This is a genomic window from Caenimonas koreensis DSM 17982 (assembly GCF_009646335.1).
GTDB lineage: Bacteria > Pseudomonadota > Gammaproteobacteria > Burkholderiales > Burkholderiaceae_C > Ramlibacter > Ramlibacter koreensis.
Genome location: NZ_WJBU01000005.1, coordinates 1 through 56,625 on the forward strand (window position 1 = coordinate 1; position 56,625 = coordinate 56,625).

At 63.6% G+C, this 56,625-nt stretch carries 54 protein-coding genes (1 of these 54 only partly in view); 20 read left to right on the forward strand and 34 right to left on the reverse strand.

From position 1 onward, the window contains the following. The coding region (locus tag GHT07_RS05300; RefSeq protein ID WP_194792831.1) for an RHS repeat protein at positions 1-5,410 on the reverse strand (5,410 nt) is incomplete at its 3' end. A 151-nt stretch (positions 5,411-5,561) separates the two neighbouring features. Here GHT07_RS05300 and GHT07_RS05305 point away from each other — a divergent pair. The 3 genes from GHT07_RS05305 to GHT07_RS05315 all read left to right on the forward strand — a co-directional run bounded on the left by GHT07_RS05305 (position 5,562) and on the right by GHT07_RS05315 (position 8,233). Next, the gene (locus GHT07_RS05305; protein ID WP_153584034.1) at positions 5,562-6,218 is read left to right on the forward strand and encodes a tetratricopeptide repeat protein; all 657 of its coding nucleotides are present in this window, start codon (positions 5,562-5,564) and stop codon (positions 6,216-6,218) included. A gap of 78 nt (positions 6,219-6,296) precedes the next feature. Beyond that, positions 6,297-7,445 carry a metallophosphoesterase gene (locus tag GHT07_RS05310; RefSeq protein ID WP_153584035.1) on the forward strand — a complete coding sequence of 383 codons (1,149 nt, stop codon included), beginning with the start codon at positions 6,297-6,299 and terminating at the stop codon, positions 7,443-7,445. Between the two features lie 65 nt (positions 7,446-7,510). Continuing rightward, on the forward strand, positions 7,511-8,233 hold the full coding sequence (locus tag GHT07_RS05315; RefSeq protein ID WP_153584036.1) for a hypothetical protein: 723 nt from the start codon (positions 7,511-7,513) through the stop codon (positions 8,231-8,233). A gap of 21 nt (positions 8,234-8,254) precedes the next feature. Here GHT07_RS05315 and GHT07_RS05320 read toward each other — a convergent pair whose 3' ends face one another. From GHT07_RS05320 to GHT07_RS05330, 3 genes are read right to left on the reverse strand one after another with little or no spacing between them, the layout of a single operon-like run. Beyond that, complete coding sequence (locus tag GHT07_RS05320) at positions 8,255-8,674, reverse strand: ExbD/TolR family protein (protein WP_153584037.1); 420 nt, start codon at positions 8,672-8,674, stop codon at positions 8,255-8,257. Next, entirely contained in the window at positions 8,671-9,096 is a 426-nt protein-coding gene (locus GHT07_RS05325; RefSeq protein WP_153584038.1) for an ExbD/TolR family protein, read from the reverse strand. Before GHT07_RS05325 ends, GHT07_RS05320 begins: the two co-directional genes overlap by 4 nt. Before the next feature lie 18 nt (positions 9,097-9,114). After that, a complete protein-coding gene (locus GHT07_RS05330; RefSeq protein WP_323740809.1) occupies positions 9,115-9,999 on the reverse strand; it encodes a MotA/TolQ/ExbB proton channel family protein in 885 nt (294 codons plus the stop codon). 63 nt (positions 10,000-10,062) lie between these two features. Between GHT07_RS05330 and GHT07_RS05335 the strand changes: the two genes are divergently transcribed. Both GHT07_RS05335 and GHT07_RS05340 read left to right on the forward strand, forming a co-directional pair. Beyond that, the gene (locus GHT07_RS05335; protein WP_153584039.1) at positions 10,063-10,551 is read left to right on the forward strand and encodes an NUDIX hydrolase; all 489 of its coding nucleotides are present in this window, start codon (positions 10,063-10,065) and stop codon (positions 10,549-10,551) included. 15 nt (positions 10,552-10,566) lie between these two features. Continuing rightward, positions 10,567-12,420, forward strand: a complete 1,854-nt coding sequence (locus tag GHT07_RS05340; protein ID WP_194792832.1) for an ABC transporter ATP-binding protein — start codon at positions 10,567-10,569, stop codon at positions 12,418-12,420. Between the two features lie 236 nt (positions 12,421-12,656). Here the strand turns inward: GHT07_RS05340 and GHT07_RS05345 are convergent, their stop codons facing one another. Further along, on the reverse strand, positions 12,657-13,298 hold the full coding sequence (locus GHT07_RS05345; RefSeq protein WP_153584040.1) for a glycoside hydrolase family 19 protein: 642 nt from the start codon (positions 13,296-13,298) through the stop codon (positions 12,657-12,659). Further along, positions 13,295-14,476 (reverse strand): hypothetical protein, encoded by a 1,182-nt coding sequence (locus GHT07_RS05350; RefSeq protein WP_153584041.1) that lies wholly within the window; start codon positions 14,474-14,476, stop codon positions 13,295-13,297. Before GHT07_RS05350 ends, GHT07_RS05345 begins: the two co-directional genes overlap by 4 nt. A gap of 32 nt (positions 14,477-14,508) precedes the next feature. Here GHT07_RS05350 and mnmA point away from each other — a divergent pair, with 32 nt between their 5' ends. Continuing rightward, complete coding sequence (gene mnmA, locus GHT07_RS05355) at positions 14,509-15,615, forward strand: tRNA 2-thiouridine(34) synthase MnmA (RefSeq protein WP_153584042.1); 1,107 nt, start codon at positions 14,509-14,511, stop codon at positions 15,613-15,615. Positions 15,616-15,634: 19 nt separating this feature from the next. On the opposite strand, the gene GHT07_RS05360 is transcribed toward mnmA, so the two are convergent. From GHT07_RS05360 to GHT07_RS05385, 6 genes are all read right to left on the reverse strand, one after another. Further along, positions 15,635-16,150 (reverse strand): DUF1697 domain-containing protein, encoded by a 516-nt coding sequence (locus GHT07_RS05360; RefSeq protein WP_153584043.1) that lies wholly within the window; start codon positions 16,148-16,150, stop codon positions 15,635-15,637. Between the two features lie 9 nt (positions 16,151-16,159). Next, positions 16,160-16,606: an ORF6N domain-containing protein gene (locus tag GHT07_RS05365; protein ID WP_153584044.1), complete on the reverse strand. Its 447-nt coding sequence runs from the start codon at positions 16,604-16,606 to the stop codon at positions 16,160-16,162. A gap of 13 nt (positions 16,607-16,619) precedes the next feature. Beyond that, complete coding sequence (ssb, locus tag GHT07_RS05370; protein WP_153584045.1) at positions 16,620-17,126, reverse strand: single-stranded DNA-binding protein; 507 nt, start codon at positions 17,124-17,126, stop codon at positions 16,620-16,622. A 30-nt stretch (positions 17,127-17,156) separates the two neighbouring features. Continuing rightward, on the reverse strand, positions 17,157-18,368 hold the full coding sequence (locus GHT07_RS05375) for an MFS transporter (RefSeq protein ID WP_153584300.1): 1,212 nt from the start codon (positions 18,366-18,368) through the stop codon (positions 17,157-17,159). Positions 18,369-18,452: 84 nt separating this feature from the next. Continuing rightward, positions 18,453-19,535, reverse strand: a complete 1,083-nt coding sequence (locus tag GHT07_RS05380) for an S-adenosylmethionine:tRNA ribosyltransferase-isomerase (RefSeq protein WP_153584046.1) — start codon at positions 19,533-19,535, stop codon at positions 18,453-18,455. Continuing rightward, positions 19,532-20,248: an SDR family NAD(P)-dependent oxidoreductase gene (locus tag GHT07_RS05385; protein ID WP_153584047.1), complete on the reverse strand. Its 717-nt coding sequence runs from the start codon at positions 20,246-20,248 to the stop codon at positions 19,532-19,534. Before GHT07_RS05385 ends, GHT07_RS05380 begins: the two co-directional genes overlap by 4 nt. A 135-nt stretch (positions 20,249-20,383) precedes the next feature. On the opposite strand from GHT07_RS05385, the gene GHT07_RS05390 reads away from it, so the two are divergent. Continuing rightward, positions 20,384-20,977 (forward strand): XRE family transcriptional regulator, encoded by a 594-nt coding sequence (locus tag GHT07_RS05390; protein WP_153584048.1) that lies wholly within the window; start codon positions 20,384-20,386, stop codon positions 20,975-20,977. Here the strand turns inward: GHT07_RS05390 and GHT07_RS05395 are convergent. The 9 genes from GHT07_RS05395 to gspK form a co-directional block, all read right to left on the reverse strand. Next, positions 20,974-21,852: a hypothetical protein gene (locus GHT07_RS05395; protein WP_153584049.1), complete on the reverse strand. Its 879-nt coding sequence runs from the start codon at positions 21,850-21,852 to the stop codon at positions 20,974-20,976. The two genes, GHT07_RS05390 and GHT07_RS05395, sit on opposite strands and share 4 nt — an antisense overlap. Next, complete coding sequence (locus tag GHT07_RS05400; protein ID WP_153584050.1) at positions 21,849-22,418, reverse strand: hypothetical protein; 570 nt, start codon at positions 22,416-22,418, stop codon at positions 21,849-21,851. The genes GHT07_RS05395 and GHT07_RS05400 overlap by 4 nt, the downstream gene beginning before the upstream one ends. Before the next feature lie 36 nt (positions 22,419-22,454). Then, positions 22,455-22,805, reverse strand: coding sequence for a hypothetical protein (locus GHT07_RS05405; RefSeq protein ID WP_153584051.1), 351 nt, complete (start codon positions 22,803-22,805; stop codon positions 22,455-22,457). A gap of 9 nt (positions 22,806-22,814) precedes the next feature. Then, complete coding sequence (locus GHT07_RS21400; protein ID WP_228488200.1) at positions 22,815-23,624, reverse strand: polymorphic toxin type 37 domain-containing protein; 810 nt, start codon at positions 23,622-23,624, stop codon at positions 22,815-22,817. Positions 23,625-23,676: 52 nt separating this feature from the next. Further along, positions 23,677-23,949, reverse strand: a complete 273-nt coding sequence (locus tag GHT07_RS05420) for an Imm32 family immunity protein (protein ID WP_153584052.1) — start codon at positions 23,947-23,949, stop codon at positions 23,677-23,679. A gap of 102 nt (positions 23,950-24,051) precedes the next feature. Next, positions 24,052-24,468, reverse strand: a complete 417-nt coding sequence (locus GHT07_RS05425; RefSeq protein WP_153584053.1) for a hypothetical protein — start codon at positions 24,466-24,468, stop codon at positions 24,052-24,054. After that, positions 24,434-25,882 (reverse strand): RHS repeat-associated core domain-containing protein, encoded by a 1,449-nt coding sequence (locus GHT07_RS05430; protein ID WP_194792833.1) that lies wholly within the window; start codon positions 25,880-25,882, stop codon positions 24,434-24,436. Before GHT07_RS05430 ends, GHT07_RS05425 begins: the two co-directional genes overlap by 35 nt. 400 nt (positions 25,883-26,282) lie before the next feature. After that, positions 26,283-30,851, reverse strand: a complete 4,569-nt coding sequence (locus GHT07_RS05435; RefSeq protein ID WP_194792834.1) for an RHS repeat-associated core domain-containing protein — start codon at positions 30,849-30,851, stop codon at positions 26,283-26,285. 377 nt (positions 30,852-31,228) lie between these two features. Beyond that, positions 31,229-32,188: a type II secretion system minor pseudopilin GspK gene (gspK, locus tag GHT07_RS05440; protein ID WP_323740810.1), complete on the reverse strand. Its 960-nt coding sequence runs from the start codon at positions 32,186-32,188 to the stop codon at positions 31,229-31,231. A gap of 133 nt (positions 32,189-32,321) precedes the next feature. On the opposite strand from gspK, the gene uvrA reads away from it, so the two are divergent. The 4 genes from uvrA to GHT07_RS05460 all read left to right on the forward strand — a co-directional run bounded on the left by uvrA (position 32,322) and on the right by GHT07_RS05460 (position 37,602). After that, entirely contained in the window at positions 32,322-35,348 is a 3,027-nt protein-coding gene (uvrA, locus tag GHT07_RS05445; RefSeq protein ID WP_153584057.1) for an excinuclease ABC subunit UvrA, read from the forward strand. Positions 35,349-35,446: 98 nt separating this feature from the next. Then, positions 35,447-36,586 carry a patatin-like phospholipase family protein gene (locus GHT07_RS05450; protein WP_194792835.1) on the forward strand — a complete coding sequence of 380 codons (1,140 nt, stop codon included), beginning with the start codon at positions 35,447-35,449 and terminating at the stop codon, positions 36,584-36,586. A 113-nt stretch (positions 36,587-36,699) separates the two neighbouring features. Then, on the forward strand, positions 36,700-37,065 hold the full coding sequence (locus GHT07_RS05455) for a VOC family protein (RefSeq protein ID WP_153584059.1): 366 nt from the start codon (positions 36,700-36,702) through the stop codon (positions 37,063-37,065). A gap of 63 nt (positions 37,066-37,128) precedes the next feature. Then, the gene (locus GHT07_RS05460; RefSeq protein WP_153584060.1) at positions 37,129-37,602 is read left to right on the forward strand and encodes a thioredoxin family protein; all 474 of its coding nucleotides are present in this window, start codon (positions 37,129-37,131) and stop codon (positions 37,600-37,602) included. Between the two features lie 11 nt (positions 37,603-37,613). On the opposite strand, the gene pyrF is transcribed toward GHT07_RS05460, so the two are convergent. After that, positions 37,614-38,438, reverse strand: coding sequence for an orotidine-5'-phosphate decarboxylase (pyrF, locus tag GHT07_RS05465; RefSeq protein ID WP_153584061.1), 825 nt, complete (start codon positions 38,436-38,438; stop codon positions 37,614-37,616). Between the two features lie 52 nt (positions 38,439-38,490). Between pyrF and GHT07_RS05470 the strand changes: the two genes are divergently transcribed. From GHT07_RS05470 to GHT07_RS05480, 3 genes are all read left to right on the forward strand, one after another. Continuing rightward, positions 38,491-39,375 carry a DMT family transporter gene (locus GHT07_RS05470; RefSeq protein ID WP_153584062.1) on the forward strand — a complete coding sequence of 295 codons (885 nt, stop codon included), beginning with the start codon at positions 38,491-38,493 and terminating at the stop codon, positions 39,373-39,375. A 155-nt stretch (positions 39,376-39,530) separates the two neighbouring features. Further along, positions 39,531-41,078, forward strand: coding sequence for a M10 family metallopeptidase (locus GHT07_RS05475; RefSeq protein ID WP_194792836.1), 1,548 nt, complete (start codon positions 39,531-39,533; stop codon positions 41,076-41,078). Continuing rightward, entirely contained in the window at positions 41,045-41,233 is a 189-nt protein-coding gene (locus tag GHT07_RS05480) for a hypothetical protein (protein ID WP_153584064.1), read from the forward strand. The genes GHT07_RS05475 and GHT07_RS05480 overlap by 34 nt, the downstream gene beginning before the upstream one ends. 19 nt (positions 41,234-41,252) lie before the next feature. Here the strand turns inward: GHT07_RS05480 and GHT07_RS05485 are convergent, their stop codons facing one another. Then, the gene (locus tag GHT07_RS05485) at positions 41,253-42,113 is read right to left on the reverse strand and encodes a M48 family metallopeptidase (protein WP_153584065.1); all 861 of its coding nucleotides are present in this window, start codon (positions 42,111-42,113) and stop codon (positions 41,253-41,255) included. 23 nt (positions 42,114-42,136) lie between these two features. Between GHT07_RS05485 and GHT07_RS05490 the strand changes: the two genes are divergently transcribed. Continuing rightward, a complete protein-coding gene (locus GHT07_RS05490) occupies positions 42,137-43,519 on the forward strand; it encodes an AmpG family muropeptide MFS transporter (protein WP_153584066.1) in 1,383 nt (460 codons plus the stop codon). Here GHT07_RS05490 and GHT07_RS05495 read toward each other — a convergent pair. Next, positions 43,503-44,981 carry a class I adenylate-forming enzyme family protein gene (locus tag GHT07_RS05495; protein ID WP_153584067.1) on the reverse strand — a complete coding sequence of 493 codons (1,479 nt, stop codon included), beginning with the start codon at positions 44,979-44,981 and terminating at the stop codon, positions 43,503-43,505. The genes GHT07_RS05490 and GHT07_RS05495 overlap by 17 nt on opposite strands. A 142-nt stretch (positions 44,982-45,123) precedes the next feature. Between GHT07_RS05495 and GHT07_RS05500 the strand changes: the two genes are divergently transcribed. Together GHT07_RS05500 and GHT07_RS05505 are read left to right on the forward strand one after the other, a co-directional pair. Beyond that, positions 45,124-45,837, forward strand: coding sequence for a response regulator (locus GHT07_RS05500; RefSeq protein ID WP_153584068.1), 714 nt, complete (start codon positions 45,124-45,126; stop codon positions 45,835-45,837). A gap of 8 nt (positions 45,838-45,845) precedes the next feature. After that, positions 45,846-47,042, forward strand: coding sequence for an ATP-binding protein (locus GHT07_RS05505; protein ID WP_153584069.1), 1,197 nt, complete (start codon positions 45,846-45,848; stop codon positions 47,040-47,042). 213 nt (positions 47,043-47,255) lie between these two features. On the opposite strand, the gene GHT07_RS05510 is transcribed toward GHT07_RS05505, so the two are convergent. The 10 genes from GHT07_RS05510 to radA form a co-directional block, all read right to left on the reverse strand. Next, positions 47,256-47,582, reverse strand: coding sequence for a type II toxin-antitoxin system RelE/ParE family toxin (locus GHT07_RS05510; RefSeq protein WP_323740811.1), 327 nt, complete (start codon positions 47,580-47,582; stop codon positions 47,256-47,258). Next, positions 47,579-47,872, reverse strand: a complete 294-nt coding sequence (locus GHT07_RS05515) for a CopG family ribbon-helix-helix protein (protein WP_153584070.1) — start codon at positions 47,870-47,872, stop codon at positions 47,579-47,581. Before GHT07_RS05515 ends, GHT07_RS05510 begins: the two co-directional genes overlap by 4 nt. A gap of 50 nt (positions 47,873-47,922) precedes the next feature. After that, complete coding sequence (locus GHT07_RS05520; RefSeq protein ID WP_153584071.1) at positions 47,923-49,110, reverse strand: YbfB/YjiJ family MFS transporter; 1,188 nt, start codon at positions 49,108-49,110, stop codon at positions 47,923-47,925. Positions 49,111-49,113: 3 nt separating this feature from the next. Beyond that, complete coding sequence (waaF, locus tag GHT07_RS05525) at positions 49,114-50,103, reverse strand: lipopolysaccharide heptosyltransferase II (protein ID WP_228488201.1); 990 nt, start codon at positions 50,101-50,103, stop codon at positions 49,114-49,116. 3 nt (positions 50,104-50,106) lie between these two features. Next, positions 50,107-50,328, reverse strand: a complete 222-nt coding sequence (locus tag GHT07_RS05530; RefSeq protein WP_153584072.1) for a zinc-finger domain-containing protein — start codon at positions 50,326-50,328, stop codon at positions 50,107-50,109. Positions 50,329-50,330: 2 nt separating this feature from the next. Beyond that, positions 50,331-51,266: a branched-chain amino acid transaminase gene (locus GHT07_RS05535; RefSeq protein ID WP_153584073.1), complete on the reverse strand. Its 936-nt coding sequence runs from the start codon at positions 51,264-51,266 to the stop codon at positions 50,331-50,333. A 42-nt stretch (positions 51,267-51,308) separates the two neighbouring features. Then, positions 51,309-51,743: a glycerate kinase gene (locus GHT07_RS05540; RefSeq protein WP_153584074.1), complete on the reverse strand. Its 435-nt coding sequence runs from the start codon at positions 51,741-51,743 to the stop codon at positions 51,309-51,311. 73 nt (positions 51,744-51,816) lie between these two features. Then, positions 51,817-52,362, reverse strand: coding sequence for a M23 family metallopeptidase (locus GHT07_RS05545; RefSeq protein WP_153584075.1), 546 nt, complete (start codon positions 52,360-52,362; stop codon positions 51,817-51,819). Next, complete coding sequence (locus GHT07_RS05550; RefSeq protein ID WP_153584076.1) at positions 52,359-53,414, reverse strand: L,D-transpeptidase family protein; 1,056 nt, start codon at positions 53,412-53,414, stop codon at positions 52,359-52,361. The genes GHT07_RS05545 and GHT07_RS05550 overlap by 4 nt, the downstream gene beginning before the upstream one ends. A gap of 79 nt (positions 53,415-53,493) precedes the next feature. Further along, on the reverse strand, positions 53,494-54,873 hold the full coding sequence (gene radA, locus GHT07_RS05555) for a DNA repair protein RadA (protein WP_153584077.1): 1,380 nt from the start codon (positions 54,871-54,873) through the stop codon (positions 53,494-53,496). A gap of 90 nt (positions 54,874-54,963) precedes the next feature. On the opposite strand from radA, the gene hpaR reads away from it, so the two are divergent. The 3 genes in view from hpaR to GHT07_RS05570 are tightly spaced (each overlapping or abutting the next) and all read left to right on the forward strand, a layout consistent with a single transcriptional unit that may run on beyond the window. Next, on the forward strand, positions 54,964-55,395 hold the full coding sequence (gene hpaR, locus GHT07_RS05560; RefSeq protein ID WP_153584078.1) for a homoprotocatechuate degradation operon regulator HpaR: 432 nt from the start codon (positions 54,964-54,966) through the stop codon (positions 55,393-55,395). After that, on the forward strand, positions 55,392-56,015 hold the full coding sequence (locus GHT07_RS05565) for a fumarylacetoacetate hydrolase family protein (protein ID WP_153584079.1): 624 nt from the start codon (positions 55,392-55,394) through the stop codon (positions 56,013-56,015). Before hpaR ends, GHT07_RS05565 begins: the two co-directional genes overlap by 4 nt. Then, positions 56,012-56,625, forward strand: partial view of a fumarylacetoacetate hydrolase family protein gene (locus GHT07_RS05570; protein ID WP_323740812.1) — the 5' portion only. The gene runs 133 nt beyond the window's last position; 614 of the gene's 747 nt are visible here — the first part of the coding sequence; the start codon lies at positions 56,012-56,014; the stop codon falls past the right edge of the window. The genes GHT07_RS05565 and GHT07_RS05570 overlap by 4 nt, the downstream gene beginning before the upstream one ends.

Below are 56,625 nucleotides of genomic sequence, written 5' to 3' on the forward strand. Positions count from 1 at the left end.
GGTCCACGCGGCCCATGCGGTCGTAGGTTGTGAGCAGCACGCGATCTGCGGCGCTGTCTTTGACGAGCTTGGCGCTGGTCATGTCCGCAGTGTTAAGCGACGTCTCTGTGCCTGTGAGCGTCATCGCATTCGCATAGCGCGTGAGGGTCGTTGTGCCGCCGAACGTATCGAGCGTGTAACCGGTCACGTAGCGCATCGCGTCAACGTCGTACGTCACTCGCCCAAGCTGGTCATACACCTTGTAGCTGAGCGCACCACCCACATCGCGGTTGCGGATGGCGTTGCCCAATGCGTCGTAGGTGGTCTCGGTGTAGATGCCGCCTGCGACAGTGGTGTCGGTTCGCGTGGCTACGTTGCCCTGACCGTTCACCGCAATCGCTGCGTCAGTCTCGGCCACGTACACGGCCACGTTCGGGAAGCGCGTGCGGATCTGCCTGCCCAGTGCGTCGTACTCATAGCTCGTCGTGCGTTGCTCGGGCCGGCCCACGGCCTCTGTGCGCGAGAGCAGGTTGCCCGCAGCGTCATAAGTGTTGGCGGTGCGGATCACGCGTGCGGCAGTGGTCATCACGAGGCCACTGGTGACGCTGGTGACGTCCACGCTGGGCGTGTACTCGTCGGTCAGGCGGCCTGCGGCGTCGTACTCGTACGTCCAGATGGCGTTGCGTTTATTCTGGAACGTGAGTTTGTTGCCCACGCCGTCATAGGTGTAGCGCTCGGTTTGGCCGAGCGCGTCGGTCACGCTGCTTGTGCGGCCCGCGCCGTCGTAGGTGTACGTCGTTGTTCGCGCGGTGATGCCTGCGCCGCTGTCGGTTACGCTGGTCGAGCGGCTCAGGCCGTCGTAGCCGTACGTGGTGATGTGGCCCACACCATCCGTTGTCGTGGCGATCCGGTTCGCCGCATCAAAACTCTGCGCCTGCACGCGATTGGCAGTTGATGCCTTCACCAGCGCAGCGTTGATGTCATCGCACGTGGCCGTCTTGCTCAACGCATTGAACTTCGCAGTGTCGATCACGTTCGCGTACTGGGTGATGCTCTTCACATTGCCCGCGCCGTCATAGCTGCGCTCAGCCACTGCGCCGGTCGCATCCACCGTGAACACGAGCCGGTTCGCTGCGTCGTACGCCATGCGCGTGATGCGGTCGTTGGCCGCATCTGCGACAGGTGTGCCCTGCGCAAGCGGCACGCCCGCTACGGGTGCCGTCCCGAGCTTGGCGTACTGGATGCTCGCGGTGATGTTGCCCGCCTTGTCGTACACGGTGCCGGTGATGGTGCCGAGTGAATCGACGGCGTAGATCTGCCGGCCCGCTGCGTCATACGTGTAGTTCGTAGTGCGGTCTTTGCCGGTGCTCGCGTACGTGTTGATTGTTGCCGCCAGCGCGATGCTCGTGCCCGGTGTGACGGCCGCTGCGAACTGCACCAGCTGCGTGACGTTGCCGTCCTTGTCGTAGTAGCGGCGTGTCACGCCGCCTGCACCGTCAACGCTCCAGATCAGGCGGTTGTCTGAGTCGTAGGTGTAGGTGGTGATCGTGTCTGGCGTCGTCGCCGCTGCGCCGGGGATGACTTGCGTTGTTCCGTTGAAGGTCGCCGGGTCGATGGGCTTGGCGTACACGCGCTGCTGCGTGACGTTGCCGTCCAGGTCGTACTGGTACGTGGTGACTGAGCCGGCACCATCGACCGTGTACACAGCGCGGTTGAAGCTGTCGTACATCGTTCGCGTGCGGCGGTCGTCCACGTGGTCAGTCGTGACGAGGTTGGTGGGCGTCCAGCCCGCAGCCACACGGTTTACATAGGCTCGGTGCTCAATCACGTTGCCGTTGCCGTCGTACCAGAAGCGCTCTGCTTCATTCAGGCCGTTCACCGTAGCGGTGAGGCGGCCGTCCATGTCATACACGCGGTAGATCGTCTGGTCGCCTGCGTCGCCGATCACAGCGGCGATGCGCTGGCTCACTTCTGCGAGCGTCGTTGCTGCGGTGACGCCCGAGATGGTTTTGGCAAGGCGCGTAGTCTGCACAGCGCGCCCATTGGCGTCGTACACGCTGTACTGCACATTGCCTGCGCCATCGACGCAGCCCAGCGATGCACCGAACGCGTCGTAGTAGTAATACGTCGTGTTGCCGTTGGCGTCCTTGATCGAGGAGATCTGGCCGTCGCGCAAATACTTGTAGTCGATGCGGGCGTCTTGCCCTGCAGTCTGAACGCTGCTGACGAGGGTTGCCGCATTGGCTGCAGTGATCAGGCCGCCGGTGAGCGAGTTGAGTGTGGTGGCGGTGAGTTTCTTTTGGGTGTAGCGGATCTCGGCGAGCTTGTTGTCCAGGGTGTCGTAGTCGGTCTCGCTCACGCCGCCGGTGGCGTCCACGGTGTAGACCAGACGGCTCTCGGCGTCATAGAAGAACAGGGTCTTGTTGCCCGGGCCATCAGTGGTGCTGATGCGCCGGCCCGCGAGGTCGTAGGCGTGGGTGAGGGTGCGGTTGTCTGCTGTGGTTTCCGATATGAGGCGGCCCAGGTCGTCGTAGGCGAGCGTGACGGCGACGCGTTCATTCGTCAGGCCCACCGAGGTTTTTGTTTGCGTGAGCAGGCCCAGCGTGTTGTACGTGTGCGTGGTCTTGGTGCCGCTTGCATCGAGTTCCTGCGTACAGCGGCCCAGCGCGTCGTAGCTCAGGCTCGTCGTCTGGTCCTGGCCGGCGGTGGCGGCAGGCTTGAAGTCGCTCAGCTTCGATGACCAGGTGAACGCCGTGGTGACCTTCTTGGCGTAGCGCGTGGTCGAGGTTTGACGGCCTGCGACGTCGTAGCCGTATTCGGTGTAATTCTTGGCCGCATCGACTTGCGCGATGAGCTGGCCCTTGCCGTCGCGGAAGTACGTCGTGGTTTCGTCTTGGGTGCTGGCGCCCGCGCCTGTGACCAGCGCGGCGAGCGTGCCTGTGGCTCGCTGCGCATTGGGAGTCAGGTTGAACGAGCGCTTGGTCTGCACCAGCTGGCCCGCCGCGTCGTAGGTCATCTGCGTGACGTAGCCAGCTGCGTCGAGCGTGCCAATGAGTAAATTGTCTGCGTCGTAGAAGTTGCGCGTGACGCGGTCGCTCGCTGTGTCCGGCGTGGGCGCGATGGCCCCAGGTGCGGGCTTGTTGCCCAGAGCGGCCATTTGAGTGGCCGTCAGGCGCGTGGCGTATTCCTTGGTTGACAGGAGCAGCGACGCACCGTCGTAGAAGTACTCGACCACTGAGCCTTCGGCGCTGACGGTTTTACTGAGGCGACCGGCTGCGTCATACGCGCGCCACGTGCTTTGGTCAGTGAGCGTCAATGCGACCGGGCGGATCGTGTCGATGACGGGAGCGAGCGCAACGCCTGTCGCATCGACCAGCTTCGTGAGAGTCACTGCCGTCGTGTACTTGACGGTACGAGAGAGCCGGTCCGCCGCGTCGTACATGTATTCAACGAGCGTGCCGTCGGCATCTACATCACCAGCCAGTCGACCTTGTGTGTCATAGACCTTGAAGGTGCGAACGCCTGTCGCATCGGTGGTCATCACCAAGCGGTCGTCCTTGTCATACGCGTACTGCGTCGTACCAAGGTTCGCCAATGCTGCGTTCGTGTTGTAGACGCTCAGCACATTGCCTGCGCGATCTGTGGTGCTGATGCTCGTCTGGTTGTTCGCCAGCTTCACCTTGGTTTGCATCAGCGCGTCGTCGTAGCTGGTGAGCGTGACTTCGCCCAGCGCATTCGTCACCTGCAACAAGCGGCCCATGCCGTCGTACACGTTGGTCGTGACGCCTGCGGTCAATCCAGTGCCGCCCGGCTGTGTGGTCGTCCACACCAGCCCCTGTGTTGTGTACGTGTAGCTCGTGGTCGTCTTGCCCGCTGCCAGACCTGCTCGGAGTGCATCCACGCCAACATACGTCGTCTTCGACTCCAGCTGGCCACGCGCGTCATAGCTCAGGTCGGTGCGCATGATGCCTTCGGCGGGCTGGGTCAGCGCCCACGCGGCCAGTGCCGTCTCGGTGAGCGCGCCCGTATAGGTTGACTGGTCGTAAACCAAGATCGTCGTCGGCCCGACGCTGCCCAAAGCGCCCGCCATCTTCACCGTCTGGTATTCAGTCACGCGCCCCTGCGCAGAGACGACGAAGCGCAGTTCGGCGGGCTTGCTGGCGTTGTAGATGTAGTTGGTGGTCGCGGGCGCGGCTGCAGGTGCCACGACACCCTGCGTGACGGCCGCCACGTGATAGACAGTCTCTGTCTTGAGCGTGTTGTTCGCGTTGTACGTGCGCTCGATGGTGTTGCCGGCTGCATCGCGCTGCGACTGCTGGTTGCCTCGCGTGTCGTAGCTGAATGTGGTGGTCTGGCCTGCGCCGTCGGTCACGCTCGCTACGTCATCGACGTTGGCATTCACGTAAGAGAAGGCGTGCTCCAGTTGCCCACCGACGTCAATCTCGCTCAGGCGACCGGCAGCGTTGTAGAGGAAGTCGCTCGTCACATTGGCGGGCGTTGTGATGCGCGTCTTCAGGCCTGTCGCGTCGTAGTTCAACGTCGTCACGCGCGCCAGCCCATCGGTGATGCTCACCACCCGCTGCTGCGCGTCGTAGCCGAACTTGAGCGAAGAGTTGTCCTTCTGCGCAATCGTCTCAATGCGGTTGCTGGTTCCCACATAGCTGTAGGTGGTCCAGTACGACACGCCGTCGGCCGTGCTGCCATCAGCGGGCGTGAGGTCCACCGTCACGCGCGTCATGCGGTGGCTCGTGTCCCAGTCGTAATGCACGCGCTTGGTGACCGTGCCAGCCACTATTGATGTTGTGACGTCCGTGAGGTCGCCCGCAGCGGAATAGAGGTACGCCACAGTCTCACCGTTTGCCCCGACCGAGCTCGCCAGGCGTCCTTGCGCGTTGTACGTGTGAACAATGCGGTTGCCTTGGATGTCTTCCGTGCTCACCAGCCGCCCGCTCGCGTCGTACCGCTCTACGGTGCCCGTGGCGCCATCCGTCCAGATGTACTGACCCGTACCAGCATCGCGCGTGATCGTGTCGTTCGGGCCGCTCCCCGCCGTCGTGACGTAGGAAGAACTGGCCGCATCCCACGTATACGTCGCCTCCGCTCCATCAAAGTCCGTACGCGTGATCGTCCCTGCGCCCCAGGTCGTGGGCACAGTCACCTTCTGCCGCGCCACCCCCACCGCCCAACTATCCTGCACCCCGCCCACGATCTTGCCGGCGCTGTTGTATGTGCGCACCGCCGACACATCCAGCCCGTACGCGGCCACAAATTCGTCCTGGTCGCGCAGCACCAGATTACCGTTGCTGGCGTTCACGAAAACCTGCTCCCCGCTGCGCCCCGCGCCCGACGATCCGACGCTGCCTTGCTGGCCCAGGGTGACCAATGAAGTGAGTGACAAACCCAGGCTGTTGCCCGAAACAATCGCGACCATGCTGTGTGAATCCTGTTGGTTGTTCTTGGGGACAGTCATGTCCCTTCAAACCAATACATCCACATGCAGCACAAATCGTTTAGTCTTGAGGCCAAAATAATTACAAATCGAATTGCGACTGGTAACGATTGATGAGGAAAGGATCCATGCAATGACCGATAGCTCCGCGCCCAAGACCAAGCCGAAGGCGCATCTTCCTGATGAATCCCTGGCGTACCTGACCCGGGCCGTGCGAGCCAGCCGCGCTGGCAACGAGAGCGAGGCCATGAGCCTGTTTGAGCAGGCTTGCGCCACCGGGCCGGGCCACCCCCTGCCCAGCTTCCTGTATGGGTCCGAACTCGCCTCGCTCGGCCGCATCGAGCAGGCGGAAAGCGCCTTTGCCAATGCCGTGCTCTGCGATCCAGGCTTCAATACGGCGCGGTACCAGTTGGGCCTGCTGCAATTCAGCAGTGGCCGCGCTGCGGCGGCGCTGGTGAGCTGGCAGCCACTGTTGGTGCTGGCCGACACCAATCCGATGCTCCATTTCGTCTATGGATTTGCAGCACTGGCCCGGAATGAATATTCGGCAGCACGCACTCACTTTCACGAAGGGCTTGCGCTACCCAACAACAACGGGCCCATGGTTGACGACATCCGCCTGGTGCTGGCCCGCATGGACGAGGAAGCCGCCTCGACCGGCGAGCCCGCCACACACGCAGAACCCGCAGCACCGCAAACGCCTGCCGGTGTCGCGCTTGAAGAGCCTGCTGAGCCTGACGCCCGGCACGTGCTCATCTCCAACTACGGCAAGCCCGACACGCTGCATTGACCTGCCGCCGGTCGCCACAGTCACGCCCGGCTAACAATCTGCCCTTCCAATCGCGTCCAGTACCACCATCTGGATGCAATGCCCTTCGCCTTCATCGTTCTCATCGTCGCCGCGCTGCATTACTACATCGGCGCGCGAATCGTCCCCCAACTGAACGGCATCGGCTGGCAGATCGGCCTGGCAGCGCTACTCGCCACATCGGCTGTGGTCATGCCGCTGGGCTTCATGATGCGGCGGGCCGGCAGCGAACGCCTTCGCAACGCCCTGTCATGGGCGGGCATGCTGGCAATGGGACTTTTCTCGTCGCTCTTCATCTTCACGGCGCTGCGCGACCTGATGCTGCTGGGCGCTGCGATATTCCTGTCGGCCACGGGCAGCGGGCTCTTTTCCATCGACCGGCTCGAAAGCTTCACCGCACCGATGGTGCCGGCCATCGCGATCGCCCTCACGTTTTTCGGCTTTCTCAACGCGCGGCGCACAGCCGGTGTCGTCACGGTCGAGATTCCGGTTGCCGGCCTGCCGCTTGCGCTGCAAGGCTTCACCATCGTGCAGATCAGCGATGTGCACGTGGGCCCGACCATCCGCGCGCGCTATGTCGAGCGCATCGTCGCGGCCGTCAACCGCCTGCAGCCTGATCTGGTCGCCATCACCGGCGATCTCGTCGATGGCAGCGTGGCGCAGCTCAAGCAGCAAGTCGCGCCACTGGCCCGGCTGGCGTCGCGCAACGGCAGCTTCTTCGTCACGGGCAATCACGAGTACTACTCGGGTGTCGTGCCATGGATCAGCGAACTGCAACGCCTGGGCATCAACGTGCTTCACAACGAGCATGTGGTGATCGAGCGCGGCGACGCCAAGCTGGTGCTGGCGGGCGTGACCGACTTTACGGGCGGGCACTTCGACGAATCCCATCGCAGCGACCCGCAGGCGTCGCTGGCCCGCGCACCAGGCGACGCTGCCGTGAAGGTGCTGCTGGCTCACCAGCCACGCAGCGCTGCCGCCGCTTCACGCGCAGGTTTCGACTTGCAGCTGTCGGGCCACACGCATGGCGGCCAGTTCTGGCCCTGGAATCACTTCGTGCGGCTGCAGCAGCCGTTCACGGCCGGGCTAAACAGGCTGGATGAGCTGCTGGTCTATGTCAGCCGCGGAACCGGCTATTGGGGCCCGCCCAAGAGACTGTTCGCCCCCTCGGAGATCACGCAGGTCCGCCTGGTGGCCGCGTCCGCTTGAGGACTACGCGCCGGCGGCGTGTTGTCTGACACGGCGGCGTCACCCACAGGCAGAAAACTGGCCGCATGGTCAGCCCCGTCCTCCTCCCATCCCCGCAAACCGGCCCACGCGCGAACAACGTCAACTACCTGGGTGCAGCGCGCTGCCGGCGCAAATTCGAGCTTTACTACCCTGAAGGCTTCTGCGACGAGACGTACCAGATCACCGAGCGCTCGTACAAAGAGCGCGCCCATCTGGAGTGGAAGCATGAGCTCGGCCCGGTGACGTTCCGCCAGCTGCTTGCGCGCGGCGAATTCCGCGAGATTGCCGACACAGCCGTACGCATCCAGTCGCACACCAACCTGCTCTTCTCGTTTGAGAAGATGGCATTGCGAGATGCCGTCAAGACGCCAGCGGGCGCGCGGCTGTTTGCGACCGAGCTCTACGCATTCCTGTGGGGCACAGGCTCACCGCGCCGCCGCTTCGACAACTGGGTGCAGGCACTCGCCGAATTGCCGCGACGCGATGCGCGCGTGGTCACCTGGCCGCTCATCACGGTGTTCGGATTTGTGGCGCGACCCGACAAACACCTGTACCTCAAGCCGCGTGTCACTCGCAAGGCAGCGCGCGACTATGGTTTTGACTTTGACTACGTGCCGCAGCCGTCGTGGGAGGTTTACAGGTCGCTGCTGACATTCGCCGCCATCATCCGCCGCGACCTTGATCGCAAGCCGGGCTTCAAGGTGCGCGACATGATCGACGTGCAGTCGTTCATCTGGGTCCAGGGCTCGCCGCAATACGAAGCGTAGGCGCGCGAGCGCACGCGCCTTTCACTGTGGGGCGAACTGCTCCGAGCCCACCAGGCCGATTTTCAGCAAACCAAAGCGCTGTGCAGTCGCCAGCACGGCGGCCACCTGCTCGTACTTCGCGGTGCGATCGGGTCGCAAGTGAATCTCGGGCTGGTCCGGCTGCTGCGCTGCGGCCTGCAGGCGCGCTTCGAGGTCGGCTCGCGTGAGCGTGTCGCCATTCCACACGAATGCTCCTGCGGGCGTCACGTCGATCTGCACGATTTCGGGTTCATTGAGCGGTGGCGGCGCGTTGGTGCCCGGCATCTCCAGCGACACCGAATGCAGCTGGATGGGTATGGTGATGATCAGCATCACCAGCAGCACGAGCAGCACATCGACCAGCGGCGTGGTGTTGATGTCCACCATCATCTCTTCGTCACTCTCGCCACCAAGCGGGATCATCGCGGCGGCTCCGTCAAAAAGCCGATGCGTGCGATGCCCGCCTGCTGCGCGGCATACACCACACGGCCCACGGACTCATAGTCGGCGCGCGCATCAGCGCGGATATGCAACTCAGGCTGCGGTTGCTTCGCTGCGGCTTGCGCCATCTGGCGGGCGAGCAGTTGCGGCGCTGCCAGCGCTGTGTCGAACCAGTAGATCACGCCCTGTGCATCGACAGTGACGATGATGTCCTGCGCCTTCGCGTCGCGCTGCTGGTTCGGCTCGCGCGGCAGGTTCACGGCGATGGAGCTGTTCACCACCGGAATCGTGATCAGGAAAATGATCAGCAGCACCAGCATCACATCGACGAGCGGCGTGGTGTTGATGCTCGCGATCAAAGGCTCCTCGGCCTCGGGCATCTGGTGCGGAAAGCGGATCGCCATGTTGCGCAGGCCCGGTGTTCAGCCGCGCTTGGCGTTGGCCGCCATCAGCACCGTGTGCAAGTCGGAGCCAAAGGCGCGCACGGTATCCATGCCCACCTTGTTGCGCCGCACGAGCCAGTTGTAGCCCAGCACCGCAGGCACTGCGACTGCGAGGCCGAGCGCCGTCATGATCAGCGCCTCGCCCACCGGCCCGGCCACCTTGTCGATCGACGCCTGGCCCGACGCACCGATTTTCACGAGCGCGTTGTAGATGCCCCAGACGGTGCCGAACAAGCCCACGAACGGCGCCGTGGAACCGACTGTGGCCAGCACTGCCAGGCCTTCCTGTGTGCGGCTGTGCACCGTTGCGATCGCGCGCTCGATGCACTGCGCGACCCATGTGTTCAATTCAACCTGCCCGATCAGCCCGTCGTGCTTGCGCGCTCCCTCCATCGCCGACTCCGCGATGAAGCGATAGGGGCTGCCTGACTGCAAACGCTCGGCGCCTTCTTTCACCGTGTTGGCTTTCCAGAATGACGCATTGGCTTCGCGCCCTTGGCCACCCATCTTCGTCTGCGCGATGAGTTTGCTCACCAGCACGTACCAGCTGCCCAGCGACATGACCGCCAGGATCAGCAGCGTGATGCGCGCCACCCAGTCACCCTGCTGCCACAAGGCTTGCAGGCCATAGGGATTGCTCGCCTCCACCGGCTTGATGGCCGGCAGGCCGCTTGCCGGGACGGCACCGAGCGAGGGTGCCAACTTTGCCGCGGGGGCTGCGAGCTCGGGCGCTGCAGCGGGAGCCGCCACAGGCGCCGCAGCCGATGCGGCGGGTGCTTGTGCGTTGGCAGAGCCGGCGCCAAAAGCCGCGAAGGCCATCAGCAGGGCAATGAGACGGCAGGCGCGCGAAGTGAGGTGAGCCATGGCGTGAAGGTGAGCAAGGACCACTGCATTCTGGACCAGAACCGCCCCGCCGATAATGACTCGATGCAGTCACCCTGGAAACCTGGCGTCACCGTGGCCGCGGTCGTCGAGAAAGACGGCCGCTTCCTGATGGTGGAGGAAGAGACGAACGACGGCCTCAAGCTGAACCAGCCCGCCGGCCACCTCGACCCTGGCGAGACGCCCGCGCAAGGCTGCGCACGCGAGGCACTGGAAGAGTCGGCTTATGAGTTCGAGCCCACGGCGCTGCTCGGCATGTACCTCGCCCGCTCACGCAAAAGCTCGACGGGCGAAGACCAGACGTATTTGCGCCTCGCCTTTCGCGGCGAGCTCGGCGTGCATCACCCGCATCGCGCACTCGACAAGGGCATCGTCCGCGCGCTGTGGATGACGCCGGATGAAATTCGCGCAAGCGTTGACCGCCATCGCAGTCCGCTGGTGCTGCGCTGCGTGGAAGACTATTTGAGCGGCGTGAGCTACCCGCTGTCGGTGATCTACACGCACGAGAACGTGCTGTTGCTCAACGCACGTTAAACGGGGGTTCTCACGTTGTTCAAGATTTTCGAAACACTCGTTCATCCGTATCCTGAAGACGAACCCGCACCGCCGCCGGTGGGCTTCTTCTCGTTCATGTGGGCCTGCACCGAAGGCCTGCGCGGCTACATCCTGCTGCTCACCTTGCTCACGGCGCTGGTGTCGGGCTTCGAGGCATGGCTGTTTTCGATGCTGGGCCACCTGGTCGACTGGGTCTCGAAATCAACACCCGAAACATTCGTGCAAGACCATCGCGGCGGGCTGATTCTGTTTGCCTGCGTGCTCATCGCCAGCCTCGTGGGTATCGCGATGGAAGCCTTTGTGAAGCGGCAGACGCTGGCCATGAACTTCCCGTTTCGCCTGCGCTGGAACTTCCACCGGCTGATGCTCGGCCAGAGCATGGCCTTCTATGCCGACGAGTTTGCGGGCCGCATCACCACCAAGGTCATGCAAACGGGGCTTGCGGTGCGTGAAGTGATCTTCACCACGGTGGAGGTGCTGATCGGCATGGCGGTGTACTTCTTCACCTTCATCGCGCTGGCAGCGGCATTCGACTCGCGGCTGGCGTTGCCGTTTCTGGGGTGGCTGCTGCTGTACGGGTTGTCGTGCTCGTATTTCGTGCCGCGACTGGCACGCATCGGCAAGGTGTATGCCGACTCGAAGGCGCTGGTGACGGGCCGCATTTCGGATGCTTATTCGAACATCACGACCGTCAAGCTGTTTTCGCATACACAGCGTGAATCGGCTTTCCTGCAACAGGCGCTCGCCGAGTCGAGCGAGGTCGGGTACGAGCAGAACCGGCTGATCACCGCCTTCGAGATCGTGAACCATTCGCTCGTCGTGCTGCTGACGCTCGGCGCTGTTGGGCAGTCGGTATGGCTGTGGAGCCAAGGCGCCGTCGGCCCGGGTGCCGTGGCCGCCGTCACGGCAATGAGCCTGCGCATTGCGGGCCTGTCGCACTGGGTGATGTGGTCACTCGCCGGCTTGTTCGAGAACGTGGGCACGGTGCAGGACGGCATCGTCACACTGACGAAGCAGCGCGCGGTGATCGATGCCCGCGACGCGAAGCCGCTCGCCGTCACGCGTGGCGAAGTGAAGTTCGAGCATGTGAATTTTTCGTACGGCGGCAAGTCGGCCGTGCTGCGCGACTTCAACCTGCACGTGCGGCCCGGCGAGAAGATCGGTTTGATCGGGCGATCCGGCGCGGGCAAATCCACACTCGTGAACTTGCTGCTGCGGTTCTACGACGTGGAGAGTGGCCGCATTGTCGTGGACGGCCAAGACATCGCGCATGTCACGCAAGACAGCCTGCGCGCGAACATCGGCATGGTCACGCAAGACACGTCGCTGCTGCATCGCTCGGTGCGCGACAACATCATCTATGGCCGCCCTGGTGCGAGCGAAGAAGAGTTGCTGGCTGCCGCACACCGCGCGCAGGCCGATACCTTCATCGACACACTGACCGACCCCAAGGGCCGCAAGGGCTATGACGCGCAAGTGGGCGAGCGCGGCGTGAAGCTCTCAGGCGGCCAGCGCCAGCGCGTGGCCATTGCACGCGTGATGCTCAAGGACGCGCCCATCCTGCTGCTCGATGAAGCGACGAGCGCGCTCGACTCCGAAGTCGAAGCCGCGATCCAGGCGAGCCTGCAGGAGCTGATGAAAGGCAAGACGGTGATCGCGATTGCCCACCGCCTGTCCACCATCGCCGCACTCGACCGCCTCATCGTGCTCGACCAGGGGCAGATCGTCGAAGAAGGCGATCACCGCTCGCTGATTGAGCGCGGCGGCCTCTATGCAAGGCTGTGGGCGCACCAGAGCGGCGGGTATCTGGGGGAAGAGGAAGTGGTGGTGGAGACGGCGCAGACTTGAAGGTGGGTAGCGGGCAGGCTCAACTTGCGCGTTTCCGCGCCCTTTTGGCTGAGTCGCGGGATAGCTCACGAATCGGCTCTCGCGGTAACAGGGCCAGGTTCACGTCGCCAAGCGCCGCAAAACGGCTACGAATGCGTTTGAGCATGGCATCGCTATCCGGCAAATTCTGCTGACCTGCGTGGGTTGTGGAGATCTTTCGCTGCATTGATATCAACGATATCAGCCAATGATCGTCCTCAGCCCCACACCGCCTTCGTCCGCTTCAGCCACTCCATCCGCTCTGCCAGCCCGATCAATCCGCCGTTGATCGCACGAGTCACTTTCCGCACGCTGTCTTCATCGGCCAGCGCATTGCAGCCCTTGGCAGCCCACTCTGACGCCGCAATCGCAAGCGCCCAGTCGGCGCTGATCACAGCATCTGGGGCGGCTACGAAATCGGGCGCCTCGGGATTGTCTTTTCGCAGCTCGGCAGTGGCCGCCTGGTAGCTGGCCTTGCCCGTCAATTGCAGCAGCCCGCGGCCACGATATTTGTAGCCATCACCCGCCGCCGTGTTGCCCAGCTCAGCACGTGCATAGACCGTGTTGGCAAGCTTTTGCGGGTTGTGCGCATAGGCCGCCGGATCGAGCGGCCCCTTCGGCTGGAAGCGCGTGGGCCACACCACGGGCAGGCGCTGCGCGCTGTAGTTGAGGTTTTCGAACTGAATGGTGAGCCCGGCAGATTCATGCAGCATCTGCGCCATGAAATGCGCGGTGCGCAGCGCATTCGCCGAGATGCCGTAGTGGTCCAGCCACTGCTGGCCGTTCAGGAACGCGGCGCGATAGCTGGACCGTGCGCTTGGCGCGAGCAACGCGATGTTCGCGGGTGTGACCTTGATCATTTGGCGCACTTTCCGGCGAGTGCGCGTGCCGCGAGCCCTGGCAACGCGAGCAGCCCGCCCACCGTCTGCTCGCCTTTGGGCGCGTGCAGGCAATCGTCAACCGCTGCGTCTTCCACACCGCCTTCGAGCGGCGCTTTCTTGTCGCGACGCAACTGGTCATTGGCCATGTCGCTCAGGCTGCGCTGCGGCTTCACACGGAAGGGGCCGGGGTGCAGCGGCAGCGGCGCTGCGAGCGATGGCGCTGGCGGCAATGCGGGCGGGCGCGCTGCACCTGCAGGTGCGGGCGCAGGGCCACCCCAGCCGCCTGCCGATGGTGCGGGCACGACGATGGTGGTTGCACGCCCCGCACCCGGCGAATTCGCGGGAACAGGCACGTCGACCACGGGGCCTTGCAGGCGCTGCGTGGGCGCTGCTGCTGGCGCAGAAGGTGGCGAAGGTGCCGCCGCTGGTGCGGCCGGCGGTGCGGGTGCCGGCGCTACAGGTACTGGCGCAGGTGCTGGTGCGGCCACCGGTGCGGGAGCCGGTGCTTGCACGGGCGCGGGCGCAGGAACGGGCGCGGGTGCTGGGACTGGAGCGGGTGCTGGAACTGGAGCAGGCGCCGGTACTGGAGCAGGCGCCGGTACTGGAGCAGGCGCCGGTACTGGAGCAGGCGCCGGAACAGGAGCCGGAGCAGGTACAGGCGCTGGCGCCGGCGGTACAGGCGCCGGCGGAACCGGCACGGGCGCAGGCACCGGCGGCACCTCTTGCGGCGGCACAGGCGTGGGCGCAGCGGGAACAGGCACCGATGCCGGCGCAGTCTCCGGCTCGGGCTGGTCAATGGAGGGCGAGCTGTCAGTCGCACGCGGCCCCGCCACACGCGTTTTTCGCTGCAACGTATCGGGCAGCGTGGTCGTCGTCTTCAGCGGAACACTGGACTCCACATTCTTCGAAAAAATCGTCAGGCTTTCACTCGGGCTCACCACTGCGGGCGGGCGCAGCGTGATCGCGCGGCTGCTACTCGTGCTGGCCGGGTTGATCGGCTGGACGTATTGGTAAACGACGTAGCGAATGGTCTGCTGGACCGGCGAATACTGCAGCAGCAGCCACAGCAGCGCGACGTGGATCGCCCCCGCCGTCGCCATGCCGGTGGGTGACAGGCGTTGCCGCGGAAATGGCGGGGTCGTGGGCCGGTAGAGCATAGGGGCAAGCAGTCGTTGGGATAATCGCACAAATGAGTGCCAAGCCCCGTGTCGTTGTCGGTTTGAGCGGAGGCGTGGACTCCGCGGTCACAGCGCACCTGCTCAAGGCGCAGGGCTACGACGTCGTCGGCATCTTCATGAAGAACTGGGAAGACGATGACGACAGTGAATACTGCTCGTCGAATAAAGACTTCGTCGATGCCGCCGCCGTCGCGGACGTGATCGGCATCGAGATCGAGCACGTCAACTTCGCTGCCGACTACAAAGACCGCGTCTTCGCCGAATTCCTGCGCGAATACCAGGCGGGCCGCACGCCCAACCCCGACGTGCTGTGCAACGCAGAGATCAAGTTCAAGGCCTTCCTCGATCACGCGATGCGCCTGGGTGCCGAGAAGATCGCGACCGGTCACTACGCTCGCGTGCGTGAACGCGGCGGCGCTTTCGAATTGCTCAAGGGCCTGGACGAAACCAAGGACCAGAGCTACTTCCTGCACCGCCTGAACCAGGCGCAACTGTCGAAGACGCTGTTCCCCGTTGGCGAGCTTCGCAAGAGCGAGGTGCGCCGCATCGCCGAAGAAATCGGCCTGCCGAACGCGAAGAAGAAAGACTCGACGGGTATCTGCTTCATCGGCGAGCGGCCGTTTCGCGAATTTCTCAACCGCTACATCAGCAAGGAACCGGGGCCGATCAAGGATGAGCGAGGCCGCGTGATCGGCAAGCACGAGGGCCTGTCGTTCTACACGCTCGGGCAGCGGCAAGGCCTAGGCATCGGCGGCGTCAAAGCCAAGGGCGCGCAGCGCGGCGGCGGCGATCATGCGCCATGGTTTGTCGCGCGCAAAGACATCGAGCACAACACGCTATGGGTCGTGCAGGGGCATGAGCATCCGTGGCTGCAGTCGCACGCGCTCGATGCGGATGATGCGAGCTGGGTGTCAGGCCACGCGCCCGTGGAAGGCACGTATGGATCGAAGGCGCGCTACCGGCAAGTCGATTCGCCGTGTCACCTCGCCGGCGGCGCGAACGGCGCGTTTCACCTTGACTTTGAGCACCCGCAATGGGCCGTGACGCCCGGGCAATCAGCCGTGCTCTATGACGGCGAGGTGTGCCTGGGCGGCGGCGTGATTTCGTCGCGGGACTGAATCGCCCACCGCGCGCTGGTCACGCCACGCTGCACTTCTTCAGCGTGTCCCAGGTGCGGGTGGTGACGTCCTTGCCGAAGTTCTTCTCGATCAACGTCATGAACACGGGGCCTTTGTCGCTCGCGACATAGGCAGTCAGCAACTCCCGACCCTGTAGCGCGAGTAGCTGCGCGCCATCGAGCTCGACGGGCAGCTTCGGCTTCGCGGCAGGTGCGACGCGCATGAACGTCACCACGCGCTTGGCCGCATCCGGCAACTTGAACTTCGCAAATGGGTCGCTCTCCACCAGCGTGGCCAATTCAGCCTGCGCACGAACGATGGTGTGGAACGCCTTGCCGAATGACTTGTGCATGGCCGCTTCGCACTTCTTCTCGAGCGCGGCCTCGGTGGTCGCGCGCGCGTCAAACACGGCGTTGCCGCTTGAAAGCAGCGTCTTGACCTGCGTGAACCCAGCGTCCTCCAGGCACGCCTTCAGTTCAGGCATCTTGAGGTTCAACGGGCTCACGCCACGCAGGAACGCTACATAGCGGGGCATGGCGAAAGGCTACTGCTTCTCCAGGTTGGACGTAAACCCGATGGCACGCTTGACCGGACGAGGCTCTGACGTCAGGGCGCGGATCGCATCGATGACACTCGCCAGCGAATTGTCATGGTGAGTCACGCGTCGCTCCAGTTCGTCCAGCTTCTGTGCGAGGACTTTGTGACTGGATAGCACTTCACGAAGTTGCACCCGCATAGGAGACTTTCGCGAGCCGCCCCAACTTGAAGTCGCAAATGGCGACTTCAAGTTGCGAAATTCCTCATCAGACGCCCTGAACATGAAGTCGGACGGGAAGCGACCTGCGTTGCGCCGAACCTGCTCATTCAGGCGTTTCGTCTCAACTTCGTAGAGCGCTGCAAGGTCTGAATCCAGCATCACTCGATGTCCACGAATGACAAGGATGCGCCCAGCCAGCGATTGCGGCGTCAAGGCCGCTTTCGATGCACTCATCACCGCTCACAGGTCAGAACGGAATATCGTCATCCATATCGTCGAAGCCGCTCGACGGTTTGCCTGCTGGCTTGGATGCGGGCGTCGCACGTGATGCCGGCGCTGGTGCGCGGCGCTGCTGCTGGCCGCCATCGTCGTCGTAACCGCCACCGCCGCCGCCACCCGAATCGGGCGAGCCCATGCCCTGGCGGCTGCCGAGCATCTTCATTTCGTCAGCGCGGATTTCGGTGGTGAATTTTTCGATGCCGTCCTTGTCGGTCCACTTGCGGGTGCGCAAGCTGCCTTCCACATAAACCTGCGAGCCCTTCTTGAGGTATTCGCCCACGATCTCGGCCAGGCGGCCGTTGAACACGACGCGGTGCCACTCGGTGGCTTCCTTCTTCTCGCCGGTGTTCTTGTCCTTCCAGGTGTCAGTGGTGGCGATGGTGACGTTGGCCACGCGGTCGCCGCTGGGGAAGGTGCGCATTTCAGGGTCGCGGCCCAGGTTGCCGACGATGATGACTTTGTTGACGGATGCCATTTTTCGGGTTCCTCTTGGATTCTTCGATGATTATGTCGCCTGCGGCTCGTCGGCCAATGCGGCGTCTGGTGACACACGGCTGGGGGCCGGCGTGCGCATCGGCCAGGCCACGACCAGCCACAACAGCATCATGGCGCCGCACACGGCAAACAGGCCTTGCGGTCCAACGCTCTTGGACAGCCAGCCGCCGACGGCGCCGCCGGCAAATAGTCCCAAGGATTGGAGTGTGTTGTACACACCCAGCGCTGCGCCGCGCGTCTGCGGCGGTGCCATGCGCGAGGCCATGCTGGGCTGGCTTGCTTCGAGCACGTTGAAGCCGCAGAAAAACACGAAGAGCGCCAGCGTCAGGCCGACGAGCGACGGCGCCCCGGCCATGAACACCAGCGCGACCTGCACGAGTGCTACAAGCGCAACCGATGCGAGAAACAGCTCGCGCAGCCGCCCCTTGCGCTCCAGCGGAAACAGCGTCACGCCCATCACCACGAACGACGCGAGCACCGTGGGCAGATAGACGTGCCAGTGATCGGCCTTCGCAAGCCCCGCACTGACCAGCAACGCCGGAATGGCAACCCACGTCGCAAGCTGTACGGCGTACAGCACGAACACGCCCACGTTCAGCCGCAGCAGCCCGGCGTGCTTGAACACATCCGTGAATTTGCCGCGCGGCAGGTTCTTGTGCACGAGCGGCTCGGGCGGCGTCCACCACGCGACGATGGCGATGCACGTCAGCGCCAGCATGCCCGTGATCGCGAAGAGCCCGCCGAGCCCCACATGCGCGCCGAGCAACGGCCCCGCGACGATCGACAAGGCAAACGTCAGGCCGATGCTGGCACCAATGAGCGCCATGGCTTTGGTGCGCACGATGTCGCGCGTCTGGTCAGCCAGCAGCGCCGTGACGGCGGCAGAGACAGCGCCGCCGCCCTGGATCGCGCGGCCCACGGTCAGCCAGACCAGCGTGGGGGCGGCAGCTGCCACAAAGCTGCCCACGGCGAACAGGAACAGGCCAAAAATGATCACGCGCTTGCGGCCAAATTTGTCGGACGCGAGGCCGAACGGGATTTGCAGCAACGCCTGCGTGAGCCCATAGATGCCCATGGCCAGCCCGACCATGGCAGGGTCGCTGCCGCCGGGGTAATGCGCTGCCTCCAAGGCGAACACGGGCAGCACCAGGAACAGCCCCAGCATGCGCGCGGCATACACGGTCGCGAGCGAGCCGCCAGCGCGGCGCTCGAGCGGCGTCATGCTGATGCTGGTGGCGCCGGCGGCGGGGCGGGTGGCAGTGCTGGAGGCGGGGCTGGATATGGTCACGAGAGGGGAGATTGTCCGTCATGCCGGACGCAATTCCCCCACCCTGGACTTGACGCGGATCAACACGCTGTCGCCAAACTCGTGCGTCAGGTAACCCACGCGCTCGAGTTCCTGGGCAGCACTTTGCAACACCGCATCCGCCGCGAATGCACGCAGCAATTCATAGTGGCTCGTGCCTGGCTCGTGCGTGCCGCTGATGATGGCGTCGACCACACGCAGTTGCGTTGCCGGGCCGATGCGCTGGTCTGCGAGGCCTGGGCCTGCGCGCAGCCCGCCGTCTTGCGTAGCGTGTTGCCCGGCGTGTTGTGCAGCATGCTCCAGCGCGCGCACCACCGTTGTTCCGAGCGCAACGACACGCCCGCCGCACGCACGCGCCGCCTCGATGGCTTCGAGGGTCGCGCGCGGAATGAAATACGGCTCGTCAAGCGGCAGGCGCGCATCAAGCTGCTCGTCGCCCGTTGATGAGATGCCCGCCGCGTGCGTCAACGTTGCGAACGCAACGCCGCGCTCTTTCAACGACGCAAGCATCGCCCAGTCGAGCACGAAGCCCGCCGAGGGCGGCTCGAAAGCGACGGGTTGTGCCGCCACGCGCGTCCACACATCCCACAGCGCCAGCGGTTGCTGAACATGCGCGTACTGGATAGGCCGCCCGTGGCGGGCCAGCCCCGCCCAGATCGTGTCGGCATCGCCTTCGAAGCGCATCGCGATGAGCCGCGCGTGACCCTGCAGCGAGAGGACCGTCGCTCGCAAGGGGCCGAGCTGCAGTTGATCGCCGGGTAGCAACTCAGGTGGCGCGGCTCGATCTTCGGTGCGCGTGCGCCAGTCGCCTTCGCCAAAAACAACTGCGGTGAACTCGCGCACATCGCCAACGTCCAGCGAGCGCCTTCCAGCGAGGCGTACTTCGATGGTGGCGCCTGCGCGCAGGTGCGTGCCGGCGAGGCTTGCTGGCAGCGTTGCAGCATCGTTGGCGACGAGCACATCGCCGGCTTGCAGGAAGTCTGCGAGCCGTGCCCGCGGTGCGTGTTGCATGCGGCCGTGTTCGTCAATCACAAGCAGGCGCGCCTGCACAGGTCGTTGTGTCGGCTGCTGTGCGGCCTTCATGCGATGACCTCGCTGTTCGCTTCGGCCCATACAACGCGCGCAAGCAACTCTTCAGCCGCTGCTGCCGGCCGCTTGAGCGAGGCGCGGTCCGCGTCGGGCAGCGCCTGCGCGTGCATCGGCGTGTCCATGTCGCCAGGGTCCAGCGCGAGAAAGCGGACGCCGTGCTCGCGCATTTCCTCGTCCCAGATCCTGCTCATGTGCGCGAGCGCCGCCTTGCTCGCGCCATACACACCCCATGTTGCGTAAGCGTTGACGCCCGCGTCGCTGCTGATGTTCAACACCGTGGCGGCACGGCCTTGTCGCGCGGACGACGCGAGTGCGCCCAGCAGTGCCTTGGTCAGGCGGAATGGGCCGAGCACATTGGTCTGCAACGCAGCTTCGAAGTCTTCGCACTCCGTGTCGGCCAGCGGTACCAGTCGCTCTGGGCCAAGTGTGGATGCGTTGTTTACCAGCACGTCAAGCCCGCCGAGTGCAGCCGTCACTTGCAATGCGAGGCCGTGGATGCGCGCCTTGTCGGCTACGTCACCAACAATGCCGTGCGTGCCGGGCAGGCGAGCCGCGAGTGCGCGCACGCGGCTGGCGTCGCGGGCAATGAACACCACGCTCGCGCCGCCGCGATGCAGCCGCTCGACGAGCGCGAGGCCCAGGCCTGAAGTTCCGCCAGTCACCGCAACGCGCAGGCCGTTGAAAGAGAAGTCGTCTTGCTTGCTCATGATGCGTGTCCTTGTTGTTTGGATGTGCATTCACGATAGGCACGCACGCGCATCGCATCCAGCCGGATGTCCAGCGCATTGGCAGATGGACCTTGAAGCGGACAGCAAACGCTTTCTGGCGCGAGAATGCGCGGCATGACCGACCCAGCCGATCCGACAGCCGCAGCAGCCGCGACCACTGCTTCGCACCTGGCACGCAACCTCGTCAGCCTGCGACGCACGCGCTCGCTCACGCAAGACGGGCTGGCCAAATCCGCGGGCGTGCCGCGCTCGACCATCGCCAACCTGGAGTCGGGCGAGGGCAACCCGTCACTCTCGGTGCTCGTGAAAGTGGCGGCAGCGCTGGGTGCGCCGATCGACGAGCTGCTTGCGTCGCCGCGCGCGCTCGTGCGGCACTGGTCTGCGAATGAGGTCGCCCATCAGACCAAGGGACGCGGCGTGACGATCACGCAGCTCGTACCCGAGCCGGTGCCCGATTCGATGATGGAGTTGATGGACTTCGCGCCCGGCGCCGTGATGGGCGGCACGCCGCACTTGCCGGGCACGCGCGAATTCTTCACCTGCCTGCAGGGCCGCGTGCGGCTGCTGGTGGCCGGTGAGGTTTACGCACTGGAGACGGGCGACGTCTTCGCGTTCCCGGGGAACCTGCCGCATTCGTACCAGAACGCGGACGGCGTGGCACCGGCGCGCGGCGTGTCGGTCGTGGTCCTGGCGAAGGCGGGGACCTAGGCTCGCTTCAAGCAGTCGTTGAACCAGCCGTGCAGGCTTGCGTCGAAGGCTTGCGACATGCTCACGGCTTCAGCCCGCGCCGACTCGCGCGTGGATTCGTCGCCCAGCCCATGCGAGGCGCGCGCGACTTCCAGCAGAAAGGCGCGATCGACGTCTTCACTGCCGTTCGCCTCGATCGTGGCGATGCCGTTGCGTGCCGCCTGAAGCGCAATGCTCCACTCGCCGGTGCGGTTGCCGCACAGCGCGATGAGATAGTCGGCACGCTCGTGATTCATCCATGTTCCCGCCTCGCCCCACACCCCGCGTGAGATTTGCGCGCCTTCGACAAGGGCCGACTTGACGGCGGCATCGTCAACCGGGAGCACCTTGCGCTCGACCAGCGCAGAGACCGAGTTGTTGAGCGACGACGCAATCGCCATGCCGAGCTTGCGGCCGCCTGGGCCTGCCGGCAGTGAGCGTGCGCAGTCCAGCAGCGCCATGGCGAAGTCATGCGGATCGGCGCTTTCAGCGGTGTATTGCAAGACGCGCAGCGCAACGGCGGCGCGTGCGTCTTCAGCCGGAGCGCCCGACTCTTGCGCAATGCGCGCCTGCAACGCCCAGGCCTGCACAGCCTGCCCCGCGAGCAGCGCGGCGGCTGCATGCTGCAGACGCAGCACGACGGGGCCAGTGGGGGGCAGCAAGCGTTGCAGCTGGAGCGCTTCGCTCCACGCGCCCAGCTTCTCGCCGATGACATGATTCACGAGCCATGAGAACTGGGGCAGGTCCTTGTCGGCCATTGCGCTGGCGCACATGGCGCGCAGGGCGTGGGCGGCTGCGGCGGGGTCGTCGTCGTGGATGCGGACGATCTCTTCGATGGGCATGTCTGGAGCTGTCATGACGGCAATGCTAAGGCGTGGCGCATGGATTGTTCAACTGCAAACCGTGATTTGGGCCCAGACTTTTTCGCTCGTCTATCGTCTCGTATGTGAGCCGTAATGCTGGAAGAGCTGGCGTTGTAGCTCGTTTGTGAGACGCTATGCCGCCAAGGGTCGCGACGTCTGCCGACGCGCAGGGGTGTCTGTTTGGCGCTGTCAGGAAACGCGTACGGCAGCTGCCACACAGGCTTCTTCGTCTCATCGGTCGCCAGTCGGGTCGTGCCCAGGTGGTCCGTGTGCACCGCGAAGAACTTGCCGTTGCCATAGAACCCGATCGGCATCGACTGGCCTGAATCGGTCGGCAGCCAGATGTACTCCGTGCGCCCCTTGCCCAACGCGCTGCCGTTGTCGTATTCACCCAGCAGGTTGCCGCCTTCGTCGTAGATATAGGCAGTGCCCACGCTCGTCACGGTTGACGTGGTGTTGAACAGCCACTTGAAATTCTGCTTGAGCCAATCCAGAAAGCCTGGGCTAAGCGTCTGCGCATCAGGCAGAGTTTGCTCGGCTTCCGGAGTGCTCTTGGCCACGCGCTGGCGCCACCGACCCCGGAACCTCTGGCAGCGTCAGCGGCTAAGCAGAGTTGCAGACGGCATCTTCTTTGATGAAGAGAATGATGCTGGCTTGGCAGGTTTGAACATAGCGCTGTACCAGTAGCCTTGCGAGTCATTGAGCCAATCAAATTTCTTCTTCTCGGCGAACACGCGCAACGGTGTAAGCGGTATCTCATAGCGCCATAGGAGCGCAAGCAACTCGCGCATAGCCTCTTTGTTAAGAGCAGCAACCTCGATGTCAAGCAACAGGTCTTTGCCGACGCCTTGAACACTACGTATCGCGGCGATTTCCTTGAATCCCTGGAACAGGCGGCGCTCGTCACCTCGCGAGTAAAAGCTGCTCAACGCAATTTGCAAGATCATGTATCTCTCCTACCGACGTCGACCGCCAGGGTATACGTTGTCGTAACGACCACCTGGATACTGCACATCCCAATGGGGACCGCCATGAGCATCGCCCGTAGAGCCTGTGTCGGGGCCTGTGGGACACCACACTCCACCATCCGCCCCCTGCCAGCCATAGCCTCGCCCATTCGGATTTCTAACCCAGTTTTCGCCGCCCTTCGGATCTTTGAGGCCTTCAGCTTCACCTGGCTTACCAGGAGCTTTCGCTCCTTCTGGTTCTTTTGCGTCCTTAGGTGGCTTCGCGAACATCCATTGACTTAGGGCATTCGATATGTCTGCCGCCTTCTGGCCACCAGGGGTGGTCATCCACGCTGCCCATGCAGTTGCCCCTCCGGCAGCAACGCCCCAAAGCAGTGGAACAAAGATTACCTTCCCCGAGGGGTCGACATAGCTAAGCGGATTCCCGCCCACATACCCAAACCGATTCTCACCCCCATCCAACCCAATCGGATCCGGCTGCGTATACCGCCCATTCCCCGGCGCATACGTCCTGAAGTAGTTGTAATTCAGATTCGACTCGGCGTCGAAATACTGCCCCGGAAACCGCAGATTGAATTCCACCGCCGCCGTCGCCTTCAGCAGCACCGGCTGGTTCGTCAGCGCCTGCACGGGCTTGAGCGTCGCTTGCAAAACCCCCGTCGGCTTGTTGTTACCAAACGCTGAGTACGGCAGTTGCCACACCGGCTTCTTCGCCTCATCGGTCACCAACCGGGGCGTGCCCAGGTGGTCCGTGTGCACCGCGAAGAACTTCCCGTTGCGATAAAACCCGATGGGCATCGACTGGCCTGAATCGGTGGGCAGCCAGATGTACTCCGTGCGTCCGTTGCGTTTAGTTCGGTTGATAAGGCTTGGCGCCGCTGCTGTCCGGCCATCCAAACACTTTTACGTGTGGCAGGCAACGGTGCCCTTCCTCTTGCTCCTTGGACGACAACTCTTCTCCACCCCATTCCGCAGCGAAGAGGTGAGCGTGGGGAAACTCTCCCCGGTCAGCTGCCTCAGCAAGGCTATCTAGCAACTTCGACAATCGCCTGAGGCCGGACGGGTCTCCATGGATAAACAACTCATCGCTGTCTTTTCCGAGCTCGAACGTCAACAAGTCCATGATGGCAACTCCATTCGTTTGCTGGCATCGTTACCAAGTTACTTTGCCCGGGAAGTCGCCCCACTTAACGCTTGGGCATGACCGATAGGCAATTCGGTCGAATCACTTTGCCGCAATAAAACCAAACGCTGCGGGCTCCACGTGCTTAAAGCCGAGGACGCCAAGCTCCGCCGTTGTTGTCGAAGCGAACGAAGCGCCAAACACCAGCAGTGTTTTGTAGCCCTCCGCTTGAGCGTCCCCGTTGTAATGGTCGTCAAGAGAGAAACTAATTCGCACAGCGGCATCTCCCAGTTGCTCGCCCTGCTTCAGAGGAAACCACGTAATCGACAACAATTTTCGCTCGGCTGACAGCACGTGCTTGAGCGGTGCATTGACCGTCGTGTCTGCTACCCAAACCGGCATGCAACGGGCCAACCCCTCGAAAAGCGCAGTGCTGTCCATGCTCATAATCAGTGCGACGGTTGAAACCATTTTTTGATGCCTTTCACTTAGAGCACTGCGCCGGGTTTGTGCGGCCACGTGGCCATGGTGAGAACCCGTTTTCGGGAACTTCCCTGCCGCCCGGCCCCCAGTTATGAGGGTGAGGCTGACCTTGCCCGTGATCATGATCCCAATCGATATCAACCGCAGGTCTCCCATCAGGACCATATAGCCGCTCTTGCCCACTCCCCGGATTTGTATGCCAGTCCCCCGGTTTTCCGGTATTGGGTGTCTTATCTTGAAACATCGGTCCAGTGACATACCAACCGATCGCCGCGCCGACACCAGTACCAACAACAAGTCCTACACCGGTTCCGATCGGTCCGAACAAGCTGCCAGCTGCGGCACCAACTCTGGCTCCGTACGACGCCCCAGCCAACGGGCTCAGGCCAAGTGGGTCTGAGGAGACAAGAGGACTGCCTCCAGCATAGATGTATCGATTCCACCCCCCATCCAACCCAATCGGATCCGGCTGCGTATACCGCCCACTCCCCGGCGCATACGTCCTGAAGTAGTTGTAATTCAGATTCGACTCCGCGTCGAAATACTGCCCCGGAAACCGCAGATTGAATTCCACCGCCGCCGTCGCCTTCAGCAACACCGGCTGGTTCGTCAGCGCTTGCACGGGCTTGAGCGTCGCCTGCAACACCCCCGTCGGCTTGTTGTTGCCAAACGCTGAGTACGGCAGTTGCCACACCGGCTTCTTCGCCTCATCGGTCACCAACCGGGGCGTGCCCAGGTGGTCCGTGTGCACCGCGAAGAACTTCCCGTTGCGATAAAACCCGATGGGCATCGACTGGCCTGAATCGGTGGGCAGCCAGATGTACTCCGTGCGCCCCTTGCCCAACGCGCTGCCGTTGTCGTATTCACCCAGCAGGTTGCCGCCTTCGTCGTAGATGTAGGCAGTGCCCACACTCGTCACGGTTGACGTGGTGTTGAACAGCCACTTGAAATTCTGCTTGAGCCAATCCAGAAAGCCAGGGCTAAGCGTCTGCGCATCAGGCAGCGTTTGCTCGGCTTCCGGCACGCTCTTGAACACGCGCTGGCCCAACGCGTTGTGCAGATAGCGCACGTGGGCAGCCTCGCCGTTGTTCACTACATCCACCTTGGCCAAGCGACCCGTCGCGTCGTAGTCGAACGTGCGCAGGCCGTCCGTTGTCATCGCGCCGTTGGCGTCGAGCGCGTAGTTGACCGTGGTGGTCACGACGCTTCTTGTCCTGCCCCTGTTGGTCGTCGTCACAGTCTGCGTGAAACCGAGCAGCTTGTTGCTGTTCGCGTCGATGGCCAGGCTCTGCCCTGTCGCCTTGGCCAGGTCAACGTCGTCGAAGTCGCCGTTCAGGTCAGAACTGTGCAGTTGAACTCCGACTCTGACTTGCTTCTGGATACAGCACCTCAGTCGATCGCCTTTGGCAAGTGGACGAGTGTGATTCCCTATACCTTCCCCCACTGCCATTCGACTGTCGCGGCGATCGCTCCTAGTTGTGCCCCCCAGGACGGAATCAAGAATACACATCGCGACCTTCCGCTCAACACTTGGTCGATGGAGACTTGTATTTCGCGGGGCTGCGCAAGTTGCTCACCTTCAGCGGTTGCCGACATCCAGGTGACGTACGTGTGCACGTCTTGTGGATTGATCGTATGAGTTGAATCGGAGACGACTAACTGGAACACAACGTTCTGCATGCCAAAGTCAGTACATCGAAACTTCGTTACACCACCTAGGAGAAGCGTCACGCACCGGCCGTCAACAGTCCGAAACACGCATTGCAAATTCCCAGCTTCTGCATCTTGACTCAGCGCACATAGCTCAGCGTCATGCAAGCTACATATCGACTCTTCGCTCATGGTGCTGTTCATGGTCTTGGACACCCGTTAATAACTCTGTCGCGCGGCCATGGCGAAAGCGGTACGCCAGGCCCTCGCCGCCCATTGTCCCAATTGTGGCCGTGGGGCTTCCCCGCGCCGTGGTCCGGATGCCAGTCGATATCGACTTCCGGGTTACCGTTTGGCCCATAAAGGCGCTCCTGACCATTCCCCGGTTTCCCATCTGCCGGATTCGTGTGCCACTCCCCTGGATTCCCAGTGCTAGGCGTCTTCTCTTGAAGCATTGGCCCAGTGACATACCAACCAATAGCGGCGCCAACTCCAGCCCCGACAACAAGACCTACGCCAGTTCCGATCGGTCCGAACAAGCTGCCCGCTGCGGCCCCGACTCTCCCTCCGTACGACGCCCCGGCCAACGGGCTTTCCCCTCGAGGGTCCGTTGACACAAGCGGACTGCCCCCACCATACAAATATCGATTCCACCCCCCGTCCAACCCAATCGGATCCGGCTGGGTATACCGCCCACTCCCCGGCGCATACGTCCTGAAGTAGTTGTAATTCAAATTCGACTCCGCGTCGAAGTACTGCCCCGGAAACCGCAAATTGAATTCCACCGCCGCTGTCGACTTCAGCAACACGGGCTGGTTCGTCAGCGCCTGCGTCGGCTTCAGCGTCGCTTGCAAAACTCCCGTGGGCTTGTTGTTGCCGAACGCTGAATACGGCAGCTGCCACACCGGCTTTTTCGCCTCATCGGTCACCAGCCGGGGCGTGCCCAAGTGGTCCGTGTGCACCGCGAAGAACTTCCCGTTGCGATAGAACCCGATGGGCATCGACTGGCCTGAATCGGTCGGCAGCCAGATGTACTCCGTGCGCCCCTTGCCCAACGCGCTGCCGTTGTCGTATTCACCCAGCAGGTTGCCGCCTTCGTCGTAGATGTAGGCAGTGCCCACGCTCGTCACGGTTGACGTGGTGTTGAACAGCCACTTGAAATTCTGCTTGAGCCAATCCAGAAAGCCTGGGCTAAGCGTCTGCGCATCAGGCAGAGTTTGCTCGGCTTCCGGCACGCTCTTGAACACGCGCTGGCCCAATGCGTTGTGCAGATAGCGCACTTGTGCAGACTCGCCGTTGTTCACTACGTCCACCTTGGCCAAGCGACCCGTTGCGTCGTAGTCAAACGTGCGCAGGCCGTCCGTTGTCATCGCGCCGTTGGCGTCGAGCGCGTAGTTGACCGTGCTGGTCACGACGCTTCGTGTCCTGCCCCTGTTGGTCGTCGTCACAGTCTGCGTGAATCCGAGCAGCTTGTTGCTGTTCGCGTCGATGGTCAGGTTCTGCCCTGTCGCCTTGGCCAGGTCAACGTCGTCGAAGTCGCCGTTCAGGTCGGTGTCGCTCGTCGTCTTCTCGACCGAGCTCAGGCGATTGCTGTTGGCGTCGTAGCTATAGGTGGCCGTGGAGCCAGGTCGAGAAAAGCTGGTGAGCCGGTTGCGGCTGTCGTAGCCCGCAGACCAGCCCAGCGTCGTTTGGTAAAGCTCGGTCTGTGTCGTTCCGTCAGATTGCGGCACGGTGCGGCCGGCCCAAAGATTCTGGACGACATCGGTCAGCCGTGAGGCGGGGTCGTAGTTGAAGTACGCCACTTCACTCTGCACGATGCGCCCGTCGGTATCAAACACCCGGTTGGCTGCATCGCCGTTGCTCCACATCCACGACTGGGGCTGGCCCAGCGCCGTGTGCGCGAGTGCGCTGACAAAACTCACCACCGGCTTGGGTTTTCGGATGGTGCCGCCCGGCTCTTGCACGTCGATGCTTGTGATGCGCCCAGCCTGCCGCCGATAGAACACCTTCAGGCCGCTTGGATAAGCGACGCTCGCGAGGTCGCCGTTCGCGTAGGTGTAGCTCAACTTGTACTGGCTCGGGCTCGACGGATTGTCGTTCACGGCCTGCGTCTTGGTCAGCACGCGTCCTTCGTTGTCACGCTGGAATATCGTGTTGCCAGAACTGTCCTGGATGGAACGTAGGTAGCCGGTTTGGTCACCGTCCCACACGTAGGCATCCACGTGCTGCGCGTCATGCCTGATTTCGGTAGGCCGCCCGGCCGCGTCTCTGATGATGGTGCGCGTGTTGCCCTTTGCATCGGTGACAGCCGTAATCTGGCCATTGCTGTCCCGTTGGTAGGTGTACGTGCCAGTATCCGGGCTCGCCTCCGCCAGAACATCACCAAATGCATTTCTTGTGTAGCTGGTCTGCACACCTTTTGGATCGGTCACCTGTGTGAGCTGGTCCAGCTGGTTCCACGATTGATTGACAGAGGAGCCATCAGCCAGGGTCACAGCGCGCACGCGCCGCAAGGCATCGAGCGTTTGCGTCGTGGTGTGCTGCAAGGGGTCGGTGGTGTCCTTCGGCTCGCCGTTCGCGTCGTAGCTGAAAGTTGTTGATTGACCTTGCCCGCCCTGAATGGCGGCCACCTGGTTGAGCGCATTGATGACGCGGGCCGTATTCAGGGCAATCGTGCCGTTGATATCGCTGACCTGCTCGCCCACGCGATTGCCCGATGAGTCCAATGTGTAGAGCACTGCCGCGCCGCGATTGTCGGCTGCGTAGTACAGGCGATGGGCAGCGTCGTAGCTGTAGTCGATGCGGTATCCGTTGGGCAATGTGGCGCTGGCGACTTGGCCTGTTGGCGTATAGGTGAATGTCGTTGCTTCGCCATTGTGGACAGTGCTGTAGAGCCTTCCTCGTGCGTCATAGGCAAAGCCTGTCTGCAGCCCGTTCGGATCAGTGCGCGATGTCGGTCGGCCCGCACCGTCGAATGTGTAGGTTGTTTCTTGTCCCAACGGGTTTTTCACGCTCGTGCGATTGCCGGCGCTGTCGTAGCCATACCGCCAGACCACTCCATTCGGCTGCGTCATGGAGTCGGCAAGGTTCTGGCTGTTGTATGTCCACACCCACGTGCGCGTCTGCGCCGTAGCCAGATCGGTCACCGCTTGAGTCAGAAGGTTTCCAACACCGTCATAAGTGAAAGCTGTCGTCCGGCCCCGCTCCGTCACCAGCGCGGGAAGCGCGAATGCGGGATGCCATTGAATGGACACCGTCTGTGCCTGCGGCGTACCAGCTGCCCTGGTCATGGCCGTCACCAGCTTGCGACTGGCATCCCATGTATAGGCGGTCTGCGTTCCAGTGAAGTCGGTTTCGCTGGAAGGAAGATTGCCCTCCCCAAACGTTTGGCTTGCAATGCCCCGCCCATCAAATGGCCCGTTGCTGGCCGCGAGTTGCACTGTTCCGCTGTCGTTCTGGTACTGGTAATTGCGCTGCGTGCCCAGTGGGTCGATCACCTGAGTCGCCTGGCCTGCACCGTCCGAATAGGTGAATGTGTAGCTATCGACATTGCCAATGTGCGCCGTGCTGGCGGCTCTGCCCATTGCGTCGTAGGTGTACGTGGCGAAGCGATTATTCAGTTCGTCATTGATGCCGGTGAGTGCGTCGGGCCAGCGCGCATCTTCATAAAGGTAGTTCCTTGCGGTGTTGTCGGCATAAGTCACGCGGCCGAGCATCGCGCCTGTGTAGGCATAGCGGATGACGCGCCCATCAGGCAAGGTGACTGCCGTGATGTAGCCAAGGGATGTCCGCGAGAACGTGATCGCCCTGCCGAATGCGTTTGTGACACTTGCCAATCCGAAGGCGTTGTATTGCGCTGTCGTGGTCCAGCCATTGCGTTGGGTGATCGAGAGCAACCGCCCGGTGCTGGTCTGGAACAGCATCCGAGTGTCGTCGCCCGCCCGCGTGAACTGCATGGTGTTGCCAATGGCTGTCAATTGATCGGCACTGGTGTCGCTGCGCCAGACGCCAGCCGAATCAAGGGAGAAGATGTACGTGGCACCGTCTCCTAGTTCGACGGACATGCCTGCGCCGGAAGCGACGATGCGGGCGGCGTAGTCATGGCTCCAATTGGGGCCGAAGCCAGCAGGTGGCGCGCCATAGCTGCGATAAAACCGGGTCAATCGAAGCGGGTTTTCCCCCGCATCGCGCCAGTCTTCTTCGTCCTGGGTCTTTTGGCCCGTCGCTGGGCTCACGGGGTTGCCGACCGGGCAAGAATTGTCGATCGGTGCAGCCAGCGCGACCTTCTTGGTTGCGGGCGCTCCACATCCACTGCACTGCCCCGTGAGCGTCAAGGTTCCGCCCTTGGGCGGCATCTTCATCAAGAACGAAAAATTCCCGGTCGCATCCGCTTGGCCGCTCGCTGTGCTGGCACCTGGTGCAGTGACGTTGATGGCGACGCCTGCAGGGACCGACGCGTAGTTGGTGAGTCGGGCGTTGAATCTGACGATCTGTCCGGTGCGCGCTGCGGCCGGGCCGGTGATCGAAATGCTGGTGAGCGGCGTGAGGCAGACGGTTTTGCCTGTGGCGTCTTCGCGACTTCGCAAGGGCCAACTCGGGCCATCATTCGGGCCAGGTTGCGGGTTCTGGCAATACGGCCCGTTCACGGTCCAGTTCATGAACGTCGTTCGGACTTCTCCAGTGACGAGGCCTGTGCGAATGCACTGGCATTGACTCGCGGCGTAGTCACCGTCGATCTGAGTGGCAGCACCGACGCTGCATGAGGACAACGTGTAGTCCTCGTTGCCATTGGAGCCTTGGTGAAAGCCTTCGCCATAGTACGCAGCGCAGGAAGCCGCACCGGAAATCGAGACGGGCCCGTCAAACCGCAACGCTCCCAATACCGAGCTGCCTTGGGGCGTGAACCACCCGCGTTGGGCGGTGCTGCACTCGTAGGTTTGTCCGCCGCTGGTGCAAAGATCCGCCTGGGCTGCGCCACAGCAGAGCAATGCGACAAAAAACGCAAGTACGACCCGAACAGGCCGATGCAAATAGACCATTTTTATACTCTCCCTGGGCCGGGATACTACTTTTGATACGCGACCGGAACAAGTCGATACGCATTTCGTGGCCTGCTTGCATCGCGGCCTGTCAGGCCAGCGTCACTTCACGCGGGAGCCAGGACCTTTTCTACCCACAACGGCTGCACATTCAACAAGTCCCGCTCGACCGCGCATCGCTCCTCGACCACCACGCCATCCAGACGCAAGCGCGCCAAAATCTCGAAGAAGCGCGAGGCAACACCAATCGCCGCGTCGCTGTCTCCAAGCGCACCCTCCGCGCCGCCGAGCACCTTCTTCGCTTCAGCGAGAGTTCGAAACGGCGCACGCGCGCGCGCCTCGACCAGCCGCCGCGCGTCCGACATGCCCAGGCCATCGACCGCTGCATGAATCACTTCGGCAGATGCGGTGTTGATGTTCACGGAAGTGCGCACAGGAAGGACCGTGACATAGGGTCGCAGTGCCGTGATCGTTTGCTGCGTTGCACCTAGCCACGCAAGTTGCTCGATGCGCGTTGGCATCAGCGGCGCTTTGCCCTGCGCCGCCGCGTCGCCTGTTGGCCTCGACGCAGCCAGCAGTAGGTTGTCCACGATGGTTTGCAATTCAGAAGGCGGCAAAGATAGTGATTCAAAGAGCCGCTCGAAGCTGCGCACATCGGCCTGCGAGATGCGCCCATCGGCGATCAGGTTCGTGATGTTCAGCCGTGATTGCAAGTCCGTGATCTGGCCCGACAAGAATGCCTCCAGCATGTCGGCCCCGGCATCAGATACGGTGCCGCCTTGCGCCGCCAGGAACTCCGACAAGCGTGATTCCTGCAACCCCACTGCCCACGGTTCAGCAAGATGGTCCACGCTGCCTGCGCGGGCGTCTTCACGCAAGACCAGGCGCGCCCAGTCGAAAGCACCGGCCAGAATCCAGCCCGCCTGCACCCGCACACGCTCGGCCCGCTCGACTTCGAGCGCGCGCCATTGCTGCCACAGCGCGCTGCTGGCGAACACAGCGACGAGCGCTACGGTAAGCATCGCCATAAGGAGCGCGGCGCCCGATGATGTTTTGCGACGGCCCACGTGTCAGGAGTGAATGTGTCTTTGAGGGGAGCGGCAGTATACGAACCCGCCCCAAAGGGTACTGGCAGGTATCATCTAGGGTTGCTCTTCGGAGCCCCTCGCAGCCCATTTTTCAGCTGGTCGCAGCCCATCCTTGAACACTCCGTCCGACGCCAAATACCTCGAGACCAGCGAGGGCAGCAAGTACCTCGCCGCGGCCCTGGCCCTGGCCCAGCAGCGGATCAGCATTCGCGGCGCGCGCACGCACAACCTCAAGAACATCGACCTCGACATCCCGCGCAACCAGCTCGTGGTGATCACGGGCTTGTCGGGCTCGGGCAAGTCGTCTCTCGCATTCGACACGCTCTATGCCGAAGGCCAGCGGCGGTATGTGGAAAGCCTGTCTGCCTACGCGCGGCAGTTCTTGCAGTTGATGGACAAGCCCGATGTGGATGTGATCGAAGGCCTGTCGCCCGCGATTTCCATCGAGCAAAAGGCCACTTCACACAACCCGCGCTCCACCGTGGGCACTGTCACTGAAATCCACGACTACCTGCGCCTGCTGTTCGCGCGCGCCGGCACGCCCTACTGCCCCAATCACAACATTCCGCTCACGTCGCAAACCGTTTCGCAGATGGTCGATAGCGTGCTGGGCCTGCCGCCCGATGCGCGGCTGATGATCCTGGCGCCCGTGGCGCGCGAGCGCAAAGGCGAATTCGTCGAGCTGTTCGAGCAGATGCAGGCGAGCGGTTATGTGCGTTTTCGCGTCGATGGGCAAGCGTATGAATTCGACGCGTTGCCCAAGCTCAAGAAAACCGAGAAGCACGATATTGATGTCGTGATCGACCGCGTGAAGGTCCGGCCCGAGATCCAGCAGCGGCTGGCCGAGAGTTTCGAAGCGGCGCTGCGCCTGGCCGATGGCCGCGCACTGGCTGTTGAAATGGATACAGGCCAAGAGCACTGGTTCAACGCGAAGTTTGCGTGCCCCATCTGCAATTACTCGATCACGGAACTCGAGCCACGGCTCTTCTCATTCAATTCCCCCGTGGGCGCATGCCCGTCTTGCGACGGCCTGGGCCACATGGAGTTTTTCGATCCGCTGCGAGTGGTGGCGTTTCCGTCGCTGTCGCTCGCAAGCGGCGCGGTGAAGGGCTGGGACCGCCGCAACGGCTACTACTTTTCGCTGATCGAAAGCCTGGCCAAACACTACAAGTTCAACGTCGATTCGCCTTTTGAAGATCTTGACCTGCCGGTGCAAAACGCGATCTTGCATGGCTCGGGCGATGAGGAAATCAAGTTCAGCTATGTGATGGACTCGGGCAACTTCGCAGGCAAGAAACTGTCGAAGAAGCATCCGTTCGAAGGGATCATCCCGAACATGGCGCGGCGCTACCGCGAAACCGATTCTGTCGCCGTGCGCGAAGAGCTTGCCCGCTACCGCAGCATGCAGCCCTGCCCCGATTGCGGCGGCACGCGGCTGCGCAGTGAAGCGCGGCACGTGAAGGTCGGCGAAGGCGAGCAGGCGCGCGCGATTTTCCAGATCAGCCACGCCACGCTGCGCGAGAGCCTGGCGTATTTCAACGGTTTGCATCTGCACGGCGCCAAGGCCGAAATTGCCGACAAGGTGATCCGCGAAATCGGCCTGCGGCTGAAGTTCCTCAATGACGTCGGCCTGAATTACCTCAGCCTCGATCGCAGCGCGGAAACACTGTCGGGCGGTGAGGCGCAGCGCATCCGGCTTGCCTCGCAGATCGGCTCAGGGCTCACCGGCGTGATGTACGTGCTTGACGAGCCCAGCATCGGCCTGCACCAGCGCGACAACGACCGCCTCATCAGCACGCTGCGCCACCTGCGCGATATCGGCAACAGCGTGATCGTCGTCGAGCACGACGAAGACATGATCCACGCAGCCGACCACGTGATCGACATGGGGCCGGGTGCGGGCATTCATGGTGGCCGCGTGATGGCGCAGGGCACCTTCGATGAAGTCGCCGCCAATCCGGAGTCGCTCACCGGGCAGTACCTGTCGGGCAAGAAGTCCATCCCTGTGCCGGTGCACCGCACGGCGTGGTTGCCTGTGTCGCAAGACGTGCGCGATGAATACAAGCCTTCCTCGAAATTCCCGCCGAGCGACGCCGCGATTCGCCGGCGCGAGCGCGAAGCGCATCACCTGGCCACGCGCGGCAAGCTGCAAGAGATTCGCGTGCTGGGCGCCAAGGGCAACAACCTGAAGAACGTGAGCGTCTCGTTCCCCGTGGGGCTGCTCACGTGTGTGACGGGTGTGTCCGGCTCGGGCAAGTCAACGCTGGTCAACGACACGCTCTATGCCGCCGTCGCACGCACGCTCTATCGCGCGCATGACGAGCCAGCCGCACACGACGCCGTTGAAGGCATCGAGCACTTCGACAAAGTCATCAATGTCGACCAGTCGCCCATCGGCCGCACGCCGCGCAGCAACCCGGCGACGTACACGGGCCTGTTCACGCCGATCCGCGAGTTGATGGCCGACACGAACCTCGCGAAGGAACGCGGCTACGGCCCGGGCCGCTTCTCGTTCAACGTGGCGGGTGGCCGCTGCGAAGCGTGCCAGGGCGATGGCGTGGTCAAGGTCGAGATGCACTTCCTGCCCGATGTGTATGTGCCCTGCGATGTGTGCAAGGGCCAGCGCTACAACCGCGAAACGCTGGAAGTGCAATGGAAGGGCCGCAACATCGCGCAGATTCTCGACATGACCGTTGAAGATGCGCATGTGTTTCTCGGCGCCGTGCCCACCATCGCGCGCAAGCTGCACACACTGCTGGATGTGGGCCTGTCTTACGTCAAACTCGGGCAGGCGGCGACGACGCTTTCGGGCGGCGAGGCGCAGCGCGTGAAGCTGGCGCTGGAGCTTTCGAAGCGCGACACGGGCCGCACGCTCTACATCCTCGATGAACCAACCACGGGCCTGCACTTTGCCGACATCGCGTTGCTGCTCAAGGTGCTGCACCAGCTGCGTGACGCGGGCAACACCATCGTCGTGATCGAGCACAACCTGGACGTGATCAAGACGGCCGACTGGCTGATCGACATGGGCCCGGAAGGCGGCGCGGGCGGTGGCGAATTGGTGGGCGTGGGCACGCCTGAGGACATCGCTGCAAACGAAGCAAGCCACACCGGGCGCTACCTCAAGCGGCTGCTGTAAACCGGCTGCTGTCAAGGCGCTGCAGCGCGGCCCATAGCGAGCGCGCCTGCATTCCTGTAGGCTGGTGCATGCCCCGAAAAAAGCCTTCCTCTTCGTCCATGAAAAGCGCCGAGAAGGCGCTTGTGCTGCAAGGCGGCGGCGCGCTCGGCGCCTACCAGGCGGGCGTTTACGAGGCGCTGCTGGAATCCGATAACCAGCTTGACTGGGTCGCAGGCGTATCGATCGGCGCCATCAACGCCGCTCTCATCGCAGGCAATCCGCCGGGCCAGCGCGTGGCGCGGCTGCGCGAATTCTGGGAACTGGTGTCGTCCAGCCCCGCGCAGAGTGTGTCCACCCCCTTGGGCGACCGGGCTGCGCTCAACCAATGGAGCGCAATCACGGGCGCGCTCTTTGGCATCCCGGGGTTTTTTCGTCCGCGCATGGACCCGACATTGCTCCTTGGCGGCGCAGCGCCCGTTCTGAGCTTCTACGACATCGCACCGCTCAAAGCCACGCTCGAGCGCCTGGTGGACTTCGACCGCATCAATCACGACGGCATGCGCCTGAGCGTTGGCGCGGTGAATGTGCGCACCGGCAACTCCATCTATTTCGACAACACGACGCACAAGATCGGCGTAGAGCACATCATGGCCAGCGGCGCGCTGCCGCCGGGTTTCCCGCCGGTGCATATCGACGGTGAAGACTATTGGGACGGCGGCATCCTCTCGAACACGCCTTTGCAATACGTGCTCGATATGGCGGCGCGGACCAAGCCGCTGGTCGTGCTGCAGGTCGATCTGTTCAGCGCTCGCGGGCCCATGCCCAAAACGCTGTCTGAAGTGATCGAGCGCCAGAAAGACATCACCTATTCCAGCCGCACGCGGATGAACACCAGCACGCTGGCCGCCAACGTCAACTTGCAGCAGGCACTGGCTGACCTGATCGACAAGCTGCCCGCCAAGCTGCGCAACGACCCGAGCGTGGCTGCGTTGTGCGGCCACATGAAGCACAAGCCCGTCGACATCGTCCACCTGATCTACCGCGACAAGCCCTATGAGCTCGATTCGAAAGACTACGAGTTCTCCCGCGCGATGGTCACGGAACACTGGGAGGCCGGCATGCGTGACATGCGATCCACCGTCGCCCACCCTGAATGGCTGGAGACAGCCACGGCCAATGGCATCACGACGTACGACCTGACCGAGCCTGGGCCGGGGCAGGTGCACCGGCCCAACATCGACAAGGCGCTGGCGAGCTGAGTTGCGCAAAGAATTTGGTGGCGCTGTCGCCATCCTGTCGAAATCCGTCATCACCATCCGTCATTGTCAGGACAGCCGCGATGGTCGCGGCTGCACATCAACCAGGAGCACACATGGCCAACCCCTTCGTTCACATCGAGCTGAGCAGCAACGACCTGCCCGGCGCCAAAACCTTCTATTCCAGCCTCTTCGACTGGAAGCTCGAAGACATGCCGATGGGCCCCGGAATGGTCTACACCACCATCGGTGTCGGCGAGGGTACGGGCGGCGGCATGATGCCGAACGCTGTTCCCGGCACACCGTCGTTCTGGCTGGCCTACGTCAATGTCGACGACATCAAGGCTGCGACCGCCAAGGCCGAGCAGCTGGGCGGCAAGGTGATGCAGGGCGTCACGCCGGTCGCTGACATGGGGTGGTTCAGCGTCATCGTGGACCCGAGCGGCGCAGCGCTGGGCTTGTGGCAAGCCAAAGCCGCCTGATGGGCGCGGCGCAAAGCCGCCTCTCTTTCATGGCGATAGCGCCCGCGCTATGCTGGCGGGATCATGAAACGACTCCTCCAGACTCTCCTGCTGGCCTGCTCGCTGGCCGCCGTCGCGCCCGCCGCGTCACTGGCCGCCGATCTGCCGGCCAAGTTCGAACCCACCCGCGACGCCGCTGCTGATGTAGCCGCCGCTACGGCGATGGCCAGGAAAGAAGGCAAGCGCGTGCTGGTTGACGTAGGCGGCGAGTGGTGCCCCTGGTGCCACATCCTCGACCGCTTCGTCGCAGGCAATGCCGATGTGAAAAAGCTCGTCACCGCCAACTACGTGTGGGTGAAGGTGAACTACTCGAAAGAGAACAAGAACGAGGCTTTCCTGGCGCGCTGGCCCAAGGTGGCGGGCTATCCGCACATCTTCATCCTCGATGGTGACGGCAAGCTCGTGCAGTCGCAGAACACGGCCGAGCTGGAGGCCGAGAAGGACTACGACAAGCCAAAGTTCATCGCCTTCCTGCAGCAGTACGCGCCCAAGCGCTAACGCTGCGCGCCTCAGCCTTTCGCGGCGGCAAGCACGTCGCGTGTTTTCTGCGCCTCGCGCCGCGCGGCATCGGCAAAGTCAGCGCCGCTCGACGCGTAGAGAATCGCCCGCGACGAGTTCACGACGATCGGCGCGTCAGGCCGCCAGCCGGCCTTCACCGTCGCCACCGCGTCGCCGCCCTGTGCGCCCACACCGGGTATCAGCAACGGCAGCGTGGGCGCCAATGCGCGAACCCGTTCGATCTCCGCCGGATACGTCGCGCCGACCACCAGGCCAAGCTGGCCGTTCGTGTTCCACCGCCCGTTGGCCAGTTGCGCAATATGCTCGTACATCAGCGGCGAGCCTTCCACCGATGACAGGCGCTGGCTCTGGAAGTCGTCGCCGCCTGGGTTGGAAGTGCGGCACAGCACGAACGCGCCTTTGCCTTCGTATTTCAGGTAAGGCTCGATCGAATCGAATCCCATGAACGGCGAGAGCGTGACTGCATCTGCACCATAGCGGTCGAACACTTCCCGCGCGTACTGCTGCGCGGTGGAGCCGATGTCGCCGCGCTTCGCATCGAGGATCACGGGCACGTGCGGCGCTGTCTCGCGCATGTGCTTCATCAGGCGCTCGAGCTGGTCTTCAGCGCGGTGCGCCGCAAAATAGGCGATCTGGGGTTTGAACGCGATGACCAGGTCAGCAGTGGCATCGACAATGCGCGCGCAGAAGTCGTAGATCTTCGCCGCGTCGTCCTTCATTTGCGCCGGGAACCTGGAAGGCTCCGGATCGAGTCCCACACACAACATGGAACCATGGCGCCGCTCGGCGCCTTTCAGCATCTCGATAAACGTCATGCTCCGATTGTAATGAGCGGGTTGCGCGCGTTGCCGCAGAATGCGTGGACTCATGCAACGCCTCACCCCCAAACAACTCGCCCTGCTCATCGCGCTCACACTCGTGTGGGGCATCAACTGGCCCGTGATGAAAGTCGGCGTGACCAGTTACCCGCCGCTCACGTTCCGCGCGTTGTCCATCCTGCTCGGCGTGCCGGTACTGGGCCTGGCCCTGGTGGTGATGAAGGTGCCGTTTCGCCTGCCGCGCATCTACTGGCGCGAGTTCGCGATCCTCACCATCACCAACATGATGATCTGGCACGTCTGCATCATCCTGGCGGTGCGCAGCCTCTCCAGCGGGCGCGCCGCGATCCTTGGCTACACGATGCCGATCTTCTCGGCGATTCTGGGCGCGCTGCTCTTCGGCGCAGTGATGACGTGGCGCAACTGGGCGGGCGTGGCAGCTGCTGCGCTGGGCGTGGCCCTGCTGCTGTGGCACGAGTTCACCGGGCTGGCGGGCCATCCGGTGGGCGTGGCGCTCGCGCTCTTTGCCGCGTCGGTGTGGGCCTTGGGCACACAACTGCTGCGCCGCACACGCATTGAACTGCCGACGCTCACGCTCACGTTCTGGATGACCGTGGCCGCGGGCGTGTTCATGCTGGTACTGGGCATCATTTTCGAGCGTGATCAGTGGGTCATGCCGCAAGGCGCGTCGGCAGCAGCCATTGTTTACAACGCGGTTTTGATCTTCGGCTTCGCGCATGCGGCGTGGTTCTATCTCGCGCGCGGCCTGCCGCCGGTCGCCTCCACGCTCAGCGTGATGTTCATCCCGGTGCTCGGCGTTTTCAGCGGCGCGCTGTGGCTGGGCGAAATCCTGCACTGGCAGGACTGGGCTGCCGTGGTGCTGATGGTGGTCGCCATTGCCTCGGTGCTCTGGCCTGCGCGGCGCATCGCATGAAGCGTTTTCCCAAACTTGATAGGTGCGCGCCCTAAGCTCGCGCGCCGATATGCCTAGTCGCAGCACCGCCGTTCCCTAAGGCGGCACGCCCCCCCAGCGGTTTGATCAACACATGCCATCCAGGCATGTGTTTTCAGACCACTTCGGGGGTGTCCATGTTGTATCTATCGACCAGCGAATGTGCTTGGGGCACGCTCGACACGCCGTCTGGCGCCCAGGTCGACGCAGACGTGTTCCTGCTGCCAGACCTGTCCCTCGCCGGCGAAGCCGGTGCCAGCCCCGGTTCATTCGCGACGACGCCGCAGGGCACGTACCAGTACGTGGCGCAGTCGCCCACGCAAGGCATGGGCAACGCGATCGACGCACTCATGTCCGGCAGCAAGTGGAGCGGCACCGACGCGGGCACCGCACGCACGGTGGTCACCTATTCTTTTGTCAACGCGCAGTCGTCGTTCTCTTATGCGGGGCAGAACAACTTCACGTCCAACGTCAGTACGTTCTCCGAAGCCGACAAGGCGCTCACCCGCACGCTGCTCGGCAAGATCGAAGCGGTGTGCAACGTCGAATTCGTCGAAGTGGCCGGCAACGCCTCTGAGTGCGGCGTGCTGCGTTACGGCTACTCGCCACAGCCGAACGTGCAGGGCTGTGCCGGCTTCGCCTACTTTCCCTCGTCGAGTGCCATGGGCGGCGACATCTGGATCGGCGCGAACCAGGCCACCTGCACGTGGGACTTCTACCGCCCCAACCTGATCCTGCACGAGACGCTGCATGCCATTGGCCTGAAGCATCCGTTCGAAGCCGGCGCAGTGCTCAGCACGGCGCAGGACATCGTGCCCAACACCGTCATGAGCTATTCGACCGTGGCCGGCGGAAGCTCGTCCTGGATGTCGGCGTATCCAAGCGAGCCCATGCCCATGGACGTTGCGGCACTGCAGTGCCTCTACGGCGCCGCGCCAACGAACACAGGCGACACGACCTACGATTTGTCGGGCGCCAGCTTCCAGGGCTTTTCCGTGCTGTGGGACGCGGGCGGCAACGACACGCTCGATGCGGGCGCCCTGGCCCATGCGATCTCGCTCGACCTGCGCTGCGGCGTGATGAGCGACCTGGGCAATTCCATCACCGCAATGGCCAAGGCCGCCAGCGGGGCCACCCTCAAGACGACCTACACGGGCACGCTGTCGATTGCCGCCGGCGCGACGATCGAAAACGCCATCGGCACCGCGTTTGCGGACTCAATCGGCGGCAATGAGGCCGATAGCGCCATCAGCGGCGGCGCAGGCAATGACCGCCTGGAAGGCCGCGGCGGCAACGATGTGCTCGACGGCGGCGACGGTATCGACACGGCCATGGTCGAAGCGGCGCGCGACGGCTATTCGATCAGCAAGTCTGGCGCGAGCTACACCCTGTCGGGCGGCGCGACGGGCACTGACGTCTTGACGGGCGTGGAGCGCATTGCATTCACCGATGCAAACATTGCGCTCGACCTGGACGGCAACGCCGGCATCGTCGCGAAGATCATCGGCGCCGTGCTCGGCGCCTCTTATGTCCAGGACGCCAGCTATGTGGGCGTGGGCCTGGCCGCCATCGACAACGGCATGAGCGCGACGGCGCTGATGGAAGCTGCGCTCAACGCCCGGCTGGGGGCGGGCACAGCAGCCACGCGGCCGTGGAACTGCTGCTTCACAACATCTGCGGCGTGACGCCGTCAGACGCATACATCGACTCGTACGCAGACCTCATCAACTACGGCAGCACCACGGAAGGCGCGCTCGGTGTGCTGGCGATGGAGCATCCGATGAACCTCGCGAATATCGATCTTGTGGGGCTGGCTGCCCACGGCATCGACTACGTCTAGGGCCTGCCGGTAGAGCGCGTCACCGCTTCACGCCGATGGCCTGCCGGTAAAGCGACTGCACGCGCGGCACGTTCTCACGCAGGCGCGTGATGCGCTCGGGCCCGCTGGGGTGGGTGGACAGGAAGGCCATGCCACCGCCCTTTTGCACGCGGGTCATCTTCTCCCACAGCGTGACCGATGCATCCGGGTTGTAGCCCGCACGCGCGGCGATTTCGAGGCCGACGAGGTCGGCATCGATTTCGTCGTTGCGGCTGAATTTCAGTGTGATGAGTTGCGTGCCGACGTTGGCCGCGAGGTCACCGACCTGGCCCAGGCCCAGCAGTTGCGCGCCCAGCGACAACGCCACGCCCGTGCCGCGGCTTTTGGCAATCCGCGCGCGCGCATGCTCGCGCAGTGCGTGCGCGATCTCGTGGCCCAGCACCATCGCCGCTTCGTCGTCGGACAACTGCAGCTGGTCGAGGATGCCGGTGAACACGGCGATCTTGCCGCCGGGCATGCAGAACGCGTTGATCGTCTTGCTGCCGATCAGGTTCACTTCCCAGTTCCACTGGCGTGAGCGCTCGTTCCATTTCGCGCTCTGCGCGATCAGCCGCGTCGAGATCGCGCGAAGCCGCCGCAGCTGCGGATGATTCTCCGGCGCGAGCGCACGCTGCTCGCGGGCTTTTTCCAGCAGGGCGCTGTACTGCTGCGTGGCGGCCGATTCGAGCTGGCCCGCAGGCACGAGCGAGCGCAGGCGCGAAGCCTCGCCGACATCGACTTGGGCCATGGCGGGTGTGGCTGCAATGCCCGCCATCGCGCCGCCGACCACGCCACTTAGGGCGAAGAGAAACCCGCGCCGCCGGCTCGCATGCGCGTTGAGTTGGTAGCAGTGAAAGCACATGGCAGCCATGATAATCACGCGACATGCAGACACCACCGGCCCCCATCGATCCCCTTTCGACCCCAGAGGCAAACGCCAAGCCGAGCTGGGCGCAGACCTTCAAGGTCTATCTCGAACCTGCCACGCTGCGCATGCTGTTCCTGGGCTTTTCTGCGGGGCTGCCGCTGCTGCTGGTGCTGGGCACGCTGAGCTTCTGGCTGCGTGAGGCCGGCATCAAGCGTGAAACGATCGGGTACCTGTCGTGGGTGGGCCTCGCGTACGCCTTCAAGTGGGTCTGGTCACCGCTGGTGGACAGGTTGCCCATCCCGCTGTTGTCGCGCCTGCTGGGGCGGCGGCGCGCGTGGCTGCTCTTCGCGCAAGCCATCATCGTGCTGGGCCTGTGCGGCATGGCCGTGAGTGACCCGCTGGTGTCGCTCGAGGCCATCGTGTGGTTCGCATTGATGGTGGCCTTTGGCTCTGCCACACAGGATATCGCGCTGGATGCCTTTCGCATCGAGTCTGCCGACATGCAGCGGCAAGCCGCGCTGGCTGCGGCCTACCAGACCGGCTATCGCCTCGCGATGATCTGGGCAGGCGCTGGCGTGCTGTGGATCGCCGCGCGCTCTGAAGTGGCGAACGTCGCGAACTACCAGCATGGCGCATGGCAAGTCGCGTACTTCGCGATGGCGGCGTCGATGGCCGTGGGCGTGATCACGGTGCTGATCTCGCCCGAGCCGGCACGCCGCGAGCTGCCACCGCCGCGCAATGCCGCCGCGTGGATACAGCAAGTGCTGATCGAGCCGTTTGCCGAATTCCTGCGCCGCTACAAATGGCAGGCGGCGCTCATCCTGTCGCTGATCGCCGTGTACCGCATCAGTGACATCGTGATGGGCATCATGGCCAATCCGTTCTACGTGGACATGGGCTACACGAAAGATGAAGTCGCTGCCGTGACCAAGATCTACGGCGTGATCATGACGCTGGCAGGCGCGTTCATCGGTGGCTCACTGGCTGTGCGCTTTGGCGTCATGCGCGTGCTGATGCTCGGCGCCGTGCTGAGCGCGGGCAGCAACCTGCTCTTCGCCTGGCTCGGCTCGCGCGGCCACGATGTGACGTCGCTGATCTTCGTGATCTCGGCAGACAACCTCTCGAGCGGCATTGCGTCGGCGGCTTTCATTGCTTACCTGTCGAGCCTGACCAACATCAACTACTCGGCCACGCAGTACGCATTGTTCAGCTCGATGATGCTGCTGCTGCCCAAGTGGCTGGCGGGCTTCTCGGGCAAGTATGTGGACAGCTTCGGCTACATCAACTTCTTCACCGCGACGGCGCTGCTCGGGGTGCCGGTGTTGATCCTGGTGTGGCTGGCCTCGCGCATTGCGCCGCCTGCGGCTTCCACGGATGCGCCGCCTACATTGACGGACTGATTCGTCGCACCAGTTCGCCGCGCTGCACTTTGCCGAGCGCGGTTTTCGGCAGTGCGTCGACGAATAGCCAGCGGTGCGGCAGCTTGAAGCGCGCGAGCCGCGCAGCAAGAAATCCGGCAAGCTCCTCCTGCGTGCACGCCGCCCCCGCCACCCGCACAACAGCCACGGCGACAACTTCGCCCCAGCGATCGTCGGGCAACGCAAACGCAGCGCATTCGGCGATCGCATCGTGCAATGCCAGCGCAGCCTCAATTTCCGCCGGGTGAATGTTCTCGCCGCCGGAGATGATCAGGTCTTTGGAGCGGCCGACGATGGTGTAGCTGCCGTCGCCAGCGCGTGACGCGAGATCGCCCGTGTGAAACCAGCCGGCTTCATCGCACGCTGGCTCATCGGGCCAGTAGCGGGACACGACGTTCGGTGCGCGAACCAGCACTTCACCCACGCCGCCCTTCACACCCGCGAGTTGCACCTGGACACCCGGCGCAGGCCAGCCACACGAGCCCGCATGCGAGACCGCATGTTCAGGTGGCAATGCGATCGAGAAAGGCCCCGTCTCCGTCGCGCCGTATACGTTGCACACCGGCAAGCCACGGTTGTGGAATGCCGCGACGAGCGGCGCCGGCAGCACGCTTGAACCAGCCCAGACAGCGCGAAGGCTCCTCAGGTCAGCGCCCGGCCAGCGCGGATGATCGATCAGCGCTTTCATCGTGGCTGGCACTTGCAGCGTGAGCGTGGGCCTGTCGCGCTCGAAGCAGTCGATGGCTGCTTCAGGCACAAACTTCGGATGCAGGATGACCTTCGCGCCCGCATAGAGCGCAGGCAAGGTCTGGATGCACAGGCCGCCCACATGGAAGAGCGGCAGCATGGTGGCCACCACGTCCTGCCGCGTGATGCCCTGCACTTGCGCGGCGATGCGCATGTTCGCCAGCAGACTGGCCTGCGTGTGGATCGCGGCTTTCGGCTGCCCCGTTGTGCCTGAGGTGAACACGAGCAACGCCGGCATATCGGGTTGCGCCACCTCGGGCACAGCCGCGTCGCCTTCATCTCGCACAAGTTCATCAAAGGTGTGGCCGGCCATGGCATGGCGCGTGGCGAGGTCCCTGGCCGCAGACGCAAAGGCGCCGTCATGCACCAGGTGGCGCGGCGAGCAGTTGCGCAGCTGTGCATCCCATTCGGCAGGCGCAAGGCGTGTGTTGAGCGGCAGCAGGACCGCCCCGATGCGCGACAGCGCAAACAGCAAGGCGATTTGCGCCGGATGGTTGCCACCGAGCCAGGCCACGCGGTCGCCGCAGCGCACACCCCAGCCGTGCCACAAGCGCATGGCGGCCCGCTTGCACTCGGCGGCAAGCAGCGCGTAGCTGCACTCGATGCCGTTGAACTGCAGCGCAGCAGCCGTCGGGTTGGCACGTGCCTGGTTCACGAGCACGTCGGCAAGTACACGAGGCAGGGGAGCGGCAGTCATTTACCTAACTTTACCTGCGCGAAGCGCCCGCTCGATGCGGGCAGAACAAGATGAGTTCATGACTGAAGACGACCTGCAAGGTGCCAGCACCTCTACTGCGGAATTGGCACACGAGCCGACGCTAACTCATTACCATTCGCGCATGCAGCAACTGCTCATGATCGAAGACGACGCCCGCCTCGCGCAGATGGTGGGCGAATACCTGGAGCGCTCCGGCTTTGGCATCACGCATGCCCTCGACGGCAAGGCTGGCCTTGCCCTGCTGCAGGAGCCGCCCTCGGGCGCCGTGCCCGATCTGCTCGTGCTCGATCTGATGCTGCCCGACATGGATGGGCTGGAAGTGTGCCGCCGTGTGCGATCGTTGCCGGGCAACCTTTCCCAGATCCCCATCCTGATGCTCACCGCCAAGGGCGACCCGATGGATCGCATCGTGGGCCTTGAACTCGGTGCCGACGACTACCTGCCCAAGCCGTTCGAGCCGCGCGAGTTGCTCGCACGCATCCGCGCCGTCTTGCGCCGCCGCACCGACGGCGGCCAGGCCGCCGCCAAGCAGCTGCGGTTCGGCTCGCTCGAGATCGACCGCGATGCACGCACCGTTCTCGTCGCGGGCAAGGCAGCAGACCTCACGTCCTACCAGTTCGACCTGCTCATCACCCTGGCCGAACGCGCGGGCCGTGTGCTCACGCGCGACCAGATCATGGAGGCCGTGCGCGGGCGCGAGCTTGAAGCATTCGACCGGTCGATCGACGTGCACATGGGCCGCATCCGCGCCGCCATCGAAGCCGACGCCAAGAACCCCAAGCGCATCCTCACGGTTCGCGGGGTGGGCTACGTCTTCGCCAAGCAGCAGGACTGACAGCAATCATGGCTGCGTGGCGCACCCGGCTGCGGGTTCCCCTGTACGTGCGCATCTGGCTGGCGGTTGTGCTGGCAGTCGCGGTGCTGTCGGTCGCCTCGGGCTGGCTATGGCGCATGAATGTCGAGCAGACCATGCCCGAGCGCGAAGTCATCATCCGCAACGAGGCGGGCGATGTGCTGGGGCAGGTGAAGACGCGGCCCATCCGCACACCGGGTCGCGGCATCGAATTCGAAGTGGACATGAAAGACGGCAGCACGCAGATCGTGCAGCTGCCTCCGCGCCCACGTGAGCCCGGCGAAGGCCCGCCGCCCGGGCGCGGCGGCTTTGGCCGCTTCCCCGGCAGCTTCCTGTGGATGCTGACGATCGTCGCGATTGCGGTGGCGATCGGCGCCTACCCGATCATCCGGCGCCTGACGCGCCGCCTGGAAGAGTTGCGCCGCGGTGTCGAACGCTGGGGTGAGGGTGACCTGTCGGTGCGCATCAAGGAAAGCGGCACCGACGAACTCGCGTTTCTGGCGCAACGCTTCAACCAGGCCGCCGAGCGCATCGAGACGCTGCTGCAGTCGCACAAGACATTGCTCGCAAATGCCTCACATGAATTGCGCTCGCCACTCGCGCGGATTCGCATGGGGCTCGAACTGATGGATGCGCCGGCCTCCCCCGGCTTCAAGGAAGAGATCCGGCGCAACATTGGCGAGCTTGACCAGTTGATCGACGAAATCCTGCTGGCAAGCCGGCTCGACGTGAAGGAAGCCGATCTCGGCACCGTCGAACAGGTGGACCTCACTGGCTTGCTTGCCGAGGAATGCGCCCGCACGGGCGCTGAACTGCAGCCGCTGCCAGACGGGCATTCGATGCTCGTGCAGGGCGTGGCCAAGCTGCTGCGCCGCGCCGTGCGCAACCTGCTCGAGAACGCGCGCCGCTACAGCAGCGGCCCCGTGACGGTTGAGCTCAGGCACGAGGGCCGGATGGCCGTGGTGCGCGTGTGTGACCAAGGCCCGGGCGTGCCCGTGTCCGAGCGCGAGAAGATCTTCGAGCCCTTCTACCGCCTGCACGGGGCGAGCGAGCGCTCGGGTGGCGTGGGGCTGGGCCTGTCGCTCGTGCGATCCATCGCGCTGCGCCACCATGGCTCAGTGACATGCGAAGACCAGGCGGGCGGCGGTGCCTGCTTTGCGCTTCGCATACCGTGTCAACAGATGTAAACGGGGTAAGAGTCTTGTTCAATGCGGCTTTCTCCTTCAATTGGAGGATGCGGGTTGGCCGAACCGCAATTACAGTGCACCCATCGCTGTCACACGCGCTGACTCCATCCCAATTCAAGTCTCCCAACGACGTCCTTCCGAGGACTTTCATACAGCCACCGCAAGGTGGCTGTTTTTTTGGTGGGTGGTGATACGAGATGCCCGGTCGCAAGTTCAGTGATAGCCGCTCTCTTGTTGCGAGCGGATGGCGTTGACAAAGATAACCCCCTTGGGCTCGTCCTCGTCATCGACCTTGTCATCTGCACTATCTTCGTAGACGTCGTAAAGCGCGATATAGCCTCGCCGCTTGTTCTTGTCTCCGATCACCAGTTCTCGCATTCCGCCCTCAACCTCGTACCCGATATACGGGTTGCGACGCAAAATCTTCAATGCCTCGAAAATTTCAGCGATCCGCATTTCGACTTGCGCGCCATGGGCAATGAGGTGGTCCGTGATTCTGTCGATGTCCTGATGAAAGTCTTCTGCAAACTCGATCCTCACGCCGACTTCACCGATTTCTTTGCGCGCGCTGTTGGTTTTGCACGCTTTTCATCACGCGCGGAAGCGAGTGCGTAAGCCTCCATGGCTTCGAAGGAAACGGATCGGCCGCTTGCAAGGTATTTCTGGCGGCGTGCTAGCGCCGCATTCACGAACTCGGCACGCTGCTCGTCACGAGCGACTGACTCACTGATCGCGTCGACGATGTAGGCGTGCGGCGATTTGCCCGCGTGCTGTGCAGCTATGGCGATGCGCTCCTTCAGGTCGCCCAAGCGGATGGTGGTGGTTGACATGACAAGTCTCCTTGCGTTTGACTGTAGCACGCCAGTGCTACAAGACAAACTCAATGCCGACTGCGCGCCTTGTCCTCCCACCACAACCAAGCCGCAGCAAGAAACAACGCCAGCGCACCCGCCTGCAATGCCAGGTCGAGCCCTTGCTCGCGCAACGTCGGCACATGCAACAGCAGCGACGACGCCACCGGCCCTGCGATCTGTCCCACTGCAAACGCGGATGTCATGCGCGCGACGAGCCGGGTCGGGTCGCCGGTAGCGCGCGCACGAATCTCCTGCACGCCGGCCAGCGTCACGATCATGAAAGTGCCGCCAACGAGTAAGGCCGACAACGCAATGCTCCAGCCCGCAAGCCACAGGCTGGGCAGCAGCACACCGACGCCCATCAGCACGTTCGACACCGCCCAGACCTGCAGGCGCGTGGCACGCCGCAAGAGCACGCCTGCAACCAGCGCAGATACCGCTGCCATCGTGCCGAACACCGGCCAGGCGAGGCCGAAGAGGCGCGGGTCTTCGACAACTGAACGGGCAAGCACCGGCAGGAACGTCGCGGGCAGGATATAGCCGAAGCCGAAGACGCCGTAGCAGATCGCGAGTCCGCGAAGGCCAGCAGGCGCTGCAGTCGCCTCCGGTAGCGAAGCAGCGGCGGGCAGTGGCGCGTCGAGGCGCCTGAGCATCAGCCACACGGGCAGGCAAAGCAGGGTCGCGAACACGGCGAGCTGCATCCACAGTGACGGCGCCGCTGCTCCCAGACTCGCGCCCACCAGGCAATACATCCCTGCGGCAGCGATGCCCAGGCCAACGCCCGCGTACATGCTGCTGCCCCAGGCCGGCCGCTGCAGCCGCGCGAGCGCGCCCAGGCACCACACTGACGTGCCCACGAATGCCCACGCGCTGCACGCACCGGCCAGCAAGCGCATCGCCGCCCAGACCCATGCCGGGACGGGCAGCGCCATCGCGGCGGTCAACACCACAGTCATGAGCAATGCCGCGGCGCAAAGGCGCGTTGCGCTCCACTTCAGCCTGGATGCTGTCATGGCACCCAGCAGGTAGCCGACGTAGTTCGCAGCCGCAACCCAGCCCGCTGTCGCGATGTCGAGCTGGCCCTCGGCCAGCATCAACGGCAGCATCGGCGTGAAGGCGAAGCGGCCAATGCCCATCGCCACAGACAGTGACAGCAAGCCGGCGACAAGCACCGCAGCAGGCGAGAGCGAGACGCGCGAGGTGGCGCTCGTCATCGTCTACCCGCGCAGCAAAGCGGCGACACGTTCGGGCGTGATGTCGACGAGGCAGCGCGTGTGCCCCAGCGGGCACTCGCGCTCAAAGCATGGCGCGCAGTCGAGCGGCGGCTGGTAGGCCGCGTCATCCTTCAGCCAGACGACTTGCGCCTTGTCATTGAGCGGCGGCGTGTGGCGCGGGCTCGACGAGCCGAACACTGCAACCTGCGGCACACCGAATGCGGCCGCCACATGCATCAGCCCCGAGTCGTTGCTGACCGCAGCGCGTGCCGCCGCGATCAACGCAAACGCATCCAGCAACGATGTCTTGCCCGCCAGATTCACGACCTGCTTTGGGTCAGCGCCTGCGATCTCCTCGCACAGCGCGCCTTCCTTTCCGGAGCCGAGCAGGAGCACGGGCGCATCGAGCGAGCGGGCGAGTTCGGTGTAATGAATCGCAGGCCAGCGCTTGGCCGGGCCGTATTCGGCGCCCGGCGCGAAGACGTAGTAGCTGCCGCGCTGCAAGCCTTGCGCAGCCAATGCGGAAATGATGTGCTCTTCAGGCAAGTGCAAGCGCGGCTGGTCATCGGCCAGGCCGTCCCTGTCGCCCGACAACGCCGAGTAGAACGCCACCATGGGCGGTTTGTTCACCGGATTCTTCAACCGGTGCGTGAGCAGGCCGACGCGCGCCTCGCCCAGGTAACCAACCCGCTTGGGAATGTTTGCAAGAAAGGGCAGCAGCGCGCTTTTGAGGGAGTTGGGCAGCACGTAGGCTGTATCGAACTGGCCCTCGACCTGCCGGGCAATCGAGCGGCGCGCCTTGAACTGCAAGCCGCCATGTTGAAACGGAAACTCGATCACGTCATCGACATGCGGCATCGCACGGTACACCGGCGCCACCCACGGCACCGCGCCTACCACCAGCCTCTCGCCACGTGCGCGCAGGCGGCGCAGCAACGGCTCTGTCATCACCGCATCGCCGATCCATTGCGGCGCGATGACGAGGGCGGTCAACGCTCAGTGCCCGCCGCCAAAGTGCTCGCCCGCCTTGAGCCGGTACACCGTGCCGCAATACGAGCAACGCGCCTCGCCTGTCGATGCCACGTCAAGGTACACGCGCGGATGCGTGTTCCAGATCTTCATGCCGGCCAGCGGGCTCGGGCAGAACACGCCGCCGTTGTCATTCAGGTCCTTGGCCAGTACTTCGACCACGGTTTGCTTGCGCTCGGTGGTTGTCATGATCAAACCTTGCTCAGCCAATGGGCGTACTTGGGATTGCGGCCGTTCACGATGTCGAAGAACGCGCTCTGCACTTTCTCGGTGATAGGCCCGCGCGAACCGGCGCCGATCTCGATGCGGTCAAGCTCGCGGATCGGCGTGACTTCAGCAGCGGTGCCGGTGAAGAACGCTTCGTCAGAGATATAGACCTCGTCGCGCGTGATGCGCTTTTGCACGACTTCGATGCCGAGGTCTTTGGCGATGTGCAAAACCGTGTTGCGCGTGATGCCGTTGAGCGCACCCGCAGACAGATCAGGCGTGTAGATCACGCCGCCCTTGATCACGAAGATGTTTTCGCCTGCGCCTTCGGACACAAAGCCGGAGCTGTCGAGCAGCAGCGCTTCGTCGTAGCCGTCGTCCAGCGCTTCCATATTCGCGAGGATCGAGTTGGTGTAGTTGCTCACGGCCTTGGCCTGCGTCATGGTGATGTTGACGTGGTGGCGCGTGTAGCTCGATGTCTTGACGCGGATGCCGCGCTTCATGCCTTCTTCGCCCAGGTACGCGCCCCAGGGCCAGGCCGCGACCATCAGGTGAATCTGGTTGCCGCGCGGGCTGACGCCGAGCTTTTGCGAGCCGATCCAGGTGAGCGGGCGCAGGTAGCAGCTCTCCAGCTTGTTTTCGCGCACCACGTCGAGCTGGGCCTGGTTGACCTGCTCCTTGGTGAACGGAATCTGCATGCGCAGGATCTTGGCGCTGTTGAAGAGCCGCTCGGTGTGCTCCTGCAGGCGGAAGATCGCGGTGCCGTTGACTGTGTTGTAAGCGCGTACGCCTTCGAAAGCGCCGCAGCCGTAGTGCAGGGTGTGCGTCAGGACGTGGATCTTGGCGTCGCGCCAGTCCACCATCTGGCCATCCATCCAGATCTTGCCGTCGCGGTCGGCCATGCTGGGTACAGCGCTCATTGGGAATCCTTGTGTTGAAGTCGCTTGGGTGAACGCAAGATTTTAAGGCGCGCCCGCTGGCGGGCCGGCATGGGCGTCGTTGGCGGCTTCGGGCGGCCGGTCGAGCGCCCATTTCACCAGCCGGCCATCGGCAAATTCGCAGGTGACGCTCGAGCCGCCACCGTCAGTCCAGCGGAAGATTTCGGGCTGTTCATCTTCAGCCGAGAGGCGATCGCCCAGCGAGTTGGTCATGGCCATCACATGCAGCAGGTTGACCTTCGGCTTGAGCTTGGCATTGAGCATCACGGCGCTGGCTACATAGCCCTTGGGCTGGTCAGCGGCCTTCTTCAGCACGTGAATCATTCGTGTGACCCACAGCAGCATCCAGGTGACCAGGCCGGTTGCGACGATGGCCAGGCCGGCGCCGCCATAAGCACGCCAGCCGGCGAAGAGGAGCAAGACGCCAGCGACGGCGGCAAGAATGGGACGCAGATTCATGGCGCGATTGTCGCGTGTCGCAGCGAGCGCGCCCCGTGTGGCTAGTGCGTAGGCATTTGGTTTTCCAGCATCGTCACGGACGCCACACCAGGAAGGGGTTGATCGGCTCGCCGCGCCACCACTGGCGCTGCGGCCCGAGCCGGAAGATCGCAAAGTGCAGGTGCGGCGCCGCCGCGCTGGCATTGCCGGTGCTGCCGACATAGCCGATCACCTCGCCCTTGCGCACCACTGCTCCTTCAACCAGCGCGGGTGCATAGCGCTCAAGGTGTGCGTAGTAATACGCAAACTGCTGCCCCGGATCGAACTGGTAGATGGTGATGCCGCCGGGCACGCTGCGAAAGAGCTTGACGATCTTGCCGTCTTCCACGGCGCGCACTGGCGTGCCTGCAGGCGCAGCGATGTCCAGCGCCTCGTGCGACCGCGTGCCGCCTGCGCGGGCTTGCTGGTAGGTGTCCGTGACCTGTGGCGCTTTCAATCCCTGAACCGGAATCTCAAGCTGCCGCGCGCGCAGCGCCGCTACTGCCGCGGCGTCGTCAACGGGCGCAGCCCAGACGCTGCCCGCCGCGACTGCGATAGCACAACCCGCACGCCAATGCGTGGCCCTGCCCCACGGCCTCATGCTTTCACTTCAACCTTGAAGCCGGCTTTGGCCAGTTGCGACAGCCGCTCGGCGTCCCAGTTGGTCAGGTGGATGCAGCCGTTCGTTTCGGAGTGGCCCACGTTCGAAGGGTTCGATGTGCCGTGAATGCCCCAGTGCGGCTTCGACAGGCCCATCCAGATCGTGCCCACCGGGTTGTTCGGGCCGGCGGGAATGTCCATCTTCGCAGCGTCGCGCGGCGCATCCTTGAGCAGCTTGGGGTCGTAGGTGAAAGTGGGGTTCTTGACTTCGGTCTTGATCGCCATCGAGCCGAGCGGCAACGGATCGCGGTCTTCCTTGCCGATGCTGATCGGGAAGGCCGCGATGGGCCTCTTGCCTGCGTCGAGCACGTAAAGCACGCGCGCTTGCTTGTCGATCTCGATGGACGCTCCCTTCACGGGCGGCTTGGTATCGAGCACGTTCGGCACGATGATTTCGCTGCCCGCAGCCATGCTGGCGCCGCCGTTCAGCGACTTGATGTAGGCGACGCTTGCGTGGAATTTTTCGGCCATCGCTTCATCCAGCGACTCATACGGCAGTGACTTGAGCAACGCGCGGTCGGCCATCTTGGGCGGCGTCTTCTCGAACGGCCCCGCAACATCCTTGTCGGTCAAGGTGTAGCGTGTCAGAGGCATTGCGCCTTCTTCGCGCAGGGCCTGCCATGTCTCAGTGGTCACGGTGCCTGTGGCTTGCAGGCCGCGGGCGAGCTGGTAGGCCCGCACGATGCGCTGCATGTTCGCGGCGTAGCGCCCGTCGATCTCACCGACGGAAAACCATGCGCGGTCAAGCAGGATCTGGGCGCGCGCGACTGCCAGGCCCTTGCTGCCAGTCTTTAGCAGCGGCGTGTCTGTCGCGCTTTTGAATGCGTCGAAGTCGAAGGCTTTGGCCGCCGCTGATGCTGCCTGCGGCGAGGTGTGATGGCCTGTGCCGTGATGCGTCTTGCCGGTGGCCGCTGTGGCCGGGGCGCCTGCGATGGCGAGCGACAAGCACAGGAGAGAAGCGGCGAGCCGCGTGAAGGCGTGTGGGGAAGGCATGGCGATGGTCCTGGGGATTTGCCCCAGTCTTGTCCCCACACGCTCACGGTTGTGTAGGAAGCCATCGCCTCCTTGTGTCTTACTGCAGCGACCGGACGACTTCCATCGCCTCCTCGATGCGCTCCACCGGGTGGATCGTGAGGCCCTCGATCTCGCGGCTGCCCTTTTTGGGCGCGTTTGCCTTCGGCACCACGGCAATGGAAAAGCCCAGCTTGGCTGCTTCGCGCAGGCGCTCCTGGCCGCGCGGCGCGGGCCGCACTTCACCGGCCAGGCCCACTTCACCAAAGGCAATGAAGCCCTTGGGCAATGCGCGGCCACGCAGGCTCGACGTGATCGCCAGCATCACCGACAGGTCAGCTGCCGGCTCGGAGATCCGCACACCACCCACTGCGTTGACGAACACGTCCTGGTCCATGCACGCAACGCCTGCATGGCGATGCAACACCGCCAGCAACATGGCGAGCCGGTCGCGGTCAAGGCCAACGGACAGGCGCCGCGGGCTCACACCGCCGCTGTCGACCAGCGCCTGGATTTCCACCAGCATGGGCCGCGTGCCTTCGAGCGTGACCAACACGCAGCTGCCGGGCACCGGTTCGCTGTGTTGCGACAGAAAAATCGCGCTCGGATTCGCGACGCCTTTGAGGCCCTTCTCTGTCATCGCGAAAACGCCGATCTCGTTCACCGCGCCAAACCGGTTCTTGATCGCGCGCACGAGCCGAAAACTCGAATGCGTGTCACCTTCAAAGTACAACACCGTATCGACCATATGCTCCAGCACGCGCGGGCCGGCCAGTGCGCCCTCTTTGGTGACATGGCCCACGAGCACGATGCACGTGCCGCTGGACTTCGCGGCGCGCGTGAGGTGCGCGGCGCACTCGCGCACTTGTGCGACAGAGCCAGGCGCGGACGTGAGCTGGTCGGAATAGACCGTCTGGATTGAATCGATCACCGCGACCGCAGGCTGCGTCGATGCAATCGTCGACAGGATTTTTTCGAGCTGGATCTCCGCCAGCACGCTGACCTGCGACCGGTCCAGCCCGAGCCGGCGCGAGCGCAGCGCGACTTGCGCACCGCTTTCTTCGCCGGTGACGTATAGCGTAGGAACTCCAGCGCGCTGCAAGCCGTCGAGTGCCTGCAGCAGCAGTGTCGATTTGCCGATGCCCGGGTCACCACCGATGAGCACGACTCCGCCTTCGACGATGCCGCCGCCGAGCACACGGTCGAGTTCAGAGATACCTGTGGGTGTGCGGTCAACTTCGCTGGCCTCAATGTCGGCAAGCACCGCGACTTCCGAGGTCTTCGCCAGTGAAGCGAAGCGGTTCTTGACGGCGGCAGCTGGTGCTTCAGCAGTGGTTTCGATGAGTGTGTTCCACGCCTCGCAGTGCGGGCATTTGCCCAGCCAGCGCGCGCTGCTGCCACCGCATTCGGTGCAGATGAATGATGTCTTTTCCTTGGCCATGTGCGGTGGACTATATCTGCGCAGCCTCACCGCAGAGCGGGAAACCCGCCTTGACCGCCATTCATTTCACATGTTAAATAAAAGCCCACCATGGCCACACCATTCGTCCACCGCAACCTGCCGCGCCTGCTACTGCAAGCGCGTGAGTCGGTCATGGCGCACACACGGCCGAGCTTGCGCGAACACAGCCTGTCGGACCAGCAATGGCGCGTGCTGCGCGTGCTCGGTGAACACGGCGTTGTGGAAACAGGGCGTGTGGCGCGCGAGGCGTACATCGTGGGGCCGAGCTTGACAGGCGTGCTGGCACGCATGGAGCGCGATGGCCTCATACGCCGTGAACGTGACCCGGCGGACCAGCGCCGCACCGTCGTTGAAGCCACGGCGAAAGGATTGAAGCTCGTGGAAAAACTCTCGCGCACGATCGAGGCGCATTACGAGTGGATGGAAAAGTCACTCGGCAAACGCAAGCTCGCACAGCTGTACGAGCTGCTCGACGAAGTCATTGAACTGGAGCAGCCATGAGCATGCCCGCCATGCGCACGGTGTACGGCACGCTGCTGAACTTTCGCGGCGAGTTCGATGCATGGGCGCCGAAGATGAATGAGGCGCCCTACAAGGCACCGCCGAAAGCACCCGTGCTCTACATCAAGCCCGCCAACACCTGGAGCGCGGATGGCGCTGCGATCACGCTGCCTGCCAACGTGCCGCAAGTTGAAGTGGGCGCGACGATCGGCATGGTGATGAAAGGTGGCAGCGAAGTGGCCGGCTATGTGTTGATGAACGATTTGTCAGTGCCGCACGCAAGCTTCTTTCGCCCGCCCGTGAAGTTCAAGTGCATCGACGGCTTTCTCGGCATCGGCAGCCGCCTGCGCGCACGCAATGAGGCAGGCGATCCTTCGGTGTTCAAGCTCGAAGTGCGCATCAACGGCGAGCTGAAGCAGACCGTCCGCTTTGCTGACCTGGTGCGCCCCGCCGATCGCCTGCTGGCCGATGTCGGCGAATTCATGACGATGGCTGCGGGCGATGTGCTGATGCTCGGCTGCGACGTCGGCAGGCCGCTCGCACGCGCGGGCGACACCATTTCGATCAGCATGCCAGCGCTTGGCACGCTCACGAATACGTTGATCGCGGAGGCACCGTGAAGACCGCGCGCATCATCCACAACGGCGTTGCGCAACGCGCTATGGAGCGTGACGGCCAGCTGGCTTTGGACGACGGCACGCTGGTCGCTTTCGACGCTGTGACGTGGCTGCCGCCGCTGGAGCCCACCCCGCTGCCGCGCACGATCCTCGCGCTGGGCCTGAACTACGCCGACCACGCGAAAGAGCTCGAGTTCAAGGCGCCCGACGAGCCGCTCGTCTTCCTCAAAGGCGAGACCGCGCTGACAGGCCACCGCCAAGTCACGCGGCGCCCTGCAGGCGTTGACTTCATGCACTACGAGTGCGAGCTCACGATCATCATCGGCCGCACGGCACGCAAGGTGAAACGCGATGACGCCTATGACTTCATTGGCGGCTACACCGTGGCCAACGACTACGCCATTCGCGACTATCTCGAGAACTGGTACCGGCCCAACCTGCGCGTGAAGAACCGCGATGCGACAACGCCGATCGGCCCTTGGTTTGTAGCTGCGAAGGACGTGCCCAACCCGATGGCGCTCGCACTCTCCACCACCGTGAACGGCAAGGTCACGCAATCGGGCAACACGAAGGACATGATCTTCGACGTGCCGTTCCTCATCGAATACTTCTG

Excerpts from the sequence above, each read along its gene's own strand:
- GHT07_RS05305 (WP_153584034.1), top strand. The coding sequence starts at position 5,562 with ATGACCGATAGCTCCGCGCCCAAGACCAAGCCGAAGGCGCATCTTCCT.
- GHT07_RS05310 (WP_153584035.1), top strand. The coding sequence starts at position 6,297 with ATGCCCTTCGCCTTCATCGTTCTCATCGTCGCCGCGCTGCATTACTAC.
- GHT07_RS05315 (WP_153584036.1), top strand. The coding sequence starts at position 7,511 with ATGGTCAGCCCCGTCCTCCTCCCATCCCCGCAAACCGGCCCACGCGCG.
- GHT07_RS05320 (WP_153584037.1), bottom strand. The coding sequence starts at position 8,674 with ATGATCCCGCTTGGTGGCGAGAGTGACGAAGAGATGATGGTGGACATC.
- GHT07_RS05325 (WP_153584038.1), bottom strand. The coding sequence starts at position 9,096 with ATGGCGATCCGCTTTCCGCACCAGATGCCCGAGGCCGAGGAGCCTTTG.
- GHT07_RS05330 (WP_323740809.1), bottom strand. The coding sequence starts at position 9,999 with ATGGCTCACCTCACTTCGCGCGCCTGCCGTCTCATTGCCCTGCTGATG.
- GHT07_RS05335 (WP_153584039.1), top strand. The coding sequence starts at position 10,063 with ATGCAGTCACCCTGGAAACCTGGCGTCACCGTGGCCGCGGTCGTCGAG.
- GHT07_RS05345 (WP_153584040.1), bottom strand. The coding sequence starts at position 13,298 with ATGATCAAGGTCACACCCGCGAACATCGCGTTGCTCGCGCCAAGCGCA.
- GHT07_RS05350 (WP_153584041.1), bottom strand. The coding sequence starts at position 14,476 with ATGCTCTACCGGCCCACGACCCCGCCATTTCCGCGGCAACGCCTGTCA.
- mnmA (WP_153584042.1), top strand. The coding sequence starts at position 14,509 with ATGAGTGCCAAGCCCCGTGTCGTTGTCGGTTTGAGCGGAGGCGTGGAC.
- GHT07_RS05360 (WP_153584043.1), bottom strand. The coding sequence starts at position 16,150 with ATGCCCCGCTATGTAGCGTTCCTGCGTGGCGTGAGCCCGTTGAACCTC.
- GHT07_RS05365 (WP_153584044.1), bottom strand. The coding sequence starts at position 16,606 with ATGAGTGCATCGAAAGCGGCCTTGACGCCGCAATCGCTGGCTGGGCGC.
- ssb (WP_153584045.1), bottom strand. The coding sequence starts at position 17,126 with ATGGCATCCGTCAACAAAGTCATCATCGTCGGCAACCTGGGCCGCGAC.
- GHT07_RS05375 (WP_153584300.1), bottom strand. The coding sequence starts at position 18,368 with ATGACGCCGCTCGAGCGCCGCGCTGGCGGCTCGCTCGCGACCGTGTAT.
- GHT07_RS05380 (WP_153584046.1), bottom strand. The coding sequence starts at position 19,535 with ATGAAGGCCGCACAGCAGCCGACACAACGACCTGTGCAGGCGCGCCTG.
- GHT07_RS05385 (WP_153584047.1), bottom strand. The coding sequence starts at position 20,248 with ATGAGCAAGCAAGACGACTTCTCTTTCAACGGCCTGCGCGTTGCGGTG.
- GHT07_RS05390 (WP_153584048.1), top strand. The coding sequence starts at position 20,384 with ATGACCGACCCAGCCGATCCGACAGCCGCAGCAGCCGCGACCACTGCT.
- GHT07_RS05395 (WP_153584049.1), bottom strand. The coding sequence starts at position 21,852 with ATGACAGCTCCAGACATGCCCATCGAAGAGATCGTCCGCATCCACGAC.
- GHT07_RS05405 (WP_153584051.1), bottom strand. The coding sequence starts at position 22,805 with ATGATCTTGCAAATTGCGTTGAGCAGCTTTTACTCGCGAGGTGACGAG.
- GHT07_RS21400 (WP_228488200.1), bottom strand. The coding sequence starts at position 23,624 with ATGCCCATCGGGTTTTATCGCAACGGGAAGTTCTTCGCGGTGCACACG.
- GHT07_RS05420 (WP_153584052.1), bottom strand. The coding sequence starts at position 23,949 with ATGGACTTGTTGACGTTCGAGCTCGGAAAAGACAGCGATGAGTTGTTT.
- GHT07_RS05430 (WP_194792833.1), bottom strand. The coding sequence starts at position 25,882 with ATGGCAGTGGGGGAAGGTATAGGGAATCACACTCGTCCACTTGCCAAA.
- GHT07_RS05450 (WP_194792835.1), top strand. The coding sequence starts at position 35,447 with ATGAAAAGCGCCGAGAAGGCGCTTGTGCTGCAAGGCGGCGGCGCGCTC.
- GHT07_RS05455 (WP_153584059.1), top strand. The coding sequence starts at position 36,700 with ATGGCCAACCCCTTCGTTCACATCGAGCTGAGCAGCAACGACCTGCCC.
- GHT07_RS05460 (WP_153584060.1), top strand. The coding sequence starts at position 37,129 with ATGAAACGACTCCTCCAGACTCTCCTGCTGGCCTGCTCGCTGGCCGCC.
- pyrF (WP_153584061.1), bottom strand. The coding sequence starts at position 38,438 with ATGACGTTTATCGAGATGCTGAAAGGCGCCGAGCGGCGCCATGGTTCC.
- GHT07_RS05470 (WP_153584062.1), top strand. The coding sequence starts at position 38,491 with ATGCAACGCCTCACCCCCAAACAACTCGCCCTGCTCATCGCGCTCACA.
- GHT07_RS05475 (WP_194792836.1), top strand. The coding sequence starts at position 39,531 with ATGTTGTATCTATCGACCAGCGAATGTGCTTGGGGCACGCTCGACACG.
- GHT07_RS05485 (WP_153584065.1), bottom strand. The coding sequence starts at position 42,113 with ATGTGCTTTCACTGCTACCAACTCAACGCGCATGCGAGCCGGCGGCGC.
- GHT07_RS05490 (WP_153584066.1), top strand. The coding sequence starts at position 42,137 with ATGCAGACACCACCGGCCCCCATCGATCCCCTTTCGACCCCAGAGGCA.
- GHT07_RS05495 (WP_153584067.1), bottom strand. The coding sequence starts at position 44,981 with ATGACTGCCGCTCCCCTGCCTCGTGTACTTGCCGACGTGCTCGTGAAC.
- GHT07_RS05500 (WP_153584068.1), top strand. The coding sequence starts at position 45,124 with ATGCAGCAACTGCTCATGATCGAAGACGACGCCCGCCTCGCGCAGATG.
- GHT07_RS05505 (WP_153584069.1), top strand. The coding sequence starts at position 45,846 with ATGGCTGCGTGGCGCACCCGGCTGCGGGTTCCCCTGTACGTGCGCATC.
- GHT07_RS05515 (WP_153584070.1), bottom strand. The coding sequence starts at position 47,872 with ATGTCAACCACCACCATCCGCTTGGGCGACCTGAAGGAGCGCATCGCC.
- GHT07_RS05520 (WP_153584071.1), bottom strand. The coding sequence starts at position 49,110 with ATGACGAGCGCCACCTCGCGCGTCTCGCTCTCGCCTGCTGCGGTGCTT.
- GHT07_RS05530 (WP_153584072.1), bottom strand. The coding sequence starts at position 50,328 with ATGACAACCACCGAGCGCAAGCAAACCGTGGTCGAAGTACTGGCCAAG.
- GHT07_RS05535 (WP_153584073.1), bottom strand. The coding sequence starts at position 51,266 with ATGAGCGCTGTACCCAGCATGGCCGACCGCGACGGCAAGATCTGGATG.
- GHT07_RS05540 (WP_153584074.1), bottom strand. The coding sequence starts at position 51,743 with ATGAATCTGCGTCCCATTCTTGCCGCCGTCGCTGGCGTCTTGCTCCTC.
- GHT07_RS05545 (WP_153584075.1), bottom strand. The coding sequence starts at position 52,362 with ATGAGGCCGTGGGGCAGGGCCACGCATTGGCGTGCGGGTTGTGCTATC.
- GHT07_RS05550 (WP_153584076.1), bottom strand. The coding sequence starts at position 53,414 with ATGCCTTCCCCACACGCCTTCACGCGGCTCGCCGCTTCTCTCCTGTGC.
- radA (WP_153584077.1), bottom strand. The coding sequence starts at position 54,873 with ATGGCCAAGGAAAAGACATCATTCATCTGCACCGAATGCGGTGGCAGC.
- hpaR (WP_153584078.1), top strand. The coding sequence starts at position 54,964 with ATGGCCACACCATTCGTCCACCGCAACCTGCCGCGCCTGCTACTGCAA.
- GHT07_RS05565 (WP_153584079.1), top strand. The coding sequence starts at position 55,392 with ATGAGCATGCCCGCCATGCGCACGGTGTACGGCACGCTGCTGAACTTT.